Origin of the sequence: Halalkalibaculum sp. DA384, from assembly GCF_043951955.1 — a bacterium.
Taxonomy (GTDB): Bacteria; Bacteroidota; Rhodothermia; order Balneolales; family Balneolaceae; genus JAMQKA01.
In genome coordinates, this window is the sequence record NZ_JBINJE010000013.1 from 57672 (window position 1) to 115342 (window position 57671).

The 57671-nt window shown below is 48.5% G+C and carries 52 protein-coding genes, 1 tRNA gene and 1 riboswitch (2 of these 54 cut by a window edge); of the genes, 33 read left to right on the plus strand and 20 right to left on the minus strand.

The window, feature by feature from the left end:
• From ACG2E4_RS09445 to ACG2E4_RS09465, 5 genes are all read right to left on the minus strand, one after another.
• On the minus strand, positions 1–300 hold the 5' end (the start) of the coding sequence (locus ACG2E4_RS09445) for a bifunctional 3,4-dihydroxy-2-butanone-4-phosphate synthase/GTP cyclohydrolase II (RefSeq protein WP_395259525.1). The gene continues 969 nt to the left of window position 1, outside the view; 300 of the gene's 1269 nt are visible here — the first part of the coding sequence; its start codon is at positions 298–300; its stop codon lies beyond the left edge, outside the window.
• Between the two features lie 6 nt (positions 301–306).
• Positions 307–618 (minus strand): preprotein translocase subunit YajC, encoded by a 312-nt coding sequence (gene yajC / locus ACG2E4_RS09450; protein WP_395259526.1) that lies wholly within the window; start codon positions 616–618, stop codon positions 307–309.
• 477 nt (positions 619–1095) lie between these two features.
• Positions 1096–1848 carry a class I SAM-dependent methyltransferase gene (locus ACG2E4_RS09455; RefSeq protein ID WP_395276373.1) on the minus strand — a complete coding sequence of 251 codons (753 nt, stop codon included), beginning with the start codon at positions 1846–1848 and terminating at the stop codon, positions 1096–1098.
• Positions 1849–1920: 72 nt separating this feature from the next.
• Entirely contained in the window at positions 1921–4041 is a 2121-nt protein-coding gene (fadJ, locus tag ACG2E4_RS09460; protein WP_395276374.1) for a fatty acid oxidation complex subunit alpha FadJ, read from the minus strand.
• Positions 4042–4188: 147 nt separating this feature from the next.
• On the minus strand, positions 4189–5493 hold the full coding sequence (locus ACG2E4_RS09465; RefSeq protein ID WP_395276375.1) for an acetyl-CoA C-acyltransferase: 1305 nt from the start codon (positions 5491–5493) through the stop codon (positions 4189–4191).
• 288 nt (positions 5494–5781) lie between these two features.
• On the opposite strand from ACG2E4_RS09465, the gene ACG2E4_RS09470 reads away from it, so the two are divergent.
• Both ACG2E4_RS09470 and ACG2E4_RS09475 read left to right on the plus strand, forming a co-directional pair.
• Positions 5782–5856, plus strand: a tRNA-Val gene (locus ACG2E4_RS09470).
• A 229-nt stretch (positions 5857–6085) separates the two neighbouring features.
• A complete protein-coding gene (locus tag ACG2E4_RS09475) occupies positions 6086–6532 on the plus strand; it encodes a hypothetical protein (protein WP_395276376.1) in 447 nt (148 codons plus the stop codon).
• A gap of 79 nt (positions 6533–6611) precedes the next feature.
• Here ACG2E4_RS09475 and ACG2E4_RS09480 read toward each other — a convergent pair whose 3' ends face one another.
• Positions 6612–6761 (minus strand): hypothetical protein, encoded by a 150-nt coding sequence (locus ACG2E4_RS09480; protein WP_395259550.1) that lies wholly within the window; start codon positions 6759–6761, stop codon positions 6612–6614.
• Between the two features lie 50 nt (positions 6762–6811).
• Between ACG2E4_RS09480 and ACG2E4_RS09485 the strand changes: the two genes are divergently transcribed.
• The 5 genes from ACG2E4_RS09485 (at position 6812) to ACG2E4_RS09505 (ending at position 14291) form a co-directional block, all read left to right on the plus strand.
• Complete coding sequence (locus tag ACG2E4_RS09485; RefSeq protein ID WP_395276377.1) at positions 6812–7153, plus strand: Fic family protein; 342 nt, start codon at positions 6812–6814, stop codon at positions 7151–7153.
• A gap of 286 nt (positions 7154–7439) precedes the next feature.
• On the plus strand, positions 7440–8027 hold the full coding sequence (locus ACG2E4_RS09490) for an RNA polymerase sigma-70 factor (protein WP_395276378.1): 588 nt from the start codon (positions 7440–7442) through the stop codon (positions 8025–8027).
• A 275-nt stretch (positions 8028–8302) separates the two neighbouring features.
• The gene (locus tag ACG2E4_RS09495) at positions 8303–9247 is read left to right on the plus strand and encodes a FecR family protein (RefSeq protein ID WP_395276379.1); all 945 of its coding nucleotides are present in this window, start codon (positions 8303–8305) and stop codon (positions 9245–9247) included.
• Between the two features lie 126 nt (positions 9248–9373).
• Positions 9374–12817 carry a SusC/RagA family TonB-linked outer membrane protein gene (locus ACG2E4_RS09500; RefSeq protein ID WP_395276380.1) on the plus strand — a complete coding sequence of 1148 codons (3444 nt, stop codon included), beginning with the start codon at positions 9374–9376 and terminating at the stop codon, positions 12815–12817.
• A 25-nt stretch (positions 12818–12842) separates the two neighbouring features.
• Entirely contained in the window at positions 12843–14291 is a 1449-nt protein-coding gene (locus ACG2E4_RS09505; protein ID WP_395276381.1) for a SusD/RagB family nutrient-binding outer membrane lipoprotein, read from the plus strand.
• A gap of 300 nt (positions 14292–14591) precedes the next feature.
• Here ACG2E4_RS09505 and ACG2E4_RS09510 read toward each other — a convergent pair whose 3' ends face one another.
• Positions 14592–16409, minus strand: coding sequence for a metallophosphoesterase (locus ACG2E4_RS09510; RefSeq protein ID WP_395276382.1), 1818 nt, complete (start codon positions 16407–16409; stop codon positions 14592–14594).
• 544 nt (positions 16410–16953) lie between these two features.
• Here ACG2E4_RS09510 and ACG2E4_RS09515 point away from each other — a divergent pair.
• Positions 16954–17115: a hypothetical protein gene (locus ACG2E4_RS09515; protein ID WP_395276383.1), complete on the plus strand. Its 162-nt coding sequence runs from the start codon at positions 16954–16956 to the stop codon at positions 17113–17115.
• A 115-nt stretch (positions 17116–17230) separates the two neighbouring features.
• Positions 17231–17899, plus strand: a complete 669-nt coding sequence (locus ACG2E4_RS09520) for a hypothetical protein (RefSeq protein ID WP_395276385.1) — start codon at positions 17231–17233, stop codon at positions 17897–17899.
• Between the two features lie 131 nt (positions 17900–18030).
• On the opposite strand, the gene ACG2E4_RS09525 is transcribed toward ACG2E4_RS09520, so the two are convergent.
• Positions 18031–18366, minus strand: coding sequence for a PRC-barrel domain-containing protein (locus tag ACG2E4_RS09525; RefSeq protein ID WP_395259558.1), 336 nt, complete (start codon positions 18364–18366; stop codon positions 18031–18033).
• A gap of 97 nt (positions 18367–18463) precedes the next feature.
• Positions 18464–19066 carry a HEAT repeat domain-containing protein gene (locus tag ACG2E4_RS09530; RefSeq protein ID WP_395276386.1) on the minus strand — a complete coding sequence of 201 codons (603 nt, stop codon included), beginning with the start codon at positions 19064–19066 and terminating at the stop codon, positions 18464–18466.
• A 667-nt stretch (positions 19067–19733) separates the two neighbouring features.
• Between ACG2E4_RS09530 and ACG2E4_RS09535 the strand changes: the two genes are divergently transcribed.
• Both ACG2E4_RS09535 and ACG2E4_RS09540 read left to right on the plus strand, forming a co-directional pair.
• Positions 19734–19898 (plus strand): hypothetical protein, encoded by a 165-nt coding sequence (locus tag ACG2E4_RS09535; RefSeq protein ID WP_395276387.1) that lies wholly within the window; start codon positions 19734–19736, stop codon positions 19896–19898.
• 6 nt (positions 19899–19904) lie between these two features.
• Entirely contained in the window at positions 19905–20060 is a 156-nt protein-coding gene (locus ACG2E4_RS09540; RefSeq protein WP_395276414.1) for an Hsp20/alpha crystallin family protein, read from the plus strand.
• Positions 20061–20151: 91 nt separating this feature from the next.
• On the opposite strand, the gene ACG2E4_RS09545 is transcribed toward ACG2E4_RS09540, so the two are convergent.
• The 4 genes from ACG2E4_RS09545 to ACG2E4_RS09560 all read right to left on the minus strand — a co-directional run bounded on the left by ACG2E4_RS09545 (position 20152) and on the right by ACG2E4_RS09560 (position 25029).
• Positions 20152–21288 (minus strand): chemotaxis protein CheB, encoded by a 1137-nt coding sequence (locus tag ACG2E4_RS09545; protein WP_395276388.1) that lies wholly within the window; start codon positions 21286–21288, stop codon positions 20152–20154.
• A gap of 103 nt (positions 21289–21391) precedes the next feature.
• Positions 21392–23026 carry a chaperonin GroEL gene (groL, locus tag ACG2E4_RS09550; protein ID WP_395276389.1) on the minus strand — a complete coding sequence of 545 codons (1635 nt, stop codon included), beginning with the start codon at positions 23024–23026 and terminating at the stop codon, positions 21392–21394.
• 128 nt (positions 23027–23154) lie between these two features.
• Complete coding sequence (locus ACG2E4_RS09555) at positions 23155–23805, minus strand: phosphoribosyltransferase (RefSeq protein WP_395276390.1); 651 nt, start codon at positions 23803–23805, stop codon at positions 23155–23157.
• A 204-nt stretch (positions 23806–24009) separates the two neighbouring features.
• On the minus strand, positions 24010–25029 hold the full coding sequence (locus ACG2E4_RS09560; RefSeq protein WP_395276391.1) for a magnesium transporter: 1020 nt from the start codon (positions 25027–25029) through the stop codon (positions 24010–24012).
• A 2-nt stretch (positions 25030–25031) separates the two neighbouring features.
• Positions 25032–25127: riboswitch (TPP riboswitch) on the minus strand.
• Positions 25128–25927: 800 nt separating this feature from the next.
• On the opposite strand from ACG2E4_RS09560, the gene ACG2E4_RS09565 reads away from it, so the two are divergent.
• The 9 genes from ACG2E4_RS09565 to ACG2E4_RS09605 all read left to right on the plus strand — a co-directional run bounded on the left by ACG2E4_RS09565 (position 25928) and on the right by ACG2E4_RS09605 (position 36382).
• The gene (locus ACG2E4_RS09565) at positions 25928–26848 is read left to right on the plus strand and encodes a L,D-transpeptidase (protein ID WP_395276392.1); all 921 of its coding nucleotides are present in this window, start codon (positions 25928–25930) and stop codon (positions 26846–26848) included.
• Positions 26849–27087: 239 nt separating this feature from the next.
• Positions 27088–27555 carry a hypothetical protein gene (locus ACG2E4_RS09570; protein WP_395276393.1) on the plus strand — a complete coding sequence of 156 codons (468 nt, stop codon included), beginning with the start codon at positions 27088–27090 and terminating at the stop codon, positions 27553–27555.
• Between the two features lie 26 nt (positions 27556–27581).
• Complete coding sequence (locus ACG2E4_RS09575; RefSeq protein ID WP_395276394.1) at positions 27582–28436, plus strand: transporter; 855 nt, start codon at positions 27582–27584, stop codon at positions 28434–28436.
• Between the two features lie 35 nt (positions 28437–28471).
• On the plus strand, positions 28472–28933 hold the full coding sequence (locus tag ACG2E4_RS09580) for a DNA-binding protein (RefSeq protein WP_395276395.1): 462 nt from the start codon (positions 28472–28474) through the stop codon (positions 28931–28933).
• 87 nt (positions 28934–29020) lie between these two features.
• Positions 29021–29506: a hypothetical protein gene (locus ACG2E4_RS09585; RefSeq protein ID WP_395261701.1), complete on the plus strand. Its 486-nt coding sequence runs from the start codon at positions 29021–29023 to the stop codon at positions 29504–29506.
• A gap of 396 nt (positions 29507–29902) precedes the next feature.
• The gene (locus tag ACG2E4_RS09590) at positions 29903–31828 is read left to right on the plus strand and encodes a heavy metal translocating P-type ATPase (protein ID WP_395261700.1); all 1926 of its coding nucleotides are present in this window, start codon (positions 29903–29905) and stop codon (positions 31826–31828) included.
• 259 nt (positions 31829–32087) lie between these two features.
• On the plus strand, positions 32088–32822 hold the full coding sequence (locus tag ACG2E4_RS09595) for an ABC transporter ATP-binding protein (protein WP_395261699.1): 735 nt from the start codon (positions 32088–32090) through the stop codon (positions 32820–32822).
• Positions 32785–35190, plus strand: coding sequence for an ABC transporter permease (locus ACG2E4_RS09600; protein ID WP_395261698.1), 2406 nt, complete (start codon positions 32785–32787; stop codon positions 35188–35190). The genes ACG2E4_RS09595 and ACG2E4_RS09600 overlap by 38 nt, the downstream gene beginning before the upstream one ends.
• Before the next feature lie 4 nt (positions 35191–35194).
• Complete coding sequence (locus ACG2E4_RS09605; protein ID WP_395261697.1) at positions 35195–36382, plus strand: efflux RND transporter periplasmic adaptor subunit; 1188 nt, start codon at positions 35195–35197, stop codon at positions 36380–36382.
• A 279-nt stretch (positions 36383–36661) separates the two neighbouring features.
• Here ACG2E4_RS09605 and ACG2E4_RS09610 read toward each other — a convergent pair whose 3' ends face one another.
• The gene (locus ACG2E4_RS09610; RefSeq protein ID WP_395276396.1) at positions 36662–37294 is read right to left on the minus strand and encodes a hypothetical protein; all 633 of its coding nucleotides are present in this window, start codon (positions 37292–37294) and stop codon (positions 36662–36664) included.
• A gap of 618 nt (positions 37295–37912) precedes the next feature.
• Between ACG2E4_RS09610 and ACG2E4_RS09615 the strand changes: the two genes are divergently transcribed.
• The 4 genes from ACG2E4_RS09615 (at position 37913) to ACG2E4_RS09630 (ending at position 43567) form a co-directional block, all read left to right on the plus strand.
• Entirely contained in the window at positions 37913–38254 is a 342-nt protein-coding gene (locus ACG2E4_RS09615; protein ID WP_395276397.1) for a hypothetical protein, read from the plus strand.
• 247 nt (positions 38255–38501) lie between these two features.
• On the plus strand, positions 38502–40262 hold the full coding sequence (polX, locus tag ACG2E4_RS09620) for a DNA polymerase/3'-5' exonuclease PolX (protein WP_395276398.1): 1761 nt from the start codon (positions 38502–38504) through the stop codon (positions 40260–40262).
• 36 nt (positions 40263–40298) lie between these two features.
• A complete protein-coding gene (locus tag ACG2E4_RS09625; protein ID WP_395276399.1) occupies positions 40299–42767 on the plus strand; it encodes a Lon protease family protein in 2469 nt (822 codons plus the stop codon).
• Complete coding sequence (locus ACG2E4_RS09630; RefSeq protein ID WP_395276400.1) at positions 42764–43567, plus strand: universal stress protein; 804 nt, start codon at positions 42764–42766, stop codon at positions 43565–43567. The genes ACG2E4_RS09625 and ACG2E4_RS09630 overlap by 4 nt, the downstream gene beginning before the upstream one ends.
• Positions 43568–43604: 37 nt before the next feature.
• Here the strand turns inward: ACG2E4_RS09630 and ACG2E4_RS09635 are convergent, their stop codons facing one another.
• The 5 genes from ACG2E4_RS09635 to ACG2E4_RS09655 all read right to left on the minus strand — a co-directional run bounded on the left by ACG2E4_RS09635 (position 43605) and on the right by ACG2E4_RS09655 (position 47681).
• Complete coding sequence (locus ACG2E4_RS09635; protein ID WP_395276401.1) at positions 43605–44732, minus strand: hypothetical protein; 1128 nt, start codon at positions 44730–44732, stop codon at positions 43605–43607.
• Positions 44722–45831, minus strand: a complete 1110-nt coding sequence (locus ACG2E4_RS09640; protein ID WP_395276402.1) for a DUF3419 family protein — start codon at positions 45829–45831, stop codon at positions 44722–44724. The genes ACG2E4_RS09635 and ACG2E4_RS09640 overlap by 11 nt, the downstream gene beginning before the upstream one ends.
• 12 nt (positions 45832–45843) lie before the next feature.
• A complete protein-coding gene (locus ACG2E4_RS09645) occupies positions 45844–46416 on the minus strand; it encodes a hypothetical protein (protein WP_395261690.1) in 573 nt (190 codons plus the stop codon).
• An 88-nt stretch (positions 46417–46504) separates the two neighbouring features.
• Complete coding sequence (locus ACG2E4_RS09650; protein WP_395276403.1) at positions 46505–46999, minus strand: BCAM0308 family protein; 495 nt, start codon at positions 46997–46999, stop codon at positions 46505–46507.
• A gap of 13 nt (positions 47000–47012) precedes the next feature.
• Entirely contained in the window at positions 47013–47681 is a 669-nt protein-coding gene (locus ACG2E4_RS09655; protein WP_395276404.1) for a dienelactone hydrolase family protein, read from the minus strand.
• Between the two features lie 241 nt (positions 47682–47922).
• On the opposite strand from ACG2E4_RS09655, the gene acsA reads away from it, so the two are divergent.
• Genes acsA through ACG2E4_RS09690 form a run of 7 tightly spaced genes read left to right on the plus strand, consistent with a single transcriptional unit; the run spans position 47923 to position 55231 of the window.
• Positions 47923–49656, plus strand: a complete 1734-nt coding sequence (gene acsA / locus ACG2E4_RS09660) for an acetate--CoA ligase (protein ID WP_395276405.1) — start codon at positions 47923–47925, stop codon at positions 49654–49656.
• A 21-nt stretch (positions 49657–49677) separates the two neighbouring features.
• Positions 49678–50682, plus strand: coding sequence for a pyruvate dehydrogenase (acetyl-transferring) E1 component subunit alpha (gene pdhA / locus ACG2E4_RS09665; protein WP_395276407.1), 1005 nt, complete (start codon positions 49678–49680; stop codon positions 50680–50682).
• Between the two features lie 13 nt (positions 50683–50695).
• Positions 50696–51694, plus strand: coding sequence for an alpha-ketoacid dehydrogenase subunit beta (locus tag ACG2E4_RS09670; protein WP_395276408.1), 999 nt, complete (start codon positions 50696–50698; stop codon positions 51692–51694).
• Positions 51660–52907 carry a dihydrolipoamide acetyltransferase family protein gene (locus ACG2E4_RS09675; protein WP_395276409.1) on the plus strand — a complete coding sequence of 416 codons (1248 nt, stop codon included), beginning with the start codon at positions 51660–51662 and terminating at the stop codon, positions 52905–52907. The genes ACG2E4_RS09670 and ACG2E4_RS09675 overlap by 35 nt, the downstream gene beginning before the upstream one ends.
• Positions 52904–53152: an acyl carrier protein gene (locus tag ACG2E4_RS09680; RefSeq protein WP_395276410.1), complete on the plus strand. Its 249-nt coding sequence runs from the start codon at positions 52904–52906 to the stop codon at positions 53150–53152. The genes ACG2E4_RS09675 and ACG2E4_RS09680 overlap by 4 nt, the downstream gene beginning before the upstream one ends.
• Before the next feature lie 18 nt (positions 53153–53170).
• Positions 53171–54175, plus strand: a complete 1005-nt coding sequence (locus ACG2E4_RS09685; protein ID WP_395276411.1) for a ribose-phosphate diphosphokinase — start codon at positions 53171–53173, stop codon at positions 54173–54175.
• A gap of 9 nt (positions 54176–54184) precedes the next feature.
• Positions 54185–55231: a hypothetical protein gene (locus ACG2E4_RS09690; protein WP_395261681.1), complete on the plus strand. Its 1047-nt coding sequence runs from the start codon at positions 54185–54187 to the stop codon at positions 55229–55231.
• A gap of 3 nt (positions 55232–55234) precedes the next feature.
• Here ACG2E4_RS09690 and ACG2E4_RS09695 read toward each other — a convergent pair whose 3' ends face one another.
• Positions 55235–55627 (minus strand): hypothetical protein, encoded by a 393-nt coding sequence (locus tag ACG2E4_RS09695; protein WP_395261680.1) that lies wholly within the window; start codon positions 55625–55627, stop codon positions 55235–55237.
• A 294-nt stretch (positions 55628–55921) separates the two neighbouring features.
• Here ACG2E4_RS09695 and ACG2E4_RS09700 point away from each other — a divergent pair, with 294 nt between their 5' ends.
• Both ACG2E4_RS09700 and ACG2E4_RS09705 read left to right on the plus strand, forming a co-directional pair.
• Entirely contained in the window at positions 55922–56878 is a 957-nt protein-coding gene (locus tag ACG2E4_RS09700) for an ROK family protein (protein ID WP_395276412.1), read from the plus strand.
• A gap of 220 nt (positions 56879–57098) precedes the next feature.
• Positions 57099–57671 carry the 5' portion of a hypothetical protein gene (locus ACG2E4_RS09705; protein ID WP_395276413.1) on the plus strand. 645 nt of this gene lie beyond the right edge of the window, so only the first 573 of its 1218 coding nucleotides appear in the window; it begins with the start codon at positions 57099–57101; the stop codon falls past the right edge of the window.

A 57671-nucleotide genomic window follows, 5' to 3' on the forward strand; every position in this document is an offset into this window, starting at 1 on the left:
GTTGGTCTCCTTGTGGTCAACCGATACCGTGAATGCGGCTTCGTCGGGATCGGCCCCTTCGGTAACCATGTAGTCAAGGTCCATTTCATAGGCTTTTTGGCGGGTAATGGGTACGCAGATCAGCCCCCGCCCGTGCTTGGCCATCAGGTTCACCGCTTCCGGGGTGACTTTTTCCGCGGCCATAATGAAATCGCCTTCATTTTCGCGATCTTCGTCATCGGCGACGATGACCATGCGACCTTGCTTAATATCTTCGACAGCGGATTCAATGCTGTCGAAGGAGACGTTTTCGGACGTCATAATAACTCAGTTGTTCTTATTGGGATTTACGTCAGTAATGGAATTTTTGGTAAATCGTACTTTTACATCGGTATCGACCTCCGCCAATACTGAATCATCCTCAACACTTGTAACCTTGGCAATAATTCCACCCGACGTTACAATTTTGTCGCCCTTTTCAATGTTTGAAACTTTTTCCTGAATCTCTTTCTGCTTCTTTTGTTGCGGCCGGATAATGAAAAAATAGAACACCGCAAAAATAAGACCAATAAAAATCAGGTTCATCCACCCCGCATCTTCAGGCGATCCGGTTAACAGTAAAAAGAATAACGATAGCATATAAAATAAATTAGATTAAAAACTTCGCGTTTGTAATGGCCCACAAGATACTATTTTTGTGAGGATGGGACAATGTTGCCGGGAGCTCTTCTCTGCAATTCAATTCAATATGGTACAAATACGCTGATGTTTTGAGGGTTAACGGGGGCGAATCTAAAATTTTTATTTTTTGAGATAAAAAATTTGTCCAAAAACGGCACACGGTCCAACGGTAAGATCCATTCTGATATTTCAGGTTTAGCAAACAAAACGAGCAGCGAAAGGATGAGGTATGGCTGCATCAAAGCGCAGTAAGGCAGGGGGCATAGTTGAATTTTTACATTGTTATTTCTTTTAGAGGTCTTTGCAAAACCGTTGTTTCGGTAAAATCGTCATTTTCGCGGATTCAAAATCCTCATTTTTAGGATATAAACTGCGGTTCCGCATCCGATTAGGGGTTGAGCTTGACCAACACTCCTGGTTTTTGAAAGTCCTCTTTTATGTATCTTTCCGGGCTATGTAAAATCCATAGCTGAAATAATCCTTGTATTTCTGGTAGTGTGCAATTTCGCTTTTGTATTCCTTGACGATCTCTTCAGCAATCTCAGAATTGTTATGTCGTTTAAGAAAAGCAGAAAAACGCTCTTCCATGGGCTTGTAATAGTTGTCAATCCAACTATCCTGATTCAGATAGAAATAGCCAGCGAGTGTAAAGCCATTATCTTCTAAAAAATTGATTTTGGTTGATGCCCTGGCCACTTCCGGATATTCCCGCATCCAAAAGTCTTCCAGTTCCCCGGGGCGGGAGCCCGTGATCCAGGTAATTTCGCTAACACATATATAGCCCCCTGGTTTTAAATAATTTTTCCATTTTTTAACTCCGGCTTCAAATCCCATGTTGTAGATGGCCCCTTCAGACCAGATAATATCAAATTCGTTGTTGCCGAAAGGCAAATTGTCCATCGATTTTGCGAGGGTAGTCACCCGGTCCTGCAATCCCAACGCTTTGGCTTTATGCTCAAGTTTATCCAAAAACCCCGGAAATAAGTCGACGCCAACAATGTATACCTCTGTATTTTGAGCAAGGACGATGGTATGAGATCCGGTTCCACAACCGATATCGGCAATCTTCAAGTCGTCGTTATTAGCCATCCCTGTGAGTTCCAAAGCCCTTATGGTCTCTTCTGTACTGCCCGGACCTTGTCGCGGCGCATCTTTATGGAAGTCTACAGTTAGCTCTGATTCTGTCATTTTTAAATATTATCTCCATTTTGTCTGGCTGGAACGCTATATCCTCTGGCACTGCGAGTGCCGGCAGGTGTGCTACTCATAAAACGTCCCTCCTTTTGATGCTTTTCTGGTCAAGATCTCGGCAGGTTCAAATCGCGGTCCCAGTGTTTCCTGGTATTGTTGCAACTTACTGACGACTTTTGAGGCTCCACGCTGGTCGATATATCGAAAAGGGCCGCCTAGAAACGGAGGGAATCCAAGCCCGAGTATCGCCCCGAGATCCCCGTCGCCGGGGCACTCCAGGATCTGTTCCTGGAGGCACCAGGTCGCCTCATTGATCATGGCCAGCGCCATCCGCTGCTGGACGGTCTCTGTTTCCAGGTCTTTGCGAGTCGTTCCTCCAAAGAAGGCGTACATATCTTCATTCGGATTTTTCTTCTTCTTACCGTCCGACTCCTCATACCGGTAAAACCCCTTCCTGTTTTTTCGTCCCTTGAAACCGGCATCCAACAATTCTTTCGGCTTGTTGCTGGGAGTTACCCCGCGAGCGGCAAACATCTCGTTTAATACCTCCGTGATGTGGGCCGCCACGTCGATGCCGACCTCGTCAAACAGAGCGGCGGGTCCCACCGGAAACCCGAACTGCTTCATGGCGGAATCGAGCTGCTCGATGGAAATACCCTCTTCGAGCAAGTTGAGAGCTTCGTTCATGTAGGGGGCGAGGATGCGAGTGGTGTAAAACCCGGGCCCGTCATTGACCACTATCACATGTTTCCCCTGGGTGATACCAACCTGCCGGGCGGTGGCCGTGACCCAGTCGGCGGTTTGTTCTGTTTGTACGATTTCGACAAGCGGCATCTTTTGCACTGGCGAAAAATAGTGCATGCCCACCACCTGCTCCGGGCGGGAAGAGGCCTCCGCAATCCTGGCAATGGGCAGGGATGAGGTGTTCGAGGCAAAGATGCAGCGCTCGTGCGCAACCTCTTCAACCTGTTTTACCATCTTCTGTTTTAGTTCCAGGTCCTCAAATACCGCTTCTATCACCAGGTCTGCATTTTCAAATCCATCGTAGCGGCCGGTTGGAGTGACAAGGCTGGAAGTACGGTCGCGCTCAAATTCCGAAATAATCCGTTTTTCCACCTTGTCCTGCAGGTTTTGCCAAATGGTCTGTTTGCCCCGGGCTGCCTGTTCAACCGACTGATCTTTGAGCAGCACGCGCAGCCCGTTATTTACGCTGACATCCGCAATTCCGGCTCCCATCAGTCCCGCCCCCAGGACACCCATTTTATCAATATTCCGGGCCCGGTCTTTATGGGGATTTTTTTTGGCGTTTTGCATCCCAAAGAAAAGGGTAACCAGGTTTTTAGATTCGCTGGTGGCGGCCAGTCTGCCGAACGCTTTGGCTTCTTTTTTTAAGCCGGCCTCCAGTCCGTTTGTGTATCCCTCCTCTACACAGTCAATGATTGTTGGCGGGGCCGGATAGTTTCCCCTGGTATTTGATTGCGCCCGTTTTCGCGCTTTGGAGAATATGATTTTACGTCCCACAGGATTTCCCTCCAACAGCCTTTCTATGATACTGCGTTTATCTTTTCTGCGGAAATCACCGCTGTTGATGGTTGATATTGCTTTTACGGCGGCCGTCACAATGGCATCTTTATGAGTCAGTTCATCGATCAGTCCCATGTTGTAGGCCTGCCGGGGATAGATATTTTTGGCGGTCAGGAGATAGGTCAGTGATTTTTGCAGGCCAATGAGTCTCGGCAGGCGTTGCGTACCCCCGGCGCCGGGTAGTAATCCCAAATTGACTTCCGGCTGTCCCATGACGGTTTCCGGATGACTGGAGGCCACGCGATAGTGGCACGCCATTGCCAGTTCCAGTCCACCGCCCATGCATGAGCCGTGAATGGCCGCCGCCACCGGCTTGTGAAACTGTTCGAGCCGCCGCAGCAGCTCATTGCCTGTGCGACTGAGTTCCTCAATCTCTTTTGGAGCTTGCTTTTTTTGCAGCATCTTCACATCCGCCCCGGCGATGAAGTTATCCTCCTTGCCGCTGACGAGGACAATTCCCTTCAGGTTTTGGTCCCCGGAATAAGTGTCCAGAAGGGCACGGAACTCCTCGATAAGCTGTTCGTTCAGCTTGTTTACCTTTTCCCCGGGCTGGTCAAGTGTTATAACGGCGATATCGTCTTGTCGTTCAGTTGATAAATAACTCATGATGCTATTTTATAGTTAGGGGACGTTGCAAAAGCTTCACTTTTCGGGCTGTCATTATAAACCTGAAAAATTAATGTGCCTTTCGGATATTAATCCAGAGATTGATTTATTCCATTTGCAATATCAATTGGTTTTACAGCCCTGTTTTTATTCCGGATACCGTTCCAGCAGTATAGCATGACCCAGTCCGCCTGCGGCACAGGCGGCCACGAGAGCCAGTTCTCCATCCTCCCTCATCAGCCGGTTTGAGGCGGTGGTAATCAGCCGGACGCCCGTCGCCCCGAAGGGGTGGCCGAGAGAAAGCGAGCCACCCAACGTATTGAACTTTTCCATCGGTATTTCCCCGACTTTTGCTGACCTGTTTAGGTATTGGGTGGCAAATGCATCGGAATTGAGTGCTTTCAGCACGGTAAGAATCTGGCCTGCGAAAGCTTCATGGAACTCAAAAACATCGATATCGGAGAGCGATATTCCCCGTCTATCCAGCACCTCGGGGACAGCGTAAGCGGGTCCAAGTAGCAGCTGTTCTTCGGGATCCTGCGCGACATAGGTATAATCCCGGAGGTAGACCTTGGGTTTGAGTCCCAGCGCCAGCGCCTTCTGTTCACTCATGACTAAAGAGGCTGAAGCCCCGTCTGTGAGAAATGAAGAATTTCCCGCGGTAACAGTGCCGTGTGGTTTAATGAAGGCGGGATTCAGTTTTTCCAGCTTTTCCATCGAGGTATCCTCCCGGAAGCCGTTGTCTTGTGTGATGATTTCAAAACTCGGGGGCACTGTTGCGGGCAGCAGCTCTTGATCCAGCAGCCCCTCCTCTGTCGCCTTGGCTGCCAATTGGTGAGAGCGCAGCGCATATTCATCCTGTGCCTGGCGACCGATATTAAAATGGGCCGCCATGCGATCACAGCTTTCTCCCATGGTTTCTCCGGTAGAAAATTCAGAGATGGAGGGGATCTCCGGGAGCAGGTCCGAAGGGCGCAGACCTTTAAAAAAGTTCAGGTAGTCTCCAATGGATTTGTACTTGCGGGCATCCAGCAGTTTTTGGCGGAATTTTTTACGAAATCGAACGGGGATGTCAGACATCGTTTCCGTTCCGCCGGCCAGCACAATTTCGGCCTGTCCCGAACGAATGAGATTTACTGCACTCGTTACCGCCTGGTTGGAGGAAATGCAGGCCATCGTCACCGTATGGGCGGGCACGCTGTTTGGGATTCCGGCTCCCAGGGCCGCCTCACGGGCGACATTGCTGGTGTTTACATCCTGGATTACGCACCCCATGATGATCCTGTCCAGCTGATCAGGGATGATGGGGGAGCGTGCCAGCATTCCTTCAATAGCCATGCGACCAAGATCATAGGCCGACAACCTCTTATACCCGGTTCCTGAGCGCTGAAACGGAATACGTCCTCCATCTACAAATACTGCAGTTCGATTGCTTTCTGAATCAGTTGTCATTATTCACCCCTGGTCGTCAATAGAATTGAAAACTTGTCACGGTTCCAATGTTGCGCTTTTCCGAGCCTTAATCAAGATAAACGTAACGCTGTTAATGCCAGAGTAATTTCCTGTTCTCCGCCACGGATAGTAAGTGTATAACCCCTGAATGGAATAGTTGTAATAATTTACCGACAAAATGTTTTGCCAGAGCATGAATAGTTCTTATATTTGTGCTCTCTTAAAAAGGCAGTTGAGTAACAATATTATGTACTCGGCTGCCAAGTGTTATTTTCTTATTGATACTCCGGGTGGTTAGCTCAGCTGGTTCAGAGCACCTGCCTTACAAGCAGGGGGTCACTGGTTCGAATCCAGTACCACCCACATTTACATAAGTCGTTGGCCCTGAATGGGTTAGCGGCTTTTATGTTTTTCTATACTCTCCTATTTTATACCCTAATTCCATTTTTGGGTCACACAATACCTTGCTTACCGTTATTTAGCCTCTCGAATAGGTGAGTTTCTGTGCGTACTTGTATAACCCGGACTGTTCATTATTTTAATTAATCGTTGGCAAAATAGAGAAATAGAGACAAAACTAAACTATGGCAAGATGAGACAATTATTTTTTGTAATAATCCTATCTTTTATGGCTTCTTCATGTGCAGGGCCGGAGACTGTGGCAAGGGATGAAGTTGTTAACGTAACAGGATATGACTTTTCAGAATATACCGATCAAGGTTTTTTAATAACACCTGAACAGTATCTAGGGGAGTATCAGTCTATCGGACTAATAACACTAACCCAATGGCCTGCCGTAAGAAAAACGACTAGGCGAATTCCTGATTCAGATAGTAATACCGGATATCGAACCGTGGAGGAATTTTATCCTGAAGATATAAATGTTGAAAAGGCCATTGATGAAATTTATAAAGTAGCTAACGAAATGGGAGCAGATGCAATAGCTCGGTTTGATGTTACTTCCACCTCAGGAATGAATGGCGATTTAAGGGTTCAAGGAGTAGAAATATCGGGCTTTGCTATTAAAAGGGACAACTAAGTCTCATTCCGATTCTAAGGACCTATCTTTTCGCCAGGGGTATCCTGCCATTGCTAAATTGAGCGGGTTTTCGCAGTCCCTACGGGTAAAGCCTGAAACTGAATATCTGGCCACCCACAATATGATCGTTGTCCTCATAATAGCGGATCATCTCGGTAAAGGCGCGGTGGGAAAGCTCTTCTGGGTCGGTGGTTAGCTTGTTGCTCTCTTCCAGCAGCAGGTCAAACATACTGTCGAGACACTATTGGATTTGGCGGCACGAAACACCAGCGGCAGCGCATGCGATTTAAAGGAACCAGTTCCTCCAAAATTGATGAAAAACTGGATATGGCTTTTTCCCATCTGGTTATAGATCCAGGGGATCCCATCGAAAATGCAATGCGATTTTACCAGCGCTTTGTCTATATCCACCCTCCTTATGATGCTAATGGCAGAATCGGGCGGGTAATTGTATCTACCTATCTCAACTTGTTTGGCTATTACGTCCAGTGGGGAGAATTCGATGGTCCTAACAATAGCAAATTCATCAATAAGTTGAATACTTGTCACGAGAGAATGGAAGCGGCCATACTTTTGAAGAGTATTTTGGGTATCTCCTTTCTTTTTTCAAAAAGTATGTGATATCCGTAGATGAGTTGAGTGATTTTGAAAGGGAATAAAAAGAATTTTGACTTACTTCAAATAGTTGAGTCAGACTTCTTGACCCTTTTTGGGCAAATAGTGTTCCTAATTAAACGAAAACCAGGAAATCTGAGCAGTCCTAAAATTTTGCGGTAGGTTTGCCTAAGTCCGACCATCACTTTAGCCGTAACATATTCTTAATCTAATTATAATAGTTACAAAACCGAGTTTCCCTTCCGATGTGTTAATATTTACTGCGTGATTTCACCGTCAGTAAATATGGAAGATGGACAAGCACAGCAATATCAAAGATTTAGCCAGGCGCCTGCGGATATCAGACCAGCAGGCCTTTTCAGAACTATATGAAATCTATCACGGCAAGCTTTTCCGATTTGCCCTGAGCTATCTGAATTCTGAAACGGAGGCCGAAGATGTAGTACACGATCTGTTTGTAAAGCTTTGGGAAAAACGGAACCTGATTCAGCCGGATCAAAATTTTGATTCCTACCTTTTTACCTTATCAAAGAATCATATTCTCAATGTGATCAGAAATAAGAGAGTACGGCGCGAGTGCCACGATGAAATTCGCAGCTCAGGCTTAATTCCCCGTAATCCAACCCTTCAGCGTATTTCAGAAGCAGAGTATCAACACTTATACGACCAGGCACTGGCACAGCTCCCAAAACGGCGAAAAGAAGTATACCTGCTAAGCCGGCAGGAAGGTCTCACCTATAAAGAAATTGCCGACAAGCTGGATATATCCAAAAATACGGTAGAAGTTCACATGGTCAGGTCTCTCAAATGCATTCGGCAGTCCCTGCTCAAAAAGGGCGATAATCGCATCCGGACGTTAATACAGCAACAATATTCCTGACGAATTATAAGGCAACACCATTCTCTTTTATTCCGCAGAAGGCGGCTGAAACGGATCCGGCTGGAAAATCACCGGATTTAAACCCAACACTCCTATCTGCGTGAATCTACCTGATTCGCATTAGTATGAATGTTTAATGCAAATGGGAATAATGCAGCAATTCCCTGTCTGACATAGCACTTCCTCCCCCGGTGTTAAATAATTGTTAACTGCGTAATGGTTTTTGGCTGACTGTGTGTATAACCAGTAGCTAACATGAAACCAATACGCTACGAATGACCAAGCACCACGATAATATACACAAGCGACGCTGGGAAAAAATAAATGAAGATCCCCTTGAGGATGTGCGTCGGAAGCGGATAAAGAACAGAATACGGCAAACACTTTCATTCGAAGAAGATCCGGTGAAAGCCACTTCTATTTTTTCCCTGAGCAGAACGTACATGGCTGCGGCATCGCTGCTGATACTGGTGGCCGTATGTGTAGGACTATTCATCAATTTTAATGCATCATCCAGCGAACAAGTAATGACAAAATACAGCACAACGGTAGGAGAGACCCGATCCATCACGCTCCCCGATGGCTCTAACGTTTGGTTAAATGCTGAGAGTAACTTAAGGGTACAAGCGGGTTATAACGAGCAGAACCGCCGGGTGGCCCTGGAAGGAGAAGCCTATTTTGAAGTTGCCCCTGATCCGGATCGCCCGTTCCAGGTACAAAGTGACGATTTGCTAACCCAGGTGCTTGGGACCCGATTCAATATTCGATCCTATCGCTCTGATCCCGTACGTCAAGTAACTGTCACAGAAGGTAAGGTCCGGGTTAAAAAAGCGACAAAAAATGAAGGAATAAACGTTGAGAAGCAATCTACGGTAGATCTTGGAGTGGGAGAGCAATTGGAGATTCGGCCCAGCGATGATCGGCTTATTAAAAAGAAGGTTGCCAAGGCTGATCGCTTCACATCCTGGCGGAAAGGTATTTTGCTTTTTGAAAAGACCACATTACGGCAGGTGGCTGATGAACTTTATCGCCGTTTTGGAATTACAATGCTCTTTGCGGATCCCGAGCTCACCAATACGCGCATTACCGGTCGCTTTGATGATGAGAACTGGGAAGAAATCATTGAGATGATCTGCATTTCCACAAATTTAGGCTACAAAACCGTTGATTCAACAGCAACAATCCATCGAACAAAAACAGAAATGAAAGGAGGACAATGATGGCATAGACACTACATAAAAAAGCCGGATGTGCGGTAACACACCCGGCTGAATAACTCAAAAAACAGCAATAGTAATTACTGTTTACCCCTATACGGGGTGAGCTTGCAAAATTAAAATTAAACTATGAAAAAGTTATTATCCAAATCAATTCTATTTGCCCTGGTTTTACTTTTTTCCACTCCGGGGTATGCCCAGCCAACACAATTTAATGAACTGGCTCAATACCAGTTACAGATTCCGGGCCAAGACCAGGTTCTCACCATAACCAAGCAGAAGGTATCATTCGTAGCAGCCATCCAGAAGTTAGAGCAGCTAACGGGTTTATCTTTCATCTATAGCCAGGATAAAATTAATCTTAACAAAAAGGTCTGGCTTAAAGCAGACCAACAACCCCTGAATGCCGTCCTCGATGAATTATGTGGCCAAGTGGGCGTTTCATATCATCTTCGATCCAACAAGATCATACTTTCAGCTGAAAACGAGTATTCACATATTTCAGCTTTGTTTCCATTCAGTGGGCAGGTACTGGACGGCGATTCAGGACTGCCACTTCCGGGCGTAAACATCCGTGTGAAAGGTACGGACCGGGGAACAACGACTGACAGTGAGGGTACCTTTTCGTTCAATGATCTGTCGGAAGGGGATCTGCTAGTCTTTAGCTTTATCGGTTACCAGGATAAAGTGGTGAGGATTCAAGATTCCGAAGAAATCACAGTGCGCCTCTATCCGCAGGCCAGTGAGCTTTCCGAAGTGGTGGTAACCGCTTTGAATATAGATCGGGAGCGCACCCGGCTGGGCTACTCCATCCAGAGTGTGAATGGAACCGATCTTGACAACAGCAGCGAAACGAATGTCGTGAATGCCCTGAGCGGGAAAGTCTCCGGCATTAAGGTGACCAGTGCCGGCGGGGGCATCGGCAGTTCATCTCGTATTGTCATCCGTGGCGAAAATTCCATTACCGGGCAGAACCAGCCATTGTTTGTGATAGACGGTGTGCCGGTGGATAACAGCAACATCAAGTCTGGAACGGGCAGCTTTCGTCCGGATGCCGGGGGCAGCAAATCTGCTATAGACTACGGGAATACCATTAGCGATTTGAACCCGAACGATATCGAGTCGATAAGCGTGCTCAAGGGACCTAATGCGGCCGCACTTTACGGCTCGCGTGCCGCTAACGGTGTGGTACTGATTAAAACCAAGACCGGACAAGGTGCCGAAGGAATTGGGGTTACAGTTGAGTCCGGAGTGTCCTTTCAGCAACCGATGATTCTGCCGGATTATCAAAATGAATACGGTCAGGGCGTCGGGGATAATTTTGAATTCGTGGACGGTCGCAATGGCGTTAACGACGGTTCCGATATCAGCTTTGGACCGCCCCTGGATGAGGGACTTGAATTTGTTCAGTTCAATTCCAACGGCGAGCCAGCACCGTGGATATCTCATCCCGACAATGTGAAAGACTTTTTCGAGACGGGCACGAAGTATTCAAACAATATTGCCATTACCGGCGGAGGAGAGCAGGCTGACTTCCGGCTGTCGTTCACCAATACCGAAGAAACGGGCATGGTCCCCAATACGGACTTGGGTCGGAATAATATTTCACTAAATGCAGGCACCCAGCTAACTGACCAGTTTAACGCCCGGGCTTCCGTAAACTACGTAAAAACAAGCAGCGGAAACCGTATGGGAGGCGGTTACGACGATCAAAACGTGATGAAACAGTTTTTGTGGTTCGGCCGGCAGGTTGATATTCCCGCCCTGAAAGCCGAATACCAGGATCACGGTAACGAAGTGAACTGGAATACCAACTACCACAATAATCCGTACTTTATCGTAAACGAAAATACCAATGCACTGGACCGCGACCGCCTGTTCGGAAATATTTCCCTTTCCTACAACGTAACCGAATGGCTTACAGCCCAGGCAAAAGCGGGCATCGATTTTTTCAACGATGTTCGGACGATCAAAAGAGCTTATAACGGGATTGAGTTTCCGGAGGGCGCGTTCACCGAAGATGTCTATAAAATGTCGGAGCAGAATTATGAGTTTTTGCTTCGCGGTGAACAGAATATTTCCGAAGATTTCTCACTCGATTTTTCGGCCGGCGGCAACTGGATGAAACACACCATGCGGCAAAATCTGGTGCAAGCGCGGCAGCTGGCGGTTCCCGGGGTCTATAATGTGGGAAATGCAAAAGGGATCCCCTTAGCCCAAAATCGATATGAAGAAAAACAGATCTACAGCGTGTACGGTCTTTCGGAGCTGGGATTCCGCGACTACCTGTTCCTGGAGGTGACGGCCCGAAACGACTGGTCGAGCACCCTGCCGTCCGATAACAACTCCTATTTCTATCCGTCCGTATCACTGAGCGGCGTGCTCACCGAGATGTTTGATATCTCCGATAATGTGCTTGATTACGCCAAGCTGAGAGCCAGCTATGCAGAGGTCGGTTCCGACACCGATCCCTACCAGTTGAACCAGGTGTACAGTACCGCTGTCTCCAACTGGGGTGCCATCACTACAGCATCAGAATCGAACACGATTCCCAATAAAGATCTTAAACCCCAGATTACCACTTCCTATGAAATTGGGGCCGATCTCCGCTTTTTGGATGGAAAACTTGCTTTTGATGTGACCTGGTACGACATGTACACAAAGAACCAGATCGTCAGTTCAGGCATCTCAAGTTCTTCAGGATACAAGTCACAAATATTTAATGCCGGTAAAATTCAAAACAGAGGAATTGAAGCGTCTGCATTTATTCAACCGCTCAATGCTTCAAGTCCATTCCAGTGGGATCTGACCGTCAACTATGCCCGCAATCGGAATGAAGTGCTGGAGCTGGCCGAAGGGGTAGATCGCCTGCGGCTGCCAAGTGGACGTCTCTTCAGGCTGGACGTTGTAGCAGTTGAAGGCGAACCTTTTGGTTCATTTTACGGTCGTGGTATGAGGCGCACCGAAGATGGTGAAATTATTTTCAAATCAAACGGTCTGCCAGATCTCTATGACGAGGGACAGATCCAGGGGAATTACCAGCCTGACTGGACTGGCGGTATCTCCAACACCTTCAGCTACGATGGTCTTTCGCTGAATGTACTTATTGATGGTAGCATCGGTGGAGAGATTTACTCCGGCACCAACGTGATTGGCCGTCGTGCCGGTGTATTGGCCTCTACGCTTGAGGGGCGCGAAAATGGTATCGTTGGAGACGGTGTCGTCGAGAATCCCGATGGATCGTACAGCCCGAATACCACCAACGTTTCGGCCTCTTCCTGGTACCTGGGATATTACGGGTATCACAACACTGAGGTGAGTATTTTCGATGCCAGCTATATCAAGCTCAGGGAAGTGACGCTGTCATACAATCTGCCGTACAGATGGCTGCAAAACCTGCCAATCAAGTCAGCCGACGTCTCTGTTACAGGACGCAACCTGTTGTTGCTGCACAGTAACGCTCCTAATATTGATCCTGAAACGGCCATTGCCAATGATATAGCGCAGGGACTCGAGTTTGGCCAGATCCCTTCCGCACGGTCCGTCGGCTTCAATATTTCCCTCTCACTCTAACGATTTAAAAACAAGTTTATCAATCATGACTACTCAAAAATCTTTATTTCTTGCTGTACTGTGTCTTGTCGTGTTTATATCTGGATGTGATGAGTCACTGACGGATGTAAATTCAAATCCCAACAGCCCGACAGATGTAGATCCCAATATCATTCTACCGTACGCCACGGAGAGTGCCGTAGACCTCTACCAGGGGGCAGCCGTGGGTATGGAGTTTGGAAACCTTATCGTCCAGCACTGGGCCCGCATCCAGGGAACGGACAAAGATCGCTACATATACAGTAACTCTTCATTCAGTAGTTTTTGGGAAGGTGGGTATTCCGGTCCGCTGATGGACTTCCAGCGCATCCAGAAGCTGGGAGAAGAGCAGGGAAATCCCAACTACCAGGCCGTGGGTATGATTATGAAAGCCTGGTACTTTTCGCTACTAACAGATTCGTTTGGCGATATCCCGTATAGCGAGGCCCTGCAGGGTATTGACGGTGGCGTTACCCAACCGGCGTTTGATCGCCAGGAAGTTATCTATACCAATCTGCTGCAGCAGTTGGAAACGGCAAGTTCTATGATTGTAACCAACGATCACGAAATCAGTGGTGATATTCTTTACAGCGGGGATATGAGCAAATGGCAGAAGTTTGCCAATTCCCTCCGTTTTCGTCTGTTGATGCGTATTTCCGGGAAGGAAAATGTAAGCAGCAAGCTGGCAAGTCTGGTGCAAAACGACAATATGTTTGACTCCAATGAGGATAACGCCCAGCTGGTGTACCTTTCCAATCCGCCCAATCGACATCCCATCATTGAGCTGCCCTCCGGCCGACGCAACCAGTTCAGGGTCAGTAAAACGCTGGTTGATCGCCTCAAACAGCTCAACGATCCCCGGCTGGAAGTATATGCGGATACCACGCAGTACACTTCGGCAACCAAGCCACAGGATAGCCTCTATGTAGGCGTGCCGAACGGCCTTATGCCAGAGGATGCTGCCAAGTTGGGTATGGACCGCACCTCAAAAATCGGGTCGGCATTTCGTAAGGCTGAGACGCCCGGCGTAATAATGACTTACGCTGAACTGAATTTCCTGATGGCCGAGGCCGCCGAAAAAGGATTTATTTCCGGTTCGGTGGAAAGTTATTATGAGAAAGGCATTCGGGCGTCCTTTGATCAACATGGAGTTACCGGGGTCGACAGCTACCTTTCCGAAGCTGAGGTTGATTTTGATCCCGCAAATGCCCTGCAGCAGATTGGCGAACAGAAGTGGATCGCCCTCTACGGACAAGGTTTAGAAGCCTGGAATGACTGGAAACGAACCGGCTTCCCTGACCTGGAGCCATCCATCGCCAATGACAATGACGACCAAATTCCGGTCCGCATGGAATATCCCTTCTCGGCACAAATCACGAACCAGCAGAATTATGATGAGGCGATTAGCCGACAGGGAGAAAACAGTATCAACACGCATGTTTGGTGGGATGAATAAGCTGGACTAAATCCAGAGCCAAACACTCAAAATTAAGGGGAAGGATGATAGCTCATCCTTCCCCTTTTTCATGTTTAATAGCTGCCTAAACGGCAAATATCTTAAATGTGAAGTATTGGTTCGCGGAAATGACCAACTCCAGACCCAGGAAATTACCGTCTAGTGTGTATTAAAAAACTAATAATGTGGAAATGAAATCCCATTTTGGAATGCGATAAACCTCAATATATAAGCATGATAGGGTTCGGTTTTTCTATTCGTAAAATGAACACCTAAATCCAGAGTTGTTGGGGTTTTGCCTTATTTTGTTATAGTCAGTTCATCAAGAACCTTTCGATCATTGTCAATAGCCTGGAATAAAATTGTATCAGCCCGAACTTGCCAGCGTGTAAAATGATGAGTAAATAATACTGTATCCATTTTGGGGTAATCAGAAAGTTCCGGTTTTGTAGTAATATTACCACCCGCTCCTCCGGTCACAATATAATACGTAGTTTGATTCCCATATTGTTTGATCAATCGCTCGTACGCATGACTGTGCCCCGCAACCACAAAATCGATATTGTACTTTTCGATAAGAGGTTCCAAGGCCTCGCGAACCGAAACTTCCCCGTGGTAGCCCGGCCAGCCCTGTGCATATGGTGGATGATGCAGCACAATAAAATGCCATTTAGCATCAGTCCAAAACGGCTTCTTTAGTTCACTGACCAGCCACTTGTATTGGTCAGAATTTGGTTCAATGCCCACCGGAAATGTGTTATGTGGATCAAGTGCAATAAAAGCAGCATTACCACTGGACCAAGAGTAGTAGGTTCTGGGTGGTTCGTTACCATTACGGGCATATTTATGAAAATCCTTGGCGATCATGGAATCGTAAAAACCGTCATAATCGTGGTTGCCTGGCACCAGGTATACCGGGGTGTGAGCACTCATCGGGTGCAGGGTTTGCAGTAGCTGTGTATACTCTTGCGGGCGCCAGGCTTGGTCGGCCAAGTCGCCAACACCTACTGTGAATTCAAGTGGATGCGCCTGCATGGCATGTACCACCTGGTCAAAAGTTTCCCACCCGCTCTGGCTGTCGCCCCAGATAGCAAACTCAAAGTGGGTGGTGTCCCTCGGAAGTTTAAAGGGATATACCCTGGAGCGATTTTCATGCTGTTTTATTTGATAGTAATAAGTTTTGCCGGGCTCCAGGTTTGATAGAGATACCTCATGCATTCTATACGATGAATCACTTTCTATGGTATTATTCATAAGTTCAGGGTCAGATCCCCAAATAACCTGATGCGATGTGGGGATATCTGTTTCCCACAAGATCGATAACTTCCCTGGACCAACGTGCTGCAGATAGGGTGGGGTTTCAAAATAGGGCAGATGTTTCAGTGCTTTTTCAGCACTTGCCACAGTCTTTTCGGTTGGATTGTTTATTGCTAATAAAATAGTGTTGACTGTGGTATTAGATAGTTCTTCAAACTGAATCGCCTTTTCAACGAATAGCTCAACTCTTCGGTATAATTTTCGATAGCGTTCATAGTGCATGAATTCCTGATGGTTGTAAGCGTGTACAGAGTTGAGTCCGCCATGCATGGCATTATTCAGCACGCGGATCACCAGCTTTTTAGGTGAAGAGCTGGCGGGGAAATGAAAAAAGCGTCCGCGATATACCGGGATGCGTTGCCCGCCGTACCAGGCCTGCGCACCATCATCAGCATTGATGCGGAGGGTGACGGGGCGCGGGAATGCGATTTGGGTGACGTACCACATTGGGCTATCCGGCTCCAACAGTCGATGGCGTATCGTCACAGGTTGCAGTGAATCCGGCAGGTCGTGGAGGGTTACATCTAGTCGCTCTGAAGAAGCACCCTTGGCGTACTGCCAATTTATATCTGAAAATATATTCAGCCGGTGTGGACGACTGGGAACATCAAGTCGCTTGAAGGCTTTTTTTATTTTATGAATTTCAGCAGAATGCGATTGTAGAGAAGCTTCGAATACAGATTTACCTGTACTTTTGCCCGGTTGCTGTCTCTGACAGTTACCTGTTGAATGGAGGAAAAGAACTAAAATGACTGGGAGTACTATCGCGATATGAGTATTACGTAAGTGTTTTGAAAACATGGTTAGGTTTGTGTAGAACGGTTAATTTTGAACCATTCTACACTTAACATGAGGTATAACCACTACACTTTATACTAAAAATCATATTACTTTTTATGGATCTACTTATGCCACATTTTCGACGCCCCATCCCATCCGAAAATTTGCAGTACCAACTGAATTAGCCAGTAGAGGTGCCGTTATTACTTAAGACGATGCAAAACTGGCTCAAACAAGGCTATATGGACGAGGTCGCCACCAAGATCGGCCCACTAAGCAATAACTGCGGTGACTCCGTAAGGAGAACCGTCACCTCAAGCAAAGGCGACAGCTTGGTTTGCCAAGGAGACCAACGCAACTCTTGAGAACTAACTCATCACGTTCAAGAACGTAAAAGGGTATTTTAAAAAAACAATCTATCCCAATCTGTCCCATTCTTTAACACCCCATTGCACCCTGTTCCAGCCCATCCCGGGGTATTTTTCCTAATTTGAATTAGTGTTACGTTGATATCAGTTATTGGTCACACTGACGCAATAACCCCATGCCAACGAACACGAAGCCAATGCCTGAAACGCTGGAAAATAAGCCGAACGAACCCCAAGAGCGGGACTACGCCACCTTCCTGCTAGAGCTGGAGCAAGGCCTGCCGATTTTTGGGCGCATTACCGGTACTACTAACGGGCTCCAGCAAGTAGAGAAAGAGCTACCGTTCAACTACCGGTAGCCCTTCAATGTGGTAAAAGCAATATTCACCGGGCCTGTACTCTCTGCACACCGGCATCGACGAAGATATTGTGATCGGCTTTCGCATTGACCCACCCGAGGATCAGCCCGATACTTTGGGCCAAGAACCTGCTGCCGCCAGCAGAGCCGCTCCTGAGAATTATTACCAGCAACGGGCCCTGCGCCTGGAAGGTGAGCTACATGACGCTGATCGCAAAATTCGCCAGCTCGTCGATGAAATCATGGGGCTCAAGCGCCAGCTCTCCGAAGACAAAACGGCTACGCTGCTGACCCACCAGCGGGAGCTGGCCGACCTAAAGGAATCCCACCGCAACGAGATTGACCGGCTCAAGGAAATGCACCGAAGTGACCTCAAAGCTCTCGAAAAAGAGCTCGCAGAACTGGAAAAGGTGAAATTCCGCATGGAGATGGAGCAGCGGGCCGGCGGCCGGGACGCGGGCAGCCGCATGCTGGATATGCTGGAGGAGAATGCCCCCATGTTTTTCACCGTGATCTCCCAGCTGTTTGCTGGCCAGGGAGGACAAAAGCAGCTATTACAACCACCGGCTGGTACTCCCTATATCAGCGAAGAGGAGGCCCAGGCCCTGGCCAAGGCGCTCAAAACCGAACTAGAACCGACCTCTCCCCAGCCCCAACAACCTGATTCCCACCTCGCTTGCAGCCAACTACTAAGCTGTACGAGCACCGACGTGGGTCCCCATACCCGGCGATTGCTCACCGATGTCATCAGCGAGCTGCAGAAGCTCGTCAAAGCCAACCGGTGATGATATCCTGGTATTGAAGGCGTCTTGAACCGGGCTTCTCAACTGGTAACCACCTGTACTCGGTGTGAGGAGATCCGCGAGTTAATGGAGGCTCAGATAAATAACACAAAAAAGCTTTGTTAAAATAATTGCTATGTATATAGATGGAACTCTGAAAACCACGGCGCATCCTGATCCACCTCATATACACGTTGATACTTCGTAAAAGTATGTGTGGTACCTGTGATATCTGACAATCGTTCTACGCTTGATAATTTTTGTTCTTCGATTTCAAAAAAAATGCCATTCTCCTGATTATTCTTAAGTCTCATCAAACTGTTGGGAATCGCAAAGTGACGATGCATTTTACCCACGAAATCCGCATAGCATAACATAATATAGAGTATCATCCCATCCCCCGGGTCAATCATGATATTTTGAATAACTCCGACATCCTCTCCATCCCTGTTCTTTACTTTCCTTCCCATGATATTCGTTACTAATTGAATAGAACTCCTCATCACATTTTCCCTTTCGATATTATTTCACCCTATCACCCTATTTTGGGGGTTGGGATATGAACGACTACTTCAACAATTCATCTTGCACATTTATGATTTTGTGGCGACACCGAGCAACCCAATGGGACTCCTTTTTGATAAGTTGCTTATCCTTTAAGGCTTTTTTCAAGATCCATCTGATGTTCGGATCATTTGATAACAGCCAATGTTCAAACATCGGTTTTCCCTGCTCCGGGCAAGCAAGGATGGCACTGCTCCAGCAATAACCCAATGCTTTTTTCAATAATTTATATTCCCGGGTAGATGCTTTCGCTCCGGCAATACTGTTCATTGCTTTTTCAAGTAAGTGGAAAGTCTCTCTTGCATAACTGGGATCCCGTAAAAATTCCTCCCTGCAAATACTCGTTAGGATTGCTCTTTGTTCATACATATTTCCATTAATCCAGTCTTTGCCGATAATAAACAATTGGCCCACATCATGTTTCCCAATAATCTGTAGTGCTTTTTTTACGGCCTCCCGAATTCGCCAGCGTTCATCGGAAGCGGCTCTTCGTAAGAGCTCAACGGCATTTTCCTTCCCTTCAATGACTAGTCGTCCCAGGCCCAACACGCCACAAAAAGTCAGGAACTCTTTAGGGGAGTTCTGTGGGGCATCTTTCTCCGACATAGATGCGTATTCCTGAATTACATGTATGCCGGCTGTTTTAGCAAATGCCTCGGCTAGTGAAAGGTTCTGGCGATTATAGGGCACCCCTGCGTTCCGTAACAGATATAATCTGCATGATCTATGCTTGGCCAAATCCTGGCAATATTTTTGGACTTTATCTTTCATTTTACATGCAGGTATGTATGCACCTGGTTTTAAATTATCCTATCCCCCACAAATCGGAAGATCTGATGTTATTTGCTTAGACTTTAATTCACTGCTGGAACTATGTTTTGCCTTAGTGAGCCATAGCTTAAAATTAAATATTAAGCACTTTTAACCGGGATGAGACAGTAACGCCAAATTGACCTCAGGGCATTACTCTGAATTCATTAGAACTTTTTAAAGATAATTTAAGAATGACCTTCTGTGAAGCGGAAGAATACCTAAGAGGGTGTAATAAAATTCCTTACATCGGTTTAAAAAATCAGACTAATAGTAAGAATTCAAAACAGAGAAAATGCAGGCGAACCTTCTAAAGACTTGTGATCAACAAGATCAACTCCCGTTCTACTGGTGTTCGTTTTAAGAATCGGAGAAGAGTTTTAGCCTGTCAGAATCAACTAAATAGGTAGCTGATCCAGCTGTCAACAGGTTTTCGATAACCACAATATCTGTTTCCCACGTCATGCTTTTGCCTGCAATTACCTTTCCGAATTTTTACGGCTCAAATGGTAGTTATAGCCGCATCGTCAATGAACTGATTCCTTTTAGCTGGCGGCTTGATGATGAATGGGAATCTGATATCAGAACCTGGTCACCCAAACTGGATATGGAAGAGACCAATGAATAATATGCTATTGAAGTCGACTTTCCCGGTTTGTCCAAAAAGGATATCAGGATCAACGTTCAGGACAATGTTCTAACGATTGAAGGTGAACGGGAAAAGAAAGTGAAAAAAGAATCAAACGGTTACCTGCGTAGTGAACGATCTTTTGGCAAATTTCAAAGCTGAAAAGAGTAAACGTAAAGCAGCACTCATCGAATAATTGCGCAATCATAAATTATCGGAGAGGAGATCGGGTTTTGGTCCCCTATTCTACATTTCATGTGTTGTTTTGAATTTTGTTTTCAAGAGAGGTCTGATGAATGCTATTTTCATCTGTGGAATGAATTTTAATTGAAATTATGGAAGCCAGCTCATCCGTAGTAAAATATCCGCTGACCAATTTTTCTTTAATCATTAATAAAGGCATATCAGGAGCCAGTGAACTACCCGGATCTTGAACAATAACATGCCCACCCGCTTCCTTGATCCTTCTACACCCTTCTAAACCATCGGCGCCAAAGCCACTTAAAATTATTCCCAGCACTTTGTTACCATAGGAATTTGCTGCTGAATTGAAGAGCAGATCTATGCTAGGCCGCGAATTGTTGACTCGTGCACCACAGTGAACCTTTAAAAAACTACTGGTATGAGATTCCCGAACAATTTCAGTGTGATACCCGCCTGGAGCAATCCATACCGTATCGCCGGACAGTTTTGTCCCGTCATATGCTTCCCTCACCTGTATTTGTGATTTTTCATTCAACAGGGTTGCTAATTGCCTTGTATAAATTTTTGGAAAATGCTGAGTAACTACAACTGGAACGTCTAAATTAGGAGGGAGTTTAGGAATTATCTTCAACAAAGCATGTGGACCACCCATACAGCCGCCGATAACAATCACATCTACTACTGACAAACTGTTTGGGCCCGTTGATAATTCTTCGAATGAAGTCCGGGCGTCTTGACCTGATTCTGCTCTACCGATAAGTACTGAATCCAGATTCTCTATCTTTGATGCGGCTTCAATTGAAATGGCCAGGCGCTTCTCAAGATGGTCATAGGCAAAAAGCAGTGAAGTGTTTGGCTCTGGTTTTGTAATAACATCTACAGCGCCATTCTGAAAAAAGGTACTTGCCGCCTTGGCGCCCTCCTCCGTTCTCGCGCTCAATAACAGTATGGGTAAATTTGGGAAGTAGTTCCTGATCAAACGAAAAGTAGAGTCCGATCTTTCATCTTCAATACTTAAAAGTATAACATTAGGATTATAATCAGTGACTATTTTCTCCAGATCCTCTACAGCTTTATCTATACTTATGCTATTTATTGCGAACTTGGAGGTATGAGTTAACACTTGAGCGATAGCCCGACGAGCCAAGATCTCACCATCAATTAATAAGACGTCTATGCTATCCATATTGCTAAGGTTAAAGATGGTAAATCGTTACTCACATCTTATTCGAAACATATTGCAAGCGATGTAGATGAATAAGGTACCCAAAAAACCGATTACTCCTGTTTTACTCTAGCATACCATCTTCCAGGGCGGCTTCATCACGGAAGCTTTTGGGCTTTTCTTCGACTTCGGTCATGGTCGCCTCGGTAAGTAGCAGGGTCCCGGCCACCGATACGGCATTTTCGAGGGCGATTCGAACCACTTTGGTCGGGTCGATAATACCGGCTTTATACAGGTCGACAAACTGGTTTTGCGCGGCATCAAAACCATAGTTCCCATCCCCGGCCATCATCTTCTCAACGATTACCCCGTCATCGACTCCCGAATTTTCTGCGATCTGCCGGGCGGGTGCTTCAAGCCCTCGACGCAATATCAGGATACCGGTTTTTTCATCTCCCTCGGCCTTTTTGGCTTCTCCCTCAACGGCATTGGCTGTTCTCAGCAAGGCGAGGCCGGCACCCGGCACGATACCCTCTTCAATGGCCGCCTTGGTGGCGCTGATGGCATCTTCGAAAGCCTCTTTCCGGCTTTTGAGCTCGGTTTCGGAAGGTGCCCCCACCCGGATGACCGCGACACCGCCCGAGAGTTTGGCCAGTCGTTCCTGCAGCTTCTCCTTGTCGTAGTCGGAATCCGATTTCTCGATTTGCCTGCGAAGCTCGTTGCATCGCCCTTCGATGACCCCTTTATCTCCCCCTCCGCCGATAACCGTTGTCGTATCTTTGTCCACCAGAATGCGTTGTGCCGAGCCCAGCATCTCCGTAGTAATATTCTCAAGCTTCATGCCCAGCGATTCCGATATCAACTGCCCGCCGGTAAGCAGCGCGATATCCTGGAGCATGGCCGTCCGGCGGTCCCCAAAGCCCGGCGCTTTAATGGCCACGCAGGATAGGACACCCCGGATTCGATTCACCACGAGGCTGGCCAGGGCTTCCCCATCCACATCTTCAGCGATCACCACAAGCCCGGTCTGCTGTTTGGCCATCTCTTCCAACATGGGAAGCAGATCTTTAAGATTGCTGATCTTTTTGTCATACAGCAGAATTCGGGGATTCTCTATTTCAACTTCCATCTTCTCAGCGTCTGTTACAAAGTATGGGGAAAGATAGCCACGGTCGAACTGCATGCCCTCTACGACTTCAACCTGGGTCTCCGTACCTTTGGCCTCCTCCACCGTAATCACTCCTTCAGGCCCAATTTTGTCGATAGCCTCCGCTACAAGATCTCCAATTGCAGTATCATTATGTGCCGATATGGTGGCTACCTGCTGTTTTTCCTTGTGTGTTTTTACCGGTCTGGAAATTTCTTTTAATGCCTCAACAGCAACGGCTAATCCCCGGTCCAATCCTCTCTTCAACTCGATAGCACTAGCCCGGGCGGCCACATTTTTGAGTCCCTCGGCAAAAATAGTATAAGCCAAAATTGTTGATGTAGAGGTCCCATCCCCCACCAGGTCACCGGTACGCTCGGCAGCTTCTTTCAATACCTGTGCCCCCAGATTTTCTTCGGGGTCTTTCAGGTCAATTTCTTTCGCGATGGTTACGCCATCATTACATACGAGCGGTTTTCCCCATTTTTTGCCAATTAACACTGATTTGGATTTCGGACCCAGGGTTACGCGAACGGCATCATAAAGAGTGGTAGCCCCTTTCAGGAGTTTCTCCCTGGCTGACGTCTGAAAAAGTAGTTTTTTGTAAGCCATAATGTTCTCCTTGTTAAATTCATTACTCAAATAAATTACGATAGGAAACCACAGATGGGTATAGGCTTTGAAACCAAACGGTATGTAAGAAATGTTCTTCTAGCTCATGTAAGGGAAATCCCTGCCAATTAGGCTGGAGAAGATTTTATCGTTTGATTACGCCAATTACTCAGGTAGCGTTGCACATCTTCATCACTAAGGTTCGTAAAATTACGATATCCCTGTGAAACGGCTGCCAGATGTTGATATTTATCCAGTATAACTACGTCATCTGCTTCGGTCTCAAGTGCAGTGAGCCTGGTTAGTCCCGAAACCGGAGCTGCTATTACAATCTTTCTGGGTTGGTGCTTACGACACATTCTAAGAGCAGCAAAAATGGTCGCTCCAGTGGCAATACCGTCATCCACCAGGATGACCACACGATTCCTCAGGTTGGGCAGTTCCTTTCCATTGCGGTACTCAAAAACACGTCGTTGAATTTCTTTATTTTCTTTTGCCTGAACTTTGGCAATGATATCCCTGGTAAGATATTGGTTTGACCACGGGTCAAGGTACAGGCTTCCATCCTCTGCAAGTGCTCCAAAGGCAGCTTCGGGCTGTTGAGGATAGCCGAGTTTACGGGTGATGATTACATCAAAGTCGCATTCCAAGGCTCGTGCCACATAATACCCTACCTCCACTCCGCCGCGAGGAATAGCCAACACGACAGGCCTTGCCGGTTTATATTTTTTGAGCGCCTTGCCCAGCTCTATACCTGCCTCTTTTCGATTCTCAAACATGACTGTTTTATCCGTTGAGAGTTAATCTATTAGTGCATCAAGCTGCGCATTAATAACTTTAACTTCCTTAAAACGAGTCACCAACCCTATAGGTGCTTCTACCAAATGGTTGAGAGGGGTTTTCCTACACAGGATATTCAGGCGAAACTTCCTTGTAATGGCCTGGCGTTGGAGGTTGAGGGTGGGGTGCCGTCCGATAGCTATTCAGAACATGATGGCCGTGGTGATAAAAAAGTAGGTCAGGATAGACAGCACGTCCTGGATGACGGTTGCGATGGGGCCACTTCCAAAGGCCGGATCGATATCAAACAGGTTGAACAGAACCGGCAGTACCATGGCAACCAATGTGGCCGTAGAACAGGCGGCCAGCAGAGACAGACTCGTTCCAAACGCCAGCTGTGGGTCATTCCAGTTCCAAAGGAGAAATGGATATGAAATCGCTGCCAATACAATCCCTATGGTTATGCCGGTGAGCAACTCTTGCCAGAGCACATTCTTGATGGCCACTCCCACAGAAAGCCCACGTACAATAATTGTTTCCGTTTGCGTACCCACTGCGTCTGCCAGGTATACAATTCCTGGAATAAAAAAGGCAATGGTTAACTCTTCCTGAAGCCGGGACTCAAATCCACTCACCACCTTGGCGGCAATAAACGCTCCCAAAAGCCCAAGTAACAACCAGGGCAGCCGGTGCCAAAAGCGCTTGAAAATTGGTTCCTGCAGTGCGGTTCGTGCTTTGTTCGTATCCTGCAAGAATCCACCCACCCGGCTCAAATCCTCTTCGTGCTCTTTTAGCAGGACTTGTAGTAGAAGATAAGGCGGAATCAAGCCGATAAATTCTCCCTCTTTGTTTACCACCGCCAGGGCCGATTCTTTATGGTGCACTGCGGTCCATGCCGCCACTTCCTGGTCTATTCCCGGTCTAATCGTCGGGGGCTCCTCATCCATAATATCTCTTGCCGTCAAGTGATCACCAGCGGAATACAGATCTTCAATTCGTATCAATCCCACAAACCTGGGGCCATCACAAACAATGATGTGGGAGGCACACTCAAAGGCTTGTTCTGTTAGTTTTTTCTGGATGTCGGTGGCATCTAGACCGGGAGAAACAATCGGTACAGAGGTAGTCGCAAGATCGGTTGCTATTTGTAAATTGGACTCTATAATGTCTAGAGGAACGGGAGAAGATATAGCCACCGAATTGCGGTATATATTGGAGTTCAAATCAAAAAAGCCAACGGTTTCCTTGCGCCGGTATTACCCGGGTCAAGTTCAAGGGGTATACTCTCAGTTCCATTTAAGGAACACCCTCAACCACTGGCTTTCAATGCCGGCACCATTCAAGCACCGACAAAGGTAGACCGTTGCACACTTTTTGGAATTTCCATTAACTGGAAGATTCCGAAAAGAAACCCTCGGCCATTAATTCAGGGGTTGCCGTCAGCAACACCGTAGTGCCACTCACGACTGTGCAAACTCAATATTTCAAAGACTCTCTTTAAGAACTATTAAAAATATAGAACCTGCCGATAAACCTATTTGTAATGTTTTTTCGTCAACCAGTGTACAACTTTCACCTACACAAACAAATCAAAATAATGCGTTGTTTTGTTTAGACAGCCTTATCAAAATAGAAGAGAAGGATTTTTCATTGAGTGGTTTACTACCACATCCAAATGCATAGGCACATGATTGGATAGACTTAAAAATCCCATTTGGTCAGAGTCCAGTCGAACTATGAAGTTTTCCACGGCCAATGGTGTCCAGAAAGTGATACAAGTAAGAGCCCCGCAGGTAATAGTTCACTTTACAAAATTCCAAGGATTTATATCACACGCCTTGTCAATAAAATAAGCACTTCTTGATATCAAAATATTGAGGAATTTTAACCAGCAAGATAAACACCAATAAACATAAAGTTATGAACCGCTTAACTGTTTTGTTGTTTATGTACCACTTGATGAAGTGGGAAAAGAATTTACGCATTCATCGAGTTCAGGATGAGCAGATGAGAAACCGATATCAGAGGATGGGGTGGTTTGCGAAACGTCTGCAATACCAGGGAAACCAATTAATGATATATCTCTGATATGAAATCAATCATATAGATAGATCCATACACATGACAACATTCCGAAACATATTTTTTCTGTTAGTAACGGCTACGCTTCTTCTGATTTTCTACAACGAAAAAGAACCCGCAGTTTCTTTTGAGAATATTTCCGGAATCAAGACTTCTTCAAGCAACTTTCAGCCCCTCCACTTTTTTAAGGATACGGTAAAGGTCAAGGACTATTTTAAGGTGATGGACAATATCATATTCCGGTATGACTCTTTGCTCACCTATCCGATTTCCGAGCACTTGATCATTCGCAATAATCCCTGGGTGATCGATTCACTGGCGGCTACCGATTATTATGACTTAAAGGAGCGGGGAATTACCAGCCTGAATCCGAAAGAACTACCAATCTTCACACCGGGTCAATTTCTTGTTATTCCTGACTCCTCAGCGGTGGACAGCCTTAAACTGCTTTTCGAACAGACCTGGCTTGATCTGAACATACCTGAATTCAAACTCCGTATTTGGCAAAATGACAGCGTGATCCATGAATTCCCGGTGCGCGTGGGCAGCAATGAGCATAAGTACCTGGCCATGGCCGGCAGAGTTGTCGATCTGCGCACCCATACCGGTGAGGGAACCATCATCCGGCACGTAAAAGAACCCGCCTTTATCAATCCCGTCAACAATCACCCCTACCACGTCACCCGTCGGGACGATGGCGTAGAGACCGCGTTGCCCAACGTGCCGTGGCTGGAACCCGAAATAAACGGTCTGCGCTATGGCCAGCTTATCCATCCCACCACCAACATCGAAACCCTGGGTACCCCCTCTTCCAACGGCTGTATCGGCACCTCCGAGGCAGCGGCCTGGTACCTGTATTATCAGGCTCCGGTAGGTACACACATTGTCATTCGGTATGATTTGGAAGTTATCGACGAGAATGGGAATCCCATACGGCTGCAAAATCCATACAATCGGTAAGCTTGCATTACCTGAACTCCTAAGCGTTGATCTATCGCGAGGATTATTTAAACAACACGGGCTGGTATTAATGAATATTCGGAGAATAATGATGGAAAGGTTCCAGGCTGTAAGGGTTTGCTCTACAACTTGCAGCGTGTTTAAACCACATGTTGTCTAAAGGAACTCAGCACTTCTTGTGACCAGTTATTTGAGGAAATTTTAACCGTTAAATAAACTCCAACTAAATACAATGAGCTATGAAACGCTTACGTGTCTTATTAATAGCATTGATGCTGGGCAGTTTTACGTCCGCATATGCCCAACAACCCGGGCAGCAACAGCAGATGCAGCAACAAATGCAGCAGATGAACCAGATGATGCAAAAGATGAATCAGCTTATGGAGCGGACTCATACAATGAACCAGGAGATGAATCGTCGTATGCAGCAGGTTCAGGATGAGCAGACCAGAAACCAGTACCAAATGATGCACCGGTTCAATGAACAGATGCAGATGACCCTCGGCACCATGAAGAATGCCGCCGAGCGATGCAATCAGATGCAACAAGACCAGCAGATGACGCGCGACCGAACCATGCAACAGGATATGGATCGGCTCCGTCAACATCTTAACAACATGACCGGACAAGCCGAAGAGGCCGTCCAAACGATGGAGCGGATTACCAAACGCCTGCACCAACAACAAGCCACCGGTAGCAACAATTAAATCAGGTTTCTGAGATGAGGCCTCAAATGCGAGCATTATTAGTAGGAGGAGTGCTATGTTGGGCAGCTGGAGCCGGGCAGGCCAGTGGACAGGCCCTGACCTATAATGGGTCTGTACAATACGCCACCGGCTCCTACTATTTTACCGAGCAAACCGGGAGCTTTTATTTCAACAACGGGCTTGGTATTTCCGGAGATAGGCTAAGCCTGCACCTGAATGTACCCTTCATCGCCCAGAACACCCCGTGGATTTCCTACACCAGCTCAGGAATGGGACCACTACCCACAGGCGGCCCCCATAACCGATTAGTTGACGGCAGCGACGGTGGACAAGGAAACCGTCGCGGCAGGAGAAGAATCGATCCGGGTACTACCGATACCCTGAACTTCACCGAAACCCATTTTGGGGATCCTTCTCTTTCGGGAAGCGTAAGAATTTACAGCTCCGGGTTCGGACAGACATCCGTCAATGGGAATTTTGGCATAAAATTTCCGCTGACTGATGCCGATTCTGGATTTGGTACCGGGGCGTGGGATTTCGGTGCCGGGCTATCCTGGTCGCAGCGCGTGGCCGGCAATACACTCCTGTTACTGAGCGGAATGTATTGGCAGCTTGGCGACATGGATGACCTGGATTTTAAAAACATTCTGAGCTACAGCGCCGCCCTAGGGCAGACTTTCCAGGAGGGCAAGCTGATGGCTACGGCCAGTTTCTTTGGCTCTACGCAAATTATCGAGGATATCGATCCACCAATGAATGCCGGAGCCGGGCTGAGCTTCCAGGTGGCACCGAATGTCGCCCTGAATACCAACCTGCTTGTTGGATTAACAGAGTCGGCATCCGACTTCAGTATCGGCGCTGGTTGGAGTATAAATTTTTAAATAAATAAAAAACTAATCTGAATGAGGAATCGGAGATGAACAAAGTAATAATGAGTACGGTATTATCCATCGTGATCATGACAGTAACGCTGCTTTCAACCGCGTGGTCACAACAGCGGCCCGGCAAAGGGATGGGGCAGATGTACACCCGGAATTATGACGTCAGTACTGTCGAAACGATGAAGGGCGAAGTCGTGGACATCTCTTACAATCCAAGTAAAAAGAACGCCGCTGTGATGGGCGTACATGTGGTTGTAAAAACTGATACCGAGTCGATACCGGTACACCTGGGACCAGTCTGGTACCTGAATGAGCAAGATCAACTTAACAAGGGAGACAAGATCGAAGTTACCGGCTCTCGCATCACCTTTAATGGAGCCCCGGCTCTTGTTGCAGCCACGGTGAAGCGTAACGAGATGACACTGCAGCTCAGGGATCAAAACGGGTTCCCGGTATGGAGGGGCTGGAGAATGAGCGGCATGAGGAATAATCAGTGACCGTCTTTCTAAATCAACAATATTCAATAATTCTATGGAGATCAGAAGTTGGCGTTCATCTCCACAACATACGAAGGAGAGGTAGTCATGGACTTTAATGCGGCACATATTCACCTGATGGTCAATCACATACCTATTTTGGCAACACTGTTTTCCATTCCGATTTTGGCGTGGGGAATCATTGCCAATCAACCGGCGATCAAAAAAGTGGCACTGGTTGGCTTTATCGTTGCCGGTCTGACGGCCGTTGTCGCCGTACAGAGCGGAGAGCGGGCTGAAGATATTGTTGAATCGGTTCCCGGCGTATCTGAGCAAGCCATTCACGATCACGAAGAGGCGGCTGAAACTGCACAGTGGCTGGCCATCGTTCTGGGAGCTGTAGCTGTTGCAGCCTTCGTTATGACGAGCAAACAGATCAGATACTCGAAACAGATAATCTGGTTTTTGCTTATCTACAGTTTAGCGGTGGGATCAATGCTGGGCTACACGGCATACCTGGGCGGTAAAATCATGCATCCCGAATTGACCGGCGATCCTCCGCCTTCCCAAAGTATGGAATCTGAAGATGATTAATGAATATTCCAGGGTAAAAAAGTGCGGACGGTTTAACCGGTATTTTTGACGTTGGTAATTTTTTTGTCTCTCAATTTTTCGAACAGAATTAAATCCTTATTTCTTAGCTTAGACCGAACATTACTGGGGGGGGCAGTTCAATTTTAATATTCAGTGCCACCAAATATTTTTTTATAAGCCTTTGTTACCAATCAGTTTCCATTATGTTTGAAAATTCATCAGAGAATAACAATTTCATCATTTATTCAACTTGTCAACATGTTGTATGAATACCTTAAGTGTGCACACATATACAGATTAACCGGGTCGTTTATAATACAAACTGAGGGCGGTTGGGGTCACAATTTTATAGTAATATTTCCATGCCAACAATTTAGCGAAAGCGTGTGAATTTGCATGACAAACGAGCCCAAAAATAACGCCGCTGTCTTCTTCACTGCTCCGACATTCTATGCCTGGTTAACTATTCTTTGCACTATTAGCCTGGCAGCTGGGTTCTTTGGATCTGTTTTTGGGCTTATCACTGACCATACAGCCCGTTTTTTCTATATGGCCGCTTACCTGACGGGCGGGTATTCCGGGACTATTCAGAGCGTAAAAGCCTTGCTGAGACTCCAGATAAATGTTGATGTACTGATGATACTGGCGGCGATGGGTGCCGCCCTCATTGACAACTGGCTGGAGGGAGCTATCTTGCTGTTCCTTTTTTCATTGAGCAATACGCTACAGGACTATGCGATGGGCAGAAGTCGCAGGGCAATCCGCTCACTGATGAAACTGCGTCCTGACAAAGCGCTTGTCCGGAATGAGGATGGAAGCGAAACGTACCGTACTGTAGAAGAGCTGGCCATCGGTGAGCTCATCATCGTCAAACCGGGCGAACGCATTCCCATCGACGGGCAGGTACAATCGGGCGTCAGCACAGTAGATCAGGCGGCCATCACAGGGGAAAGTATGCCGGTAACCAAAGAGCCGGGCAGCGAGGTATTTGCTGCTACCATGAATGAAGACGGGGTGCTGGAAATTGAGGTCACCCGCCTGGCCGGGGATACCACCCTGGCAAAGATTATCAAGTTGGTGGAAGAGGCCCAGAGCCGGAAAGCCGAAACCCAGCGCTTTTTGGATGAATTTGAATCGCGATATGCAATCGGCGTTATCCTGTTCACCACAGGATTAATATTCATTCCCTACCTGGTATTCAATCAGCCTTTTGATCCCACCTTTTACCGTGCCATGACGATCCTGGTGGTGGCATCTCCCTGTGCACTGATTATCAGTACCCCTGCCAGCATACTCTCCGCCATAGCAAATGCCGCCAGGAATGGAGTTTTGTTTAAGGGAGGGGCCTACCTGGAACAAGCCGCAGAAATTTCCACGATCGCCTTTGACAAGACGGGGACACTCACCACCGGCCAATCGGCCGTTACCGATATCATCGCCTTCAATAGCGGCAATGGTACCAGTACAAACTCCGAAAATAAACTCTTAGCCCTGGCGGCATCCGCCGAGCAGCACTCCGAGCATCATCTGGGCGCTGCCATATTAAGGGAAGTTCATATGCGAAATATTGAATTCCCGAAAGCAGAAAATGTGAGGGCTGAAATAGGCAAGGGCGTGCTGGCCCGTATTGGCAGTGATGAAGTCAAGGTGGGCAATCGTAAACTGTTTGACGGACTGCTGTACCGGCTGGACAACGAACGGCAGGCCACTATTAAAAAACTGGAGCAGAGCGGAAAGACTATCATTTATATAAGTCGCAATGGAGAGCTGAACGGTCTTCTTGTCTTTTCAGATCAGATTCGGGATCAAGCGCAGGGAGCCCTAAACAAACTGCGAGAATTGGGGATCAAAAAATTTGTAATACTTACCGGCGATCTTGAAGGTGTGGCCCGGAGGGTCGCCGACGAATTAAATATTGATGAGTACTACGCTCAGCTCCTGCCCGAAGAAAAAGTGGAAATCATCCGGAAAATGGCCCGGGATGAGGCCGTGGCCATGGTGGGTGATGGGGTAAATGACGCCCCTGCGCTGGCCAGCAGCCACCTGGGAGTTGCCATGGGTGCGGTGGGAACCGATGTGGCGCTGGAAACAGCCGACGTAGTACTGATGGCAGACGACCTTGAAAAGCTGCCCTATATGATCGATTTGGCAAGACGGGCCAAAAAGGTCGTTTGGCAGAATATAATTTTTAGTTTAGCGGTCATTGTCATGCTTGTACTTTCCGTTTTCTTTTTCAACCTGCCGCTGCCCCTTGGGGTCGTGGGACATGAGGGAAGCACGTTAATCGTCGTATTGAATGGATTGCGACTATTGCGATCGTAATATCCTGGTATAGGAGAAATCAAAAGAGAGTGGAATATTTTAGCTGCTTATCCCGGGTTTTAAGGAATTAAAAAAGATTCCAGGCTCTCGGTTGGTCTTTACTTTTCGCAGGAATCGGGGCTGATTTTGGAAGCTCTATTCTATGGTTCCAGCCAGGTGCACGTAAGAAAATCACCTACAAGGAGAGTACCATTCTCATGTAGTCGATTTAGGGATCCCTTTACATTTTTTGGATGGTATTGATGGTAATATGATATTCATGAGTACAACCGCGCCAGATATTGAAACCAGCCCAATCATTTTCTCCACCAGCGCACTGACTAAAGTGTATCAGATGGGCGTTGTGGAGGTTCAGGCTTTGCGGGGTATTGATATGGAAATTTATGCGGGCGAAGTCGTCGTTCTGCTCGGGGCATCGGGCAGCGGGAAATCTACGCTGGTGAATATCCTGGGCGGGCTGGATACGGCGACGGCTGGTCACGTGCAGTATCGTGATGTGGATCTTACCCACGCCTCGGAAAGTGAGCTTACAAACTACAGGCGCTTGAATGTGGGATTCGTGTTCCAGTTTTATAACCTCATCCCCAGCCTGACCGCCCGCGAGAACGTAGCCATTGTGACCGAGATTGCCGAACATCCCATGGAACCTGAGGAAGCATTGGCGCTCGTTGACCTGCAGGACCGGATGGATCACTTCCCGGCCCAGCTTTCGGGTGGCGAGCAGCAGCGTGTGGCCATTGCCCGGGCTGTAGCCAAAAATCCGGATGTGTTGCTTTGCGACGAGCCGACCGGCGCGCTCGACTCGAAGACAGGCATCGTAGTGCTGAAGGCGCTGCAGAAAGTGTACGAAAGCCTGGGAACGGCTACCATACTGATCACCCACAATGTCGTAATCGGGGGTATGGCCGACCGGATCATCAGCCTGCATGACGGTAAAATTGCCGGCATCAGGGAAAATGAGCAAAAAGTATCTCCGGACGAGATGGAGTGGTAACGCCATGCGTGCAATGAGTCGAAAACTGCTGCGGGATATCTCAAACATGTGGGGCATGGTGTTTGTTATCGCCCTGATGATTATCTGCGGGGCGGCCACCTATATCACCTTCCTGAGTACGCTGGATTCGCTTCGCCAATCCCAAGAGTCCTATTACCAGGACTATTACTTTTCGAATGTGTTTGCCTCACTAAAACGGGCCCCCAACTCGCTGACCAGCCGCATCCGGGAAATTGAGGGCGTTAACCGCGTGGAGACCCGGATCCAGTCGGGCGTAAACCTGGCAGTTCCCGGGTTTAACGAGGCCGTCATCGGCATGATCACCTCACTGCCCGATGAGCGCGAGCCCCTGTTGAATCGACTCTACCTGCGCGAGGGGCGGCTGCCGAATCCCTATGTGGAAGACGAGATTGTGCTGGGCGAAGGGTTTGCGACAGAGCACGAATTCAGTGCGGGAGACAAGCTTGCGGCCGTCATAAACGGGAAGAAGAAAGAGCTTACGATTGTCGGAATCGGGTTGTCGCCGGAGTTTATCTTCCAGGGACAGCCCGGCAATGCGTCGGGCGACCTGCAGCGGTTTGCCATCATCTGGATGCGGCGCGCTCCGCTGGAGGCCGCCTACGACATGGACGGCGCGTTCAACAATGCGGTACTCTCGGTAACCCGTGGTACCAATGAGAAGGATGTTATCACCCAGCTCGATCTCATGCTGAAGCCGTATGGCGGACTCGGGGCCATCAGCCGGGAAGACCAGAGCTCCCACTTTTTTATTACCGAGGAGTTCAACCAGCTCAGGCAGATTGCCACTATCATCCCCACCATCTTTATCCTGGTGGCCGCCTTCCTGCTTAATGTGGTGATCGGCCGGCTGATACGAACCCAGCGAGAGCAGATCGGTATCCTCAAAGCATTTGGGTACCGAAATACGGAGATCGGCCTTCACTATTCGCTGATGGTATCGGTGATCGTGGCGATCGGGCTGGCGGGGGGCATACTGCTGGGGTACGATCTCGGCCACCGCCTCTCCAACCTCTATGCCAATTACTACCGGTTTCCCTATCTCGATTTTGAGATGAGTGCCTGGGATATCATTGCGGCCTCCCTGATCAGTATGCTGGCGGCCTATAGCGGGGTGTTCTTTTCCGTACGCGAAGCGGTTACGCTGCCGCCCGCCGAGGCGATGCGCCCGGAGCAGCCCAAAGTATATCACCGGAGTCTGCTGGAAAAGATGGGCGCTTCGGCCCTGCTGGATCAACCTACTAAAATGATTTTGCGGCAAATGGGTCGGCAGCGAGTAAAAGTGACTTTTGGGATTGCAGGCGTGGCGTTTGCGGCTGCCCTGGTGATGTTGGGCCGCATGAGCAACGATTCGGTGAAATACTCCGTGGAGGTCGAGTTCCGCCAGGCCAACCTGTTTGATCTCGGGGTGTCATTCATTGAAGAGGTATCCGACCACGCCGTCATGGAGATACAGCGAACGCCCGGCGTGTATTACAGCGAGGGGTACCGCGCGGTTCCGGTTCGGGTGATATCGGAACACCGCAGATATCTCACAGCCATTGAGGGGCACTCCACCAATATGAAATTGCGGCAAATACTGGATACCGAACAGAAGCCTGTTACTATACCGCAGGAAGGACTGCTGATCAACCGGAAGCTCGGAGAAATTTTGAAGATAGATGCCGGAGATACGGCCACCGTTGAGTTTATGGATGGCAGCGGGCGTATCGCGCAGATACCGGTAACCGGGTTTGTCAATCAGTTTTTTGGATTGACCTGCTACATGAATATTGAAAAGCTGAACAGCCTGCTGCCCGAAAAAAATGTAGTCTCCGGCAGCTACCTGTCCATCGACCGCAGGTTTGAGGATGAAATCACCGCCACGCTGAAAGAGAGCCCCCTTGTGGGAGAGATTATATCCAAACAGCGGATGATTGAGCGCTTTTATGAAGCCACGGCCCAAACCTGGCTGATAATTGCCCTGTTTATCTCCCTGTTTGCCGGGGCCACCGCGTTCAGCGTGGTCTATAACAACGCGCGGATATCGCTTTCCGAACGCAGCCGGGAACTGGCCAGCCTGCGCGTGCTCGGGCTAACCCGCGGGGAGATCTCATACATCCTGCTCGGCGAACTGACCATTGTGGTACTGCTGGCCATCCCGATCGGATTTCTCATCGGCTGGGGATTAACCTATTTCATCGTATGGTCACTGCAAACAGAACTGTACCGTATTCCCATGAATATTACACGCGCAACCTACGCCCTGGCGGCACTGGTCGTCATTATTTCAGCCCTGTTATCGGGCTGGATGGTCCGCCGAAAATTGCACAAGCTGGATCTGATAGGCGTCTTAAAAACAAGAGAATAGAGCAATGAAAATCACAAAAAAACAAATACTCATATCGATTTTAGCCATTGTCATAGTACTGTTTGTGGTATGGGGATTTCTACCTTCTCCGGTACCGGTTAATGTGGAACAGGTCCGGGTGGCTCCGCTTGAGGTAACCATTGAAGATGAAGGCAAAACCCGGGTAGCTGACCGCTATACTATTTCGGCCCCCGTAACGGGATATTTCCTGCGCATTCAGTACGAAGTGGGAGATACCGTAACCGCCAACCAGGAGCTGTTCCAGATCCAGCCCGTCCCCGATTTGATCAGCGCCCGACAGCACGAAATGGCCCAGGCGCAGCTGGAAGCAGCCAAATCACGACTAAAGCTGGCGAAGGAGAATCTCAATCTTGCCACCGAAGAGCAACGAATGGCTGACGTTGAACTGGAGCGGCTGCAAAAAGTTTTTGATCAAGGCATAGGCAGCCGGCAGGGACTCGATAATGCCAAGCTGGCCGCCCGGCGCGCAGCCGCGCAGAAAGCCTCGGCCGAGTTTTCACTGAATATCGCCGAGCACGAGATGCAGGCGGCCGAGTCGGCGCTGCGTTCGTTCCAGGCTTCAGGCGGGCGGGAGCAGGTCGCCATTCAATCCCCTGTCAACGGCCGGCTCTTGAAAATTTACCAGGAAAGTGAGGGGACGGTACAGGCCGGGACTCCGATCCTGGAGGTCGGCGATCCATCCTCCCTGGAAATAAAGGTCGATTTGCTGTCAACCGATGCGGTGCAGGTGCGCACGGGAATGCCGGTGCGCATCAAGCGATGGGGCGATGAAATGATTTTGGACGGTATTGTTCGCGTAGTGGAACCCTCCGGGTATACCCGTATATCGGCACTGGGCGTGGAAGAGCAGCGGGTACCGGTAATCCTGGATATCCTTTCGCCCCGGCAGCAGTGGCAGGCGCTGGGCGACGGCTACCGCGTGGTGGCGGAATTTATTATCTGGCAGGGCGACGACGTGCTGCAGGTCCCTTCCTCATCCCTGTTCCGGACCGGTGAGGAATGGGGACTGTTTTCCGTCGAGGGGGGAGCGGCCCGATTTCGCACGGTGGAAGCGGGTCGTCAAAGTGGATTAAATACGCAAATCGTTAACGGATTGAGGGCCGGCGAAATCGTGCTGACCCATCCCGATGAGCGTATTGAGGATGGGGTAAGAGTGGAAATCAGAAATTGATCGATTAAAATGAAACGTTCGGTCTCCCTGTTTTTTGGAGTTTGTTGTTCGATCCTGCTGCAGCGATTGTCCAGGACACTACCGCTGCTGACGACACGACTTACCGAAATCGCGTGTTGCTTCTGCCGGCAATTGGCTTATCTCCAGAAACCGGATTTCTTTTCGGCGGGGTAGTGGTCCCGCAATTCAAACTGGAAAACGCCGGCCCTGGAACCCATTTTACCTGCAGTTTGGAGAGGCTTTTTGATCCAAAGAAAACGGTTTTACTGCCCGTACATCTTACCACCGGTATTCAATATTTATCCCATATCCCCAGTCAACTATCTGATTGTAATTTTCTCCCAGCGTTTTTCGTATGTAAATGCTGGGTACAACTTCATTGAATGGGCGCCCCACACCGGCTCGAAGTTGAGAGATTCCGTCGTCAAAAAAAATTGGATTATTTCCATAATAGGGGCTTCTGCCATTAATGCCCAGGTACCCCTCAATAGCTGATGTGCGATACAGTCCGGTTAGACCATAAAGAAGAAAAAGCATATTCTCCGATTTTTTGCGCTCAACCCAAATCGTTCCCAGCCTGAATTTAATAGCAACAGGATCCCGGATAGTACGCACATAATTGCCTATTAACGGTATGGACCAGTCATTATAATAAGCAAATGCTTCAAATCGATCACTCAATTCAGATTGCAGGCCGTTAGAATGGGCATAACCTTCTCCCATTCCAGGTTCAGGAGTAGTGGGTAACCTGACTCCCAACTCAACAAACATGTGATGATCGGGGTCTTGGGACCTTTCGATGTGCAATTTTCCACCGATATAGATATTCCCGATAATTGTACGCTCATATTCAGACAACGGAACATTAAATTCCTCCATATAACCATAATATGAGAATGGAAGCTCTACCATAACACTGGCATTTTCTGTAATTCCCAATTCCCCCCGTAATAAAGAATACGGTACTTCCTGATATCACTTCCCTCCAATTGAATTCCCTCTCATGACTGAATATCATCTTGTCCCATTCCACCAAAATTTTATTCGTTTCTGAATCACTCAGCCAGGGCGACTGGGCATAACTGAAGCTTCCCAGCAATCCAAGCATCAAACCTGATAATATTAGTTTGTTCATGAGATCATCCTCCTGATGTTACTGCTGTTTATCGCAATAAGAACTAGATCAATTTAAATATCCCTCTCTACTTGGTCATTGAATGACAGTAAAACATATGCTTTTAGGTAAGGGGAAACAGTACAAGGATAGTGAAGGGGATAAACTTAGACTTGCATAACCTTCTTAAATCGAAATGGAATGTCCATCCTGTTTTCCCTTACAATGCAATAATCTCAATCACTACAATTACTGCTGACACAATATTACATCCATAGATGTTAACAGATGGTATTCTTAAAGGGTAAGATCTGTGTAGTCATCAAGTATGAAAATGTGCTGCTAAATTTTGAACGAAAGATTCGTAGTACAAGAGGTGGAGCGTGAGAATAATATCTTACATAACAGTACTCTTGTTGGTTATTGGAATTGGGCTGCCGATCAACGCATCCGCCACTCAATGGAATGATAACATAAACAGTACCCAGCTCCCGGCACCGGCAGCCGGCCTGGAACATCCGGAATTTATATTTGCCGCAGAGGGATTCCTGTATGAATGGTTCCCGGAAGCCGATGAGGCGTCAGCTATTGCGATAAGTAATTTGATCAAGGGGGCTGACCGAAAAGAGATGCTTAAGCTGTTCAGGCAACAGGAGCAATTGTTTTTGGATGCCGTTTATGCCAGATGGAGGGGAGAGAAAGAAACAAACAGGAGATCGGTAGAAACAGATCAAGTTCGCGTTAAAATACCCCGTTAGGAGTTTTTCTTACCGCCCATATAGCACTATTCCTACACGAAAAACTGTGATTATTCAGACAATCAATAGACACTCTTTCTGTAGTATTTCAGTAACATTCATGTGTGACGACTGAATATTTAGTTTTAACTGAAACGCTGATGAAGGGATTGTAATCAACTGGTTGGAGCGATCGACATGAATAACGTTCATGAATGTATCGTGTTCAGATCACTTTCCCGGAATGGAGGCAGGGAGGCTGTAACTCATGTATAAGATCAATAAAGAACTGGCAGAAATATTTTCCGAATTGTCAGCTATATACCGGTTCAAGGGAGAGGAACACCGCTTTCGTGTAACCGCCTACCAGAAGGCCGCAACGGTACTTGAGCACTTGCAAGAGGATATCCGAAACTATATGACCGATGATCAGCTGGAGGAAATTACGGGCATCGGGGAAAGCATCGCGGAGAAGATCCGGGAGTATGTAAAAACCGGCAAGATCAAAAAATATGAGAAGCTAAAAAAAGAAATTCCCCCGGATTTTATCGAACTATTGGACGTCAAGGGCCTCGGACCGCAAACCCTGAAAACGATCTGGAAAGAGCTGAATATCACAACGCGGGCGGAACTGGTTAAGGCCCTGGAGGATGGCCGCGTGGAAGCGCTGGAGGGATTCAGGGAAAAATCGGTTCAGAATATTCTTGAAGGATTGAACGAGCAGGAAAAGGCTGACCAGCGAATATTGCTGGCGGATGCCATCGAGATTGCGGATTGGCTGGTCGAACAGTTGTCAGCTCAGCCCGGAGTGATAAAGGTACAGGTGGCAGGCAGCATCAGGCGAGGGCGGGAAACGATTGGAGATATTGACCTGCTGGTATCCGCCGAGCCCCAGAAAAGAGAACGTATTATTGATTTTTTTGCGGAGATGGAGGGCGTGCGCAAAGTGATTGCCAAAGGAGATACGAAAGTCAGCATGGTCATCGATCAGGCGCATCGGCAGGTGGACATGCGTATTATTGATGACGAGGAGTGGGGCGCTGCGCTGCTCTATTTTACCGGATCGAAGGAGCATAATGTGCACCTGCGGACCATCGCCAAAGATCGGGATCTGAAAATAAACGAGTACGGACTCTATGAATCCACCGGTAAAAAAACGAGGATCGCCGGCAAGACAGAGGAAAGTATCTACAAAAAACTGGGGCTGACCTGGATACCGCCGGAACTGAGAGAAAACACCGGGGAAATTGAACAATCGGCTCAAAATAAGCTGCCAACGTTAGTAACTGTGGATGATATAAAGGGGGAATTCCACACCCATTCCAAGTGGTCTGATGGCCTCCAAACCATAGAGGAGATGGCTCGATATGCGCGGGATGAAATGAGCTACAGCTACATGGTGCTCACCGATCACTCCAAGTCATCGCGCATAGCCGGGGGACTCAATGAACAGCGGTTCCTGGAACAGTTCGAAGAGATTGACCAGATCAACCAAAAGATGGGCGGGCACTTCATTAAAAAGGGAGTGGAAGTGGACATCCTGCCGGACGGAAAGCTTGACTTGGAAGACAGTCTGCTTGAGCAGATGGACTGGGTGGCAGCTTCCATTCACAGCCATTTTAACCGCGACAATACCGATCGTATCCTGGCCGCCTGCGAGAGCCCGTTCGTGAACGCCATCGGTCACCCGTCAGGCCGCCTGATTGGAAAGCGAAAGGCCTACCCGCTGGATATCGAAAAAGTGATTGCCAAGGCCGTTGAAACCGGCACGGCTTTGGAGATCAACGCCCAGCCCCAGCGGATGGACATCAGCGGAGAATGGGCCAAAATGGCTATTGAAAAGGGAGTAATGCTCGTAATAGGAACGGATGCCCACGATTTGGCCAATTTCAAATACATGAGCCAGGGGGTGACAACAGCCCGCCGCGGTTGGTGCCAGAGAGAGCACATCATAAACACGAGAGAGTGGAACGGGGTAGAAAAATTCGTGACCGCTAAACGTGAAGCGCTCGGTGTCAAAAGCAGCTGAGCAACAACGACTGGAAAATAAACAAAGAGGCGCATTATGAATAACAAATCTATGCTAACCAGTAATGAACTTTCAATAGACAAGCTGTATCGAAACTGCAACCCGGAGGATTTTACGTTTTCGACCACCGATGAGCTCGAGCCGCTGGAACAGCAGATGATCGGGCAGGACCGTGCGCTGGCATCGGCAAACTTCGGGATTCGGATGCATCGGGACGGCTACAATATCTACGCGCTGGGAGCGGAAGAGACGGACAAACGCAATCTGCTGGAACTACTCATCAAGAGCGAAGCGGAAAACCAGGAGGTGCCGGCCGACTGGAGCTACGTCTGTAACTTCGGGGATGAGCACCAGCCCATTGCACTGCAGCTGCCGGCGGGTAAAGCAGCGCGGCTTCGCACGATGATGGAAAGTCTTGCGGATGATCTCCCGAATGTACTTACCAGCGCATTTGAGAGTGAGGAATACCAGAATCGCCGGCAGACTATTGAAGAGCAGCTCAAAGAGGAGGAGCAGACCGCCTTTTCTGAGCTTCAGCAGCGAGCTGTATCGCAGGGGCTGACCCTCATCACAACGCCCGTGGGATATTCGTTCGCACCCACCAAAGACAACCGGCTGATGACCCGGGAAGAGATGCAGCAGCTTACCGGGGAGGAGCGCAAGGCGATTGAAGAACAGATCCAGATCTTCCAGAAAGAACTTCAAAAAGTGCTGCGGCAGGTCCCCGAACGGCAGCGTAAATTTCGGGCGATGCGCGAAAAATTGAACAAGGAATTCACACAGTTCTCGGTGCGTGGGTTGCTCGAGGAGATAGAAGCCGAATTCAGTGGTCAACCGAAAGTCCTGGAATACCTGAAGCATGTTCAGGATGATATTGTGGAACATGTGGAAGGGATCATCAACCCCGGCGGTACAAATCCATTTATCCAGGCGATGACCGGGAAGCAGGAGACGAACATCCCCTCCAGCGAGCATCCCGTACTCTGGCGGTATGGCGTGAACGTGATGATCGACAATGCCACGGCCAGGGGTGCGCCTGTCATTTACGAGGATAATCCCACGTATAATAACCTGATTGGCCGGATTGAGCATGTTTCGGAGATGGGGACTCTCACAACCGACTTTACCTTTATCCGTCCCGGGGCCCTGCATCGTGCAAATGGCGGATATCTGCTGGTGGATGCGCTGCGTCTGCTTACCCAGCCCTTTGCCTGGGAGGGGTTGAAGCGCGCACTGCAAAGCAACCAGTTAAAAGTGGAGTCTCCGGGCGATATGTATGGGCTATTCAGTACCGTTACCCTGCAACCCGCCGCAATAGACCTGGATGTGAAGGTGGTGCTGATCGGCAGTCGTTTCCTCTATTACCTGCTCTGTGCCTATGATCCTGACTTTATGAATCTCTTCAAGGTGGAGGTGGATTTTGAAGACGAGATCGACTGGAATAGCGATAACCAGCACCTCTATGCCCGGCTTATTGCGGGATTGCTCCGCAAATATAATCTGAGTCCGATGGATCGCGGCGCTGTATCGCGCATGATTGAGCACACCTCGCGGATGGTGAGCGACAACGAGAAAGTCAGCACGCACATCCAAAAAGTGATTGACCTGTTGCGAGAGGCCGATTTCTGGGCCGGCCAGGATGGCAAAAAGGTCATCGGTCGCGATGCGGTACAACAAGCCATTGAGCAACAGATCTATCGATCTGGACGATTGCGCGACCGTATCCGTGAAGAGATGATCCGCAAGAATATTTTTATCGATACCGAAGGCAGCAAGGTGGGACAGGTCAACGGCCTGTCGGTGGTAATGCTGGGGAACAGCATGTTTGGTCATCCCACAAGGATAACCGCCCGCGTTCAGCTGGGCCGCGGGCAGGTCATAAATATTGAGCGGGAGGTCGAGATGAGCGGTCCCATTCACTCCAAGGGGGTGCTCATTCTTTCATCATTCCTGGGCGCCCGGTACGCCTCCGAAAAGCCGCTTTCGCTCAATGCCAGCCTCGTGTTTGAGCAGTCGTACGGCGGGGTAGAGGGAGACAGCGCTTCATCCACCGAATTGTATGCCCTGCTTTCGGCCATCGGCGAAATACCGCTTAAACAGTCAATTGCCGTCACGGGATCGGTCAACCAGCATGGCGAGATTCAGCCTATCGGCGGCGTAAACGAAAAAATTGAGGGTTTCTTCGATCTCTGCAACGAGCGCGGCCTGACCGGCGAGCAGGGGGTCCTGATACCCCGGGCCAATGTCAAAAACCTGATGCTGAAGCATGACGTAGTGCAGGCAGTTGAAAAGGGTCGATTCCATATTTATCCCGTCGAAACCATCGATGCAGGAATGGAGCTGCTGACCGACCTGGAGATGGGCCGGAGAAATATTGAAGGCCGGTTCCCCAAAGGAAGCATTAATCAACTGGTTGAGGAAAAACTGGACCGATATGCCGCCATCCGCCAGCAATATGCTATGCCGGGTAACGGCTTAAAACAGAAAGAGGAGAGCAACTCATGAACCTGACCAAAATATTGATCGCTCTGGACTCCTCGACTGGAACCACAACACTTATGAAAATAGCGGCTGAGCTGGCTCATAAAGCAGATGCTGAGCTTTTGGCCCTTTATGTTGAGGATATTGAGTGGTTTGAAGCCAGCAAACACAGCTTTACCCAGCAAATAAGCAGCTATACCGGAGAGATTATTCCATTTTCCGAACAGCATATTACCATTCAGTCAAAAGCGTTGAAACGGCTGCTGCAAACCACCCTCACTGACATCGGGCGGCTGATGAATATCCGTTATAGCTACCACGAGGTTCGGGGCGTGGTCAATAAAGAGCAACTGGATGCCGCTGCCCGGGTAGACCTGGTTGTGGTACGGCGGGCTGAACATCCGGTGAGGCATCCCTACAAACTGAGCCGCTCGGCAAGAGAGCTGGCTGAACAAAGTCCCGTGCCGGTATTGGTCTGGAATGCCGGCAGCAACTGGCCGCAGTCATTTATCGGGATCTGCAGCACGCCTGACCGCAGCAGCCCGGTTATAGACTGGACAGTCTCCCTGGCAGATATCATGAACCGGAGGGCCTACCTGTTTTGGCCGGCCGAACTCGATCTGAACCTGGACGATATGAAAAGCAACACCCCGCTTTCGGTCTCATTTGAGACCGTGAAAAAGATCAGTGAACGCCACCACGACCTTTCTCCCGAAGAGCTGAAATACTACCGCAATGAACTGCTGATCATCTCGCGCGACAACCTGACTCAGAACCCCGGTGAATACCTGGAAGCATTGACGAATTCGGTGCTTTTGCTGTAGAAGGTATTTATAGTAGTATATGTGATTATGCAGGTTCTCAAATCTGTATGGCATCCGCATAGATTAGTCCTGTGTTTTTGATTTCCGGATGCGTCTTGTGCAGGGTCCCTAGTACGACGTTCGATCGGACCTCTCTTGCAATGAATGGTTTTGTTGCTCCCAACAACGGGTCATTGGCACCCCCTCCAAATATCATTGAGTGATATCCGTCCTGCCGGAACGTGTTATAAACGTATCGCAATAGGGCTTCCATAATTGCGGGATCCCGATCCATTACGGCGTACTCTGCAATAGTAATATCGCGAAGGGCTTCTCCCGTATTCGGCAAGCGGGCTGCTCCGGCAATCGATGCGGCCAGGTTGTAAAGCATGCGGCTGAGTTCCATCCTGAGACCATATTTCAGAATCCGGTTCTTTTTGAGGGCAGTCATATCCCATGCTGAACAAACTCCCACTATTTCATTTCCCAATAGAGCAAGGAAATAATTTTCAATGCCGAATAGGGGCCTTTGAGTAAGATTTTGCAGAAAGAGATCCCCGTTCATTTCTGGAGCGAGGAATTTATTTGTATGCTCTTCTTTGAGCAGCTCTACAATGGCATTGATGTCCGCTGGCTGAGCTCTCCTGACGGTGTATGTACGGCTTAACTGTTTTGGGAACAGCAGTAAAATATTGACCATCGAAATTTGACCGACAACTCTTGGAGAAAAAAATCCGTGCTCAGACAACTTCATTGCAGGAATATTTCGATCCATAATGTATGCATAAATGAATTTGATCTGCCTGTTTTTTGAGATTATCCCGGACAGGCGATCTGACAATAATTTCAGGAACTCCCGACCCAGCCCATGTTGGAACACATGCATGTTTCCCAGGTAAATCACATCGGTAACACGTTGGTTGATATACCGTTTTTGGTACGATGTGAACACATATCCCAAGAGTTCATCATTCCTGAAAAGTCCCAGGCAACGGTAGTTATAGGAGGTTAGTCTGGGAATCGCGAAGATATCCGGAGAGCGGTCAAAATGGATCTGAAATCTCCCGGCTTTTACCGGTGATTGGCTTGTTAAACGGAGCAGTCTCTCGTTCCATTCCTGTCCCAGTACTCGTAATTCATAGCGGGAAGAATCGATCGATTTATTGTCAATTTGTTTAATTTTCATCACCGGTAATTGTAAATGGGACCAGGTTGTAGAAGGGGAATCGATCCTGTTCCAACAGCCGCTCTCCCGATGCATAATTGAGCTGAATGTTGCCAGGCAATTGTGCAGGAACGATGCCGGACGAATGGATATAACGGATCAATCCGCGGGCATCCTCACCGGCTTTTTGGGAAATGACCTCCATCAGCGTCATGAAGTCCTCCTCCGTCAGCCAGTCGCTGACGTTTGAAAGTGCAAATTTGTTGTATCGGCCGCGGTCCGCCGTATCCAGAATATCTGTATATGAGATTTTGATGAACTGAAGGCGGTCCCGCTCGTTTTGTAAACGCTCCCGGCCTTCTGGCGTGAGATAGGAGGGCAGGGCTTCTTCAAACAGTACCCGGTTGAATAGCACAAGTTGCAGCATCCAGTTTTGGCGAACCGGGGTGTTGGTGCAGAAACCTCTGAACTTGGCATAAAACCGCAGCCCGATGTTCTGATCCCCCATATGAATTAAGCCTTGCTCGGCGATGCCCCCTTTGCGATAAAGACGACGATGAAACATCAGTTTGAAAAGATTTTTCAGCAGGCCGGTCCGTAGCTTCTGATCGAAATACGCTTTCTGCTCCTCGATACTTCTCGTCTCAAATAATCCCAACATTTTGTGGTAGCCCCCCAACAGCCATCGTCCCAACGGGGAAAAACGGGCGATGTAGGTTTCATACCTGCCGAGATGAATAGGGCCTTGCTCGAATATCCGTTTCTGATTCCTCCAGTATTTCACTTCCGAGGCAGGCAACTCCGGTTTGATCAAATTAAATAACTCTGTTCTGTTCGCTGTATCTGAAGGCAGGTATCCCAGGAAAAGGGCTGCCTCTTCGGTTTTTAAAATTGCGGCCGCCTTTAGCTTGAGATTGGAGAGAAACAGCTGTGATTCCGCAATATCCACGGCATCGATTTTAATTGACTCATGAGTGTTAACCAGCAATTCAAGCGGTACTTCACCCGCGCTGGCGATGCACAAGATTCGATCACCCGGAACCGGTTTCAGCGCTCGAAGCTCGCTTTGGGGATCGTCCTGGGAAACTCCAAAATCGTATAGAAACTTTCGTTTGAACATTTCTGAACCGGTCTAAAATGACCATGTAAGTTTGATCCCCAGAGCATGCCTGTTATTTCGATCAAACATACGTACGCTTAAGGGAGTGCTGGTTATTTCTACCGGTATTCTTTCCCATTTTTCACCTTTAGAGGCAGAGCCAATAATTGCCCCGATTACCACCCCTGCCAGGGAACCAGCGGCTGCACCCATCAAAAATGCTTCACCATCCGAAAATTCAATGGTGCACCATTGATCATCAGGATCACAAGATTCATTAGAAGCCAGGGTAATGATTCCGATGGTAAAGGCACCTATGCCCCCACCGACCAGTGCACCGCGACCTGTTTTCCGAACTTCCTTGCGTATTTCAAGCTGTTCAATAGCATTGATGGGAATTTCCGTCCAGGAATTTGGTGAGTATACTCCTGTAACCAGAATCCTGTCTTGCGTAATGCTATCCACCTGGCCTGTAATGATGCTATCCGAAACAGCTGGAGCGGTGATCCTGATATGATCGCCTTCGTGTACCCCTTTAATCTGTGCTAAAACGGTATCCGGAAGCCCTCCGACAAATAGTACAAGCAGTAGTGCTGTAGTTTTCATTTCCTTTCTCCATGATGAGTTCAGAACTTTTTGTATTGGAATTTCCAGCTCCAGTGGGCAATAGCTCGCTTTTGGCTGTCCAGGTCATTTACCGGTTCCAGCTTACACGGATATAGGTTTCAGCATCGTAGGAGATCTCCAGTTCTCCCCGGTAGGCCTGGTTTAATGCATCACCAATTCGCCGGGGCAGGTGTATGCCCGTGGTCGAAATAAGGGTGCTGCCGTTGTCTGTATCTATCTCCATAATACGTTCCAGCGGATGTTCCTGGCTCTCTGTCCGTTCCAGGTTTTTTATCATGTGCATAATCTCCTTGCGATGCTCCTCAAAGAAGGATCCGCTTATTTCCACAGTTCCAGCGGGATAATGGTCCCGAATTCGCCTGCATGCGGGACACAGCTCTTTATATGCCTGTTCAGAAACCTCTTCCCATCTCCATCGTCCTTCAATGAATGAGGCTCCACAGGTCGGACATTTTGTAGGTTCTTTGTATTTTTTCTTCTCCCGATACACATCGGATCGTTCATCTTTGAATATTCGGGCACGATCCTGCTTAAAGATGTGTCCTTTTTTCTTGCGTTCCATTCTGATTTTCTCCTTACTTTATAAAATCTTTTTCGATTTCTTTTTGATAGCGATAGAGATATTTCAAAAACCACTCATTTGCATGACGCGTAACCTCTTCAAGCGTTCCCGGTTCTTCAAAAAGATGCGAGGCGCCGGGAATAATTGTAAGCTTCTTGATGCAACGCATCTTTTTGAACGCCTGCTGATTGAGTTTGATCACCGGGGTGTCCAACTCACCTGCCAACAGCAATATGGGGCTTTTGACTGATTCCAATACCCGTTCGGCCAAATCCGGGCGTCCACCGCGGGAAACAACGGCCTTCACAACCTCAGGCCCCAATACTGCGGCAGCCCTCAGTGCCGAAGCGGCCCCAGTGCTGGCTCCAAAATATCCTGCATTCAGCTGCTTGTAATCTTGTTGACTTTTGAGCCATTCTGTTGCCTTGACAAGTCGCTGGGTTAGAAGATCAATATCGAACCGTGTTTGGTAGTTTAGATCTTCCTTCTCTGTCAGCAGGTCAAAAAGCAACGTGGCAAATCCTTGGGTTTCAAGGGTGTAAGCTACAAAACGATTGCGTGGACTTAGCCGGCTACTTCCACTGCCATGAGAAAAGATTACTAAGCCCTTTGAATTATCCGGCACCACGATATCACCTTTCAGCATTACGTCATCAGCGGGTATATCCAGTTCTATTTTCATGATCCGGTTGAATGAATTATTTTACCAGCTATATTTAATACTGGCCATTCTATGGCTCTCTTGCTATAGGAAATTGACGGATACGCTTGTAGGGTCGACTATTACGGTTAGCAAACTGATCTGACTTTACCATCACTTTGATGTAGGAAATCCATCTACAAGCTAAAGCATGGATTCCCTCTGTCGCCTGTCCCCCCGGATTGGATATACTTTTATCAAATGAAAAAAATGAGAGAATCCAATGCCCGAGAAAGAGATCATAGAACCCCCAGTTCAGCCTGTTTCCCCCAATATGGCTAATTACGAGCAGGAGTATAAATCCTTTAGGTGGGAACAGGTTCTTGACGAGTTATCAGGTTTCCCCGGCCGGGAAGGCTTAAATATAGCCCATGAAGCGGTGGACCGGCATGCTGTGGGGAAAAAGGGAGCAAAGGTGGCGTTGCGCTGGATCGCCGAAAACGGGACAAGCCGGGAGTTTACATATAATGAACTGAAGCAGGAGACCGACCGTTTTGCCAATGTGCTGGTAAAATTGGGCATTCAGAAGGGAGATGTAGTATGCACGCTGACGGGTCGCATACCGGAACTGTATATCACGGCGCTGGGCACCCTCAAAAATGGCAGCGTATATTGCCCTTTATTTTCCATCTACGGTCCTGAACCGATCTACCAGCGACTGAGCAAGGGAAAAGCCAAGGTTTTGGTTACCACGGAGACGCTGTACCGGAAGAAAGTAGCCGGGCTGATGGATCGTCTTGAACATCTCAAATATGTGCTGTTGACCGATGTGGAAAAAGAGCAGAACGACCACATCCGCTCCCTGCCAAAACTGATGGGTCGGGCCAAAAGCAGCTTTAAAGTTGTTGCCACAGCCCCCGAAGACAGGGCGTTGCTGCACTTCACGAGCGGTACCACCGGCATGCCCAAAGGCGTCGTACATGTACACCAGGCCGCCCTGACGCACTACATCACCGGCAAGTATGTGCTGGATTTTCACCCCGACGACCGGTTTTGGTGCACCGCCGATCCCGGCTGGGTGACCGGCACTTCGTACGGCATCCTGGCGCCCCTGATGCACGGCATCACCAACATTGTGGTGGAGGCCGAATTTGATGCGAGGCTCTGGTATAGCATTCTCGAAGAACAGAAGGTCACTGTCTGGTACACCGCTCCCACGGCCATCCGGCGGCTCATGCGGATGGATATTGATGTGCGCAAAGAGTACGATTTGCGTGCACTGCGACTGATTCTCAGCGTGGGGGAGCCCCTGAATCCTGAAGCGGTGCGTTGGGCACAGAAAACACTGGGCATGCCGATTCTCGACAACTGGTGGCAGACCGAAACCGGGGGCATTATGATCGCCAACTATCCTTCCATGCCGGTTAGGCCGGGATCGATGGGCAAGCCGCTGCCGGGGATCAAAGCTGCCATCATCACACCCGACAATAAAGAAGCTGAACCTGCCCTGATAAACACGCCTGGTGATTCCGGTCACCTGGCCCTGAAAGCGGGGTGGCCCTCAATGTTCCGGGGGTACCTGGATGAGCATGAGCGATATGTGAAATGCTTTGCCAACAGTTGGTATCTCACCGGTGACCTGGCCAGCCGCGACGAGGATGGCTACTTCTGGTTTGTGGGTCGCGCCGACGACATCATCAAGACGGCCGGGCATATGGTGGGCCCATTCGAGGTGGAAAATATATTGATGGAGCACCCGGCCGTGGCAGAGGCGGCGGTGATCGGAAAGCCGGACCCGATGATGGGTGAACTGGTGAAAGCGTTCGTCACCCTGAAGAGTAATTTTGAAGCGACCGAAGAGCTCAACCTGGAGATTAAAGGGTTTGCGCGGGAACGACTGGGACCGGCCGTGGCCCCGAAAGAGATCGAGTTCACCGATGAACTGCCAAAAACCCGAAGCGGAAAAATCATGCGCCGGTTGCTCAGGGACCAGGAAAGAGAAAAGGTTGAAAAATAATCACGGTAACAGGAGAAACAGATGCCAACAAAAAAGAAGGCGGCCCCGAAAAGCGCCACGTCCACAACTATTGGAAATGAAAAGAAGGTGCATCTTCTTCACCAGATGAAGCGTATCCGGGCGATGGAAGAGAAAGCGTATGAGCTCTATACACAGGAAAAGATCCGGGGATTCCTGCACCTGTACGACGGTGAGGAAGCGGTGGCCGTGGGCGTCATCGAAAATCTGCAGCCCAAAGACAGTATTGTTGCGACATACCGGGAGCATGGGCATGCCCTTATCCGTGGAGTATCCATGGACAGCATTATGGCGGAGATGTATGGCAAAGCCGAGGGGTGCAGCGGCGGCCGGGGCGGATCGATGCACCTGTATGACAAGGCGACCAATTTTTTCGGTGGATCCGCAATTGTGGCCAACGGGCTGCCGATGGCGGTAGGTGTGGCTTTTGCCTATAAAAGGCAAAAAAACAACGCCATCGCCTGCTGCTTCTTTGGAGAAGGTGCTGTTGATGAAGGGGAGTTCCACGAATCGCTGAACCTGGCCTCCCTTTGGGAGCTGCCGGTCCTGTTCGTCTGTGAAAACAATCTCTATTCCATGGGAATGCCCTTCGAGCTTGCCGAGGCGGAGACCAACCTCGTCAGAAAGGCGGAATCTTATGATCTGAAGGCCGAACATGTTGACGGCATGGACGTACTTTCCGTGATGCAGGCCAGCGAGAAAGCCATCACATACGTCAGGGAGCGGCAAAAGCCGTTTTTCCTGGAGTGCCAGACCTACCGCTACCGGGCCCACTCCATGTTTGACCCCGAACGATATAGAACCAAAGAAGAAGTCAAGGAGTGGAAAAAGCGGGATCCCATAACCACATTCACGGAAACACTGAAAGCTGAAGGCATCCTTTCCGAAGAAGAGCTAAAAAAATTGCAGGACAAGGTTGCGGATGAAGTGGAGGCCGCGGTTCAATTTGCAGAAAATGGCACGGAAGAACCGGTCGAAGACCTGGCCCGGTATGTTTACAGTGATTAACAAGGAAGGAACCATGGAAACTACAACACAACAAACGATGACCTACCGCCAGGCAGTACGAGAGGCGATGCGTGAGGCCCTGCAAAAAGACGACCGCGTATTCCTGATGGGGGAAGATGTGGGTCGCTACGGCGGCTGCTTCAACGTCAGCGAGGGAATGCTGAAAGAGTTTGGAGAAGATCGCATTATCGACACCCCGCTTTCGGAGTCGGGATTTACCGGGTGTGGAATCGGGGCGGCGGTGGCCGGTATGCGTCCAATCGTGGAAATAATGACCGTCAATTTCAGTCTCCTGGCCGCCGATCAGATTATTAACACGGCAGCCATCCTGCAGTATATGTCCGGCGGACAATTTAATGTACCCATTGTCATCCGAATGGCCACGGGCGGGGGCAAGCAGCTGGCCGCCCAGCACTCGCGAAGCATGGAGGGATGGTATGCCCATATCCCGGGACTAAAGATCCTGGTCCCAGCTACAATTGAGGATGCGCGCAGCATGCTGTGGCCGGCGCTCGAAGATCCCGACCCGGTACTGATATTCGAAAATTCCACCCTCTATAATTACCAGGAAGAATGGTCGGGCAATGGAGCAACCGTTGACATCAGGTCAGCCAAAGTTCGACGCCAGGGCCGTGACGTCTCGATACTCACCTATGGCATTGGGCTGTATAAATCCCTGGAAGCTGCCGAGATGCTGGCCGAAGAGGGCATTGAGGCCGAAGTGGTGGACCTGCGCGTATTGCGGCCCCTTGATGATGAAACGATTCTTTCCTCCGTGGCAAAAACAAACCGTGTCGTTATCGTAGATGAAGGATGGAAGAGCGGCGGTATTTCTGCGGAACTGAGCGCGCGGATTATGGAGCACTGTTTCTACGACCTCGACTGCCCGGTGGAGCGGGTTTGTGGCGAGGAGGTACCCGCCCCGTATGCCAAACATTTGGAGCAGGCCGCCCTTCCCCAACCTCAAAACATTGTAGATGCTGTCAAAAAAATGGGAGGTCTCCATGGGTAAGTTCATCATGCCGAGCCTGGGTTCCCAGATGATAGAGGCCAAGCTGATCAAATGGCTGGTAGCGCCCGGCGATACCGTTAAAAAAGGCGACATCATCGGGGAGATAGATACGGAAAAAGGACTGATCGACATCGAGGTTTTCGAAGACGGCGTCATCACAGAACTGGTGGCCAAAGAAGGTGATGTGGTGCCGGTGGGATCGGTGATGGCAGTTATCGATGGCAAGGGAGAAACGAAGAAGGAGAAAGTGGAATTGACGGAAGCTCCAGAAGAGAAGAAGGAGAAAGTGACAGGAAATGGAGAGCAGAAAATCCCTGCCGGGAAACCAAAATCGAAAGAAAAAGAAGTCTCATTGCACCGGATTAAGGCGTCTCCACTGGCGCGGCGCGTGGCCGAGGATCTGGATGTCGATATCAGCAAAGTGGAGGGATCGGGAGTTGGCGGCACCATCCATCGGAAAGATGTAGAAGCATTTGCTCAACAAGCGACGGCTGATGAAACGTTTGATAAAGAGGTGGAGATGGCGGAAAAGATATCTACTATGGAAACACAGAAAAACATGCGCCAGTCGATTGCCACAGCTATGAGCCGGTCCAACCGGGAAATACCGCACTACTACCTGGAGACAGAAATCGATATGAAAGTGTCACTGGAATGGCTGGAGGAACAGAACAAAAAACGCCCGGTCAATGAACGCCTGCTCCCCCCGGTACTGCTTATAAAAGCGGTGGCCAATAGCCTGTCGGAGGTCCCGGAACTGAACGGCTTCTGGACGGACGAGGCGATGCATATCGAGGAGGGCATTCACGTGGGATTTGCGATCTCGCTGCGCCGGGGCGGACTGGTCATTCCGGCGATCTTGAATGCCGATATAAAATCAATGGACGAAATTCGAGCAGAATTTGTCGACATGGTGATGCGGGCCCGGGAAGGTCATCTCCGCAGCCGGGAACTGAGCAGTTCCACGATGACCATCACCAGCCTGGGCGAACGGGGCGCCGAAAAAGTGTATGGCATTATTTATCCCCCGCAGGTGGCCCTGGTCGGGTTTGGAAAGATCACGGAACGCCCCCGTGCGGTCGACGGATCGATCGGCATTCGGCCCGTGCTTTCCACCGTGCTGGCGGGCGACCACCGCGCCACCGACGGACATACCGGCTCCCGTTTCCTGGAAACACTAAACGATCAACTTCAGCATCCGGATACATTATGAGTGCACCCGATATCATTGCCATTATTAAAAAGCACCTTCACCGGGTAGCCCCGGAAGCGGACCTTGAGACGCTGCAGCCCGATGAGGATTTAGGCCGTGCCCTGGATATCGATTCGATGGATTTTTACAACATGATGGTGGCGCTCAGTGAAGAGCTAAAGGTGGATATCCCGGAAGAAGAATACAGTACGCTCAGGAGCCTGAACAGGATCCGTCAATTCTTAACGGAATCGGTCAATAAGTAATCGGCTATCATTCAATATATGGCAAAAGCAGGCAAAAGTGACCTCAAGTTATTCGCTCTTAATACATCCCGGGAACTGGGAGAAGGAATATCCAAAACGCTGAAGATTCCCTTAAGCAAACACGAAGAGCGCGATTTCGAGGATGGGGAACACAAAATCCGCTCACTTGAAAACGTGCGAAACGGTGATGTGTATGTTGTACAGTCGTTATATGCCGATGACCAGCAGAGCGTCAATGACAAGCTGTGCCGACTGTTGTTTTTTATCGGTTCCCTGTGGGATGCCGGCGCCCGACAGGTGACGGCAATTACCCCCTATCTTTGTTATATGCGAAAGGATCGGAAAACCAAGCCGCGGGACCCGGTCACCACCCGGTACATCGGGACGCTGTTTGAGGCGGTAAACACTTACAGAATCCTTACCATGGATGTACACAACCTTCAGGCCTATCAGAATGGGTTTCGTTGTCGTACGGAGCACCTGGAAGCCCAGGAACTATTTGCCGAATATTTTGCCAAGGCACTTGGCCAGGAAGAACTAGCCGTAATGTCCCCGGATGCAGGTGGCGTGAAGCGCGCCGAGCAGTTTCGGCAGCGGATGGAGCGGGCCACTGGCCAGTCCATCCCGCTTGTATTCCTCGAAAAAATACGCAGCAAAGGGGTTGTGAGCGGAGAAACGGTGGTAGGACAGGTCGAGGGGAAAACCGTGATTATTATTGATGATCTGATCAGCAGCGGGACGACGCTGGCCCGGGCTGCCAAAGCGTGCGTAGAGATGAATGCTCGGGAGGTATATGCCGCGGCCACTCACGGCGCCTTCCTGGGAAAAGCTGCGGAAGTACTTCAGGAAAAAACACTACTGGAAATCGTCATTACGAACTCCATTCCCCCGTTTAGGCTGCCCGAGCAATTAATCAACCAAAAAGTAAAAGTGCTGGATATCGCTCCCCTGCTGGGAGAGGCAATTTTACGGTTATATAACGGCGGATCGCTCATTGAGCTGATGGATCCCATTGATGAATAATCCTGAATTATGGCTGTATCGGACCGAGAAACGGGTATTGCATCAGATGATATTTCCCTGGAGGAAAAAGTCCGCTTCCTGAAAGAGAAGAAAAACTATCCTCATCCCACCGCCGATGTCAAAGCAGTCAAAACGCATATGTCCTGGGTGTTCCTGACCGACCAGTTCGTCTATAAACTAAAAATCCCGTTTCGCTACGATCACTTGAAATTACTGACTCCGCCGGCTCGACATCACAATTGCCTGGAGGAGATCAGACTTAACAAACGGCTGGCCGAGGATATCTACTTGGGGGTTACTCCACTTTCTGTAGATAAGGAGGGAAATCTTGTGCTGGGAGAAGGAGAACGGGCCGTTGACTGGCTGGTTAAAATGAAGCGGCTTCCAAAAAAAACAATGCTGGAACAGAGGATAAAAATCGGTACAAAGATATCCGAAGTTCAACTACAACCGGCGGCGGAACTGCTCACGAATTTTTATTTGGATGCCCAACCGCTCCATGTATTGCCAAAAGAACAGCTGGAACAGATGAAATCAACGCTGGAAGAGTCCCGGGCCGAGCTACTGTCTCCGGAATTTAATATAAATCACCCGATGATAAATCGAGCGTATGATAAACAGATGGCATTTATTGATGAGCATGTTGATCTGTTCAAAAAACGAATTGCTGAAGGACGAATTATTGAAGGGCATGGCGATTTGAAACCGGATCATATCTGCCTGGATCCCCCGGCTGTCATCGACTGCCTGGAGTTCAGCAAGCAGTTGCGAACGCTGGATGTGCTTGATGACCTGGCCTTCCTGGGATTGGAATGTGACCGGTTTGGAGCACCCTGGGTCGGGGAATATTTCATCAGGCATTATGCAAAACACGCTGAAGATGCATCTCCAGCAAAACTAATCAGCTTTTATAAAAGCTATAGAGCAATTATCCGGGCGCTGTTGTCTGTTCGCCACCTCAGGGAAGAACAGTACCAGGGAGATCCCAAATGGAGGGAAAGAGCAAAAAATTATTTAAAGCTAGCTGAAGAATATATGGTTCTTATCCAATGGTAACAGTTACTCTTTATGAGCTATTTGGTAGGGGTGCATATACTGCAGCATTTGATCGATAAGATTGGTTTGCTGCCGGGCCAAGTTGCTGAGATCTGTGGGATCACCATTCATCATCATATAGATACAGGCTAATTCGGACAGCTTCCAATCTTTATAGATATAGTCGGGGTTGCCGCGGTAGATCCTGTAGAAATGATCCCCAATCGGCAAGTTCAGGGTTTTGAAAATCTCGATGGTACGCTGCACTGAATTTTCAACTATTTTAGCCTTATCGTCTTCTACCTGTAGTAAATCGCTCGCATAGTAGCTGCACTTTCGAATGCGAAGAATATCCAAAAACCGCATGATCTCTTTGGATCGGTATTCATCATAGAGAATGTGCAGTGATTTCTTCATGGGTTTGTTTGTCGTTTTGCATGTTTTCCAAAATACAACCAGCGACTATAGCATTGATGTAAGCAATAGCTTGCTGTCGATGTGGAATTTTCACCTACACTCATTGTTTGAATAATGCATCGGTAATGACTTTCACATACTTTCCCCTATTAAATTGGCAAAAAAATTGAATAAAATAGTTTAAAAGGGAAGATGTGAAAATATAGCTAAGTAACTGTTTATATTTGTTTTATATCGTAAGATATATGGATAATATTTCCGGAAAGCATTAGAACAAGGATCAAATTGAATAAAATGAAATGTGCGATAGGGATTGACGTGGGAGGAACAAAAATTGAAGCGGCCCTGGTAGATGAGAAGGGACAAATTCATGAAAGGATGCTCATTGAAACCGATGTCCCTCACGGGTATGCCGCCGTTAAAAAGCAAATCATCTCTTTAGTAGAAACATTAATCAACAACCACAAGGGGGCGCCACCTGTGGGAGTGGGAATTGGAGTTGCGGGCCAAATTGACAAGGGGAAAGGTCTCGTTAAATATGCCCCCAACTTAAATTGGGAGAATGCCCCCATCAAATCGGATCTTCAAAATAAGTTACAGCTTCCCGTTATCGTGCTTAATGATGTCCGCGCCATTACCTGGGGAGAATGGCTGTATGGGGCGGGAAAAAATTGCGATCACCTGGTCTGCATTTTTATCGGTACCGGTATCGGGGGTGGGATTGTCAGTAATGGGAAGATGCTGGAAGGGGCCAGCAATACGGCGGGCGAAATCGGGCATATGACGGTAGATATGCATGGACTGGCCTGCCATTGTGGAAACAGGGGCTGCCTGGAAGCACTGGCCGGCAGCTGGGCACTGGCCCGGGATGCAGCCGAAGCGATCCAGAAGGATCCAGAATCGGGGAGCCTGATCCTGGAGCAGGCCGGTGGTGAGATCCAAAACATCAAAGCCAAACATGTTATTGAGGCATATCATAAAAATGATGAACGGGCTCGTCAGCTTGTCAACCGGGTGGCGGATGCCCTGGGTGCGGGGTTGGCGGGACTGACAAATATCTTGAATCCAGAGCGTATAATCGTGGGTGGCGGCGTGCCCGAGCACCTTCCCGGCCTACTTTCGATGGTAGAAAAAAGAGTACATGAACGAGCCCTGAAGGCAGCAACCGAATCCCTGGCCATTGTACCCGCCCAGCTCCACGGCGATTCCGGAGTTATAGGGGCAGCATCATTGATGATTCATGAGATCTGAAAACATGATAGCATTACTATCTGACGCTATCTTCTCCTATTGTAGTTGAACATTTATGCTTACATAAATTTCTTGATGAAAGTTGAGTTTAGCATCGCAGTGGAGTTGTTCTCTTTACATATTTAAACAGTTTCCCTCCTTTGAAGATCTTGCCTTTAACATAAAAATAGGTTTTTATGCCTAGGGCATTACACGGATTTTTATATTAAAGCTATTTACGTTGCAGGCATTACTGACTACACACGCAAAATACTTTGCATATGGCGTTATTATAATTTCAGTATTATTAATGGGGTATGTCATTTATGAAATTTCCCTAGCTAAACAAAGATTTGCAGACCAGCTTATTACGAAGTCGGTCAACCAGACAGAAAGTGAACTTGACAACTTTTTTGACCGTATTTATAACTTAATTAATGCTGTAGATCAACAGTATGATTCAGGTTTTTGGGAGGATTTGCCAAGGGATAAGGCAATACTTCACAACATTTCTCTCATCGAAAACTATGAGCCTATTTCATCAGTGGGGCTTGCCGATTCCCGGGGCTATGAGTTTAATGTGATACCGGATACGGTAGACGATCAATGGCTGACCAGAAAAGTGTTTGTTGATCAATGGGGTTTCATTGAAAAATGGAAACGATGGGAATTAGGGGATTCACTTACTGCAATAGAGGAGTGGGAAGATAGTCTTGCAATTGATACAAGAGAACGACCGTGGTTCAAAGGCGCAAAAAAAATTGGAGAAGAAATATTCTGGACTAACCCCTATGAATACACGACCGGCCCAGAA

Excerpts from the sequence above, each read along its gene's own strand:
- yajC (WP_395259526.1), bottom strand. The coding sequence starts at position 618 with ATGCTATCGTTATTCTTTTTACTGTTAACCGGATCGCCTGAAGATGCG.
- ACG2E4_RS09455 (WP_395276373.1), bottom strand. The coding sequence starts at position 1,848 with ATGACAGAATCAGAGCTAACTGTAGACTTCCATAAAGATGCGCCGCGA.
- fadJ (WP_395276374.1), bottom strand. The coding sequence starts at position 4,041 with ATGAGTTATTTATCAACTGAACGACAAGACGATATCGCCGTTATAACA.
- ACG2E4_RS09465 (WP_395276375.1), bottom strand. The coding sequence starts at position 5,493 with ATGACAACTGATTCAGAAAGCAATCGAACTGCAGTATTTGTAGATGGA.
- ACG2E4_RS09475 (WP_395276376.1), top strand. The coding sequence starts at position 6,086 with ATGAGACAATTATTTTTTGTAATAATCCTATCTTTTATGGCTTCTTCA.
- ACG2E4_RS09480 (WP_395259550.1), bottom strand. The coding sequence starts at position 6,761 with ATGTTTGACCTGCTGCTGGAAGAGAGCAACAAGCTAACCACCGACCCA.
- ACG2E4_RS09485 (WP_395276377.1), top strand. The coding sequence starts at position 6,812 with ATGCGATTTAAAGGAACCAGTTCCTCCAAAATTGATGAAAAACTGGAT.
- ACG2E4_RS09490 (WP_395276378.1), top strand. The coding sequence starts at position 7,440 with ATGGACAAGCACAGCAATATCAAAGATTTAGCCAGGCGCCTGCGGATA.
- ACG2E4_RS09495 (WP_395276379.1), top strand. The coding sequence starts at position 8,303 with ATGACCAAGCACCACGATAATATACACAAGCGACGCTGGGAAAAAATA.
- ACG2E4_RS09500 (WP_395276380.1), top strand. The coding sequence starts at position 9,374 with ATGAAAAAGTTATTATCCAAATCAATTCTATTTGCCCTGGTTTTACTT.
- ACG2E4_RS09505 (WP_395276381.1), top strand. The coding sequence starts at position 12,843 with ATGACTACTCAAAAATCTTTATTTCTTGCTGTACTGTGTCTTGTCGTG.
- ACG2E4_RS09510 (WP_395276382.1), bottom strand. The coding sequence starts at position 16,409 with ATGTTTTCAAAACACTTACGTAATACTCATATCGCGATAGTACTCCCA.
- ACG2E4_RS09515 (WP_395276383.1), top strand. The coding sequence starts at position 16,954 with ATGCCTGAAACGCTGGAAAATAAGCCGAACGAACCCCAAGAGCGGGAC.
- ACG2E4_RS09525 (WP_395259558.1), bottom strand. The coding sequence starts at position 18,366 with ATGGGAAGGAAAGTAAAGAACAGGGATGGAGAGGATGTCGGAGTTATT.
- ACG2E4_RS09530 (WP_395276386.1), bottom strand. The coding sequence starts at position 19,066 with ATGTCGGAGAAAGATGCCCCACAGAACTCCCCTAAAGAGTTCCTGACT.
- ACG2E4_RS09535 (WP_395276387.1), top strand. The coding sequence starts at position 19,734 with ATGCTTTTGCCTGCAATTACCTTTCCGAATTTTTACGGCTCAAATGGT.
- ACG2E4_RS09545 (WP_395276388.1), bottom strand. The coding sequence starts at position 21,288 with ATGGATAGCATAGACGTCTTATTAATTGATGGTGAGATCTTGGCTCGT.
- groL (WP_395276389.1), bottom strand. The coding sequence starts at position 23,026 with ATGGCTTACAAAAAACTACTTTTTCAGACGTCAGCCAGGGAGAAACTC.
- ACG2E4_RS09555 (WP_395276390.1), bottom strand. The coding sequence starts at position 23,805 with ATGTTTGAGAATCGAAAAGAGGCAGGTATAGAGCTGGGCAAGGCGCTC.
- ACG2E4_RS09565 (WP_395276392.1), top strand. The coding sequence starts at position 25,928 with ATGACAACATTCCGAAACATATTTTTTCTGTTAGTAACGGCTACGCTT.
- ACG2E4_RS09570 (WP_395276393.1), top strand. The coding sequence starts at position 27,088 with ATGAAACGCTTACGTGTCTTATTAATAGCATTGATGCTGGGCAGTTTT.
- ACG2E4_RS09575 (WP_395276394.1), top strand. The coding sequence starts at position 27,582 with ATGCGAGCATTATTAGTAGGAGGAGTGCTATGTTGGGCAGCTGGAGCC.
- ACG2E4_RS09580 (WP_395276395.1), top strand. The coding sequence starts at position 28,472 with ATGAACAAAGTAATAATGAGTACGGTATTATCCATCGTGATCATGACA.
- ACG2E4_RS09585 (WP_395261701.1), top strand. The coding sequence starts at position 29,021 with ATGGACTTTAATGCGGCACATATTCACCTGATGGTCAATCACATACCT.
- ACG2E4_RS09590 (WP_395261700.1), top strand. The coding sequence starts at position 29,903 with ATGACAAACGAGCCCAAAAATAACGCCGCTGTCTTCTTCACTGCTCCG.
- ACG2E4_RS09595 (WP_395261699.1), top strand. The coding sequence starts at position 32,088 with ATGAGTACAACCGCGCCAGATATTGAAACCAGCCCAATCATTTTCTCC.
- ACG2E4_RS09600 (WP_395261698.1), top strand. The coding sequence starts at position 32,785 with ATGAGCAAAAAGTATCTCCGGACGAGATGGAGTGGTAACGCCATGCGT.
- ACG2E4_RS09605 (WP_395261697.1), top strand. The coding sequence starts at position 35,195 with ATGAAAATCACAAAAAAACAAATACTCATATCGATTTTAGCCATTGTC.
- ACG2E4_RS09610 (WP_395276396.1), bottom strand. The coding sequence starts at position 37,294 with ATGGTAGAGCTTCCATTCTCATATTATGGTTATATGGAGGAATTTAAT.
- polX (WP_395276398.1), top strand. The coding sequence starts at position 38,502 with ATGTATAAGATCAATAAAGAACTGGCAGAAATATTTTCCGAATTGTCA.
- ACG2E4_RS09625 (WP_395276399.1), top strand. The coding sequence starts at position 40,299 with ATGAATAACAAATCTATGCTAACCAGTAATGAACTTTCAATAGACAAG.
- ACG2E4_RS09630 (WP_395276400.1), top strand. The coding sequence starts at position 42,764 with ATGAACCTGACCAAAATATTGATCGCTCTGGACTCCTCGACTGGAACC.
- ACG2E4_RS09635 (WP_395276401.1), bottom strand. The coding sequence starts at position 44,732 with ATGAAAATTAAACAAATTGACAATAAATCGATCGATTCTTCCCGCTAT.
- ACG2E4_RS09640 (WP_395276402.1), bottom strand. The coding sequence starts at position 45,831 with ATGTTCAAACGAAAGTTTCTATACGATTTTGGAGTTTCCCAGGACGAT.
- ACG2E4_RS09645 (WP_395261690.1), bottom strand. The coding sequence starts at position 46,416 with ATGAAAACTACAGCACTACTGCTTGTACTATTTGTCGGAGGGCTTCCG.
- ACG2E4_RS09650 (WP_395276403.1), bottom strand. The coding sequence starts at position 46,999 with ATGGAACGCAAGAAAAAAGGACACATCTTTAAGCAGGATCGTGCCCGA.
- ACG2E4_RS09655 (WP_395276404.1), bottom strand. The coding sequence starts at position 47,681 with ATGAAAATAGAACTGGATATACCCGCTGATGACGTAATGCTGAAAGGT.
- acsA (WP_395276405.1), top strand. The coding sequence starts at position 47,923 with ATGCCCGAGAAAGAGATCATAGAACCCCCAGTTCAGCCTGTTTCCCCC.
- pdhA (WP_395276407.1), top strand. The coding sequence starts at position 49,678 with ATGCCAACAAAAAAGAAGGCGGCCCCGAAAAGCGCCACGTCCACAACT.
- ACG2E4_RS09670 (WP_395276408.1), top strand. The coding sequence starts at position 50,696 with ATGGAAACTACAACACAACAAACGATGACCTACCGCCAGGCAGTACGA.
- ACG2E4_RS09675 (WP_395276409.1), top strand. The coding sequence starts at position 51,660 with ATGCTGTCAAAAAAATGGGAGGTCTCCATGGGTAAGTTCATCATGCCG.
- ACG2E4_RS09680 (WP_395276410.1), top strand. The coding sequence starts at position 52,904 with ATGAGTGCACCCGATATCATTGCCATTATTAAAAAGCACCTTCACCGG.
- ACG2E4_RS09685 (WP_395276411.1), top strand. The coding sequence starts at position 53,171 with ATGGCAAAAGCAGGCAAAAGTGACCTCAAGTTATTCGCTCTTAATACA.
- ACG2E4_RS09690 (WP_395261681.1), top strand. The coding sequence starts at position 54,185 with ATGGCTGTATCGGACCGAGAAACGGGTATTGCATCAGATGATATTTCC.
- ACG2E4_RS09695 (WP_395261680.1), bottom strand. The coding sequence starts at position 55,627 with ATGAAGAAATCACTGCACATTCTCTATGATGAATACCGATCCAAAGAG.
- ACG2E4_RS09700 (WP_395276412.1), top strand. The coding sequence starts at position 55,922 with ATGAAATGTGCGATAGGGATTGACGTGGGAGGAACAAAAATTGAAGCG.